The 57,671-nt window shown below is 60.1% G+C and carries 47 protein-coding genes and 5 pseudogenes (1 of these 52 running past the window's edge); 21 read left to right on the forward strand and 31 right to left on the reverse strand.

What is annotated here, in order from left to right; genetic code table 11:
* Window positions 1-454: 454 nt before the first annotated feature.
* The gene (gdhA, locus tag AC1RLZ_RS20400; RefSeq protein ID WP_493190121.1) at window positions 455-1,804 is read left to right on the forward strand and encodes an NADP-specific glutamate dehydrogenase; all 1,350 of its coding nucleotides are present in this window, start codon (window positions 455-457) and stop codon (window positions 1,802-1,804) included.
* A 93-nt stretch (window positions 1,805-1,897) separates the two neighbouring features.
* On the opposite strand, the gene hpnE is transcribed toward gdhA, so the two are convergent.
* The 3 genes and pseudogenes from hpnE to AC1RLZ_RS20415 all read right to left on the reverse strand — a co-directional run bounded on the left by hpnE (window position 1,898) and on the right by AC1RLZ_RS20415 (window position 5,155).
* Window positions 1,898-3,148 (reverse strand): hydroxysqualene dehydroxylase HpnE, encoded by a 1,251-nt coding sequence (gene hpnE, locus AC1RLZ_RS20405; RefSeq protein WP_493190122.1) that lies wholly within the window; start codon window positions 3,146-3,148, stop codon window positions 1,898-1,900.
* 101 nt (window positions 3,149-3,249) lie between these two features.
* A pseudogene (locus tag AC1RLZ_RS20410) lies at window positions 3,250-4,676 on the reverse strand (homospermidine synthase).
* Between the two features lie 68 nt (window positions 4,677-4,744).
* On the reverse strand, window positions 4,745-5,155 hold the full coding sequence (locus tag AC1RLZ_RS20415) for a GreA/GreB family elongation factor (RefSeq protein ID WP_493190123.1): 411 nt from the start codon (window positions 5,153-5,155) through the stop codon (window positions 4,745-4,747).
* A gap of 658 nt (window positions 5,156-5,813) precedes the next feature.
* Between AC1RLZ_RS20415 and rnk the strand changes: the two genes are divergently transcribed.
* Both rnk and AC1RLZ_RS20425 read left to right on the forward strand, forming a co-directional pair.
* Complete coding sequence (gene rnk, locus AC1RLZ_RS20420) at window positions 5,814-6,245, forward strand: nucleoside diphosphate kinase regulator (RefSeq protein ID WP_493190124.1); 432 nt, start codon at window positions 5,814-5,816, stop codon at window positions 6,243-6,245.
* Window positions 6,246-6,715: 470 nt separating this feature from the next.
* Window positions 6,716-6,934, forward strand: a pseudogene (locus AC1RLZ_RS20425) (DUF1275 family protein); the annotation flags it as partial.
* A 180-nt stretch (window positions 6,935-7,114) separates the two neighbouring features.
* On the opposite strand, the gene AC1RLZ_RS20430 reads toward AC1RLZ_RS20425, so the two are convergent.
* From AC1RLZ_RS20430 to AC1RLZ_RS20460, 7 genes are all read right to left on the reverse strand, one after another.
* The gene (locus AC1RLZ_RS20430; RefSeq protein ID WP_493190125.1) at window positions 7,115-8,137 is read right to left on the reverse strand and encodes a branched-chain amino acid ABC transporter permease; all 1,023 of its coding nucleotides are present in this window, start codon (window positions 8,135-8,137) and stop codon (window positions 7,115-7,117) included.
* A gap of 1 nt (window position 8,138) precedes the next feature.
* Entirely contained in the window at window positions 8,139-9,014 is an 876-nt protein-coding gene (locus AC1RLZ_RS20435; RefSeq protein WP_493190126.1) for a branched-chain amino acid ABC transporter permease, read from the reverse strand.
* A gap of 12 nt (window positions 9,015-9,026) precedes the next feature.
* Window positions 9,027-9,773 (reverse strand): ABC transporter ATP-binding protein, encoded by a 747-nt coding sequence (locus AC1RLZ_RS20440; protein WP_493190127.1) that lies wholly within the window; start codon window positions 9,771-9,773, stop codon window positions 9,027-9,029.
* Complete coding sequence (locus AC1RLZ_RS20445) at window positions 9,766-10,521, reverse strand: ABC transporter ATP-binding protein (protein ID WP_493190128.1); 756 nt, start codon at window positions 10,519-10,521, stop codon at window positions 9,766-9,768. The genes AC1RLZ_RS20440 and AC1RLZ_RS20445 overlap by 8 nt, the downstream gene beginning before the upstream one ends.
* Window positions 10,522-10,645: 124 nt before the next feature.
* On the reverse strand, window positions 10,646-11,833 hold the full coding sequence (locus AC1RLZ_RS20450; RefSeq protein WP_493190245.1) for an ABC transporter substrate-binding protein: 1,188 nt from the start codon (window positions 11,831-11,833) through the stop codon (window positions 10,646-10,648).
* A 96-nt stretch (window positions 11,834-11,929) separates the two neighbouring features.
* The gene (locus AC1RLZ_RS20455) at window positions 11,930-13,087 is read right to left on the reverse strand and encodes a glycoside hydrolase family protein (RefSeq protein WP_493190129.1); all 1,158 of its coding nucleotides are present in this window, start codon (window positions 13,085-13,087) and stop codon (window positions 11,930-11,932) included.
* A gap of 10 nt (window positions 13,088-13,097) precedes the next feature.
* On the reverse strand, window positions 13,098-14,321 hold the full coding sequence (locus AC1RLZ_RS20460; RefSeq protein ID WP_493190130.1) for a CaiB/BaiF CoA transferase family protein: 1,224 nt from the start codon (window positions 14,319-14,321) through the stop codon (window positions 13,098-13,100).
* 106 nt (window positions 14,322-14,427) lie between these two features.
* On the opposite strand from AC1RLZ_RS20460, the gene AC1RLZ_RS20465 reads away from it, so the two are divergent.
* Window positions 14,428-16,047: an AMP-binding protein gene (locus tag AC1RLZ_RS20465; RefSeq protein ID WP_493190131.1), complete on the forward strand. Its 1,620-nt coding sequence runs from the start codon at window positions 14,428-14,430 to the stop codon at window positions 16,045-16,047.
* A gap of 175 nt (window positions 16,048-16,222) precedes the next feature.
* Here AC1RLZ_RS20465 and gbd read toward each other — a convergent pair whose 3' ends face one another.
* Together gbd and AC1RLZ_RS20475 are read right to left on the reverse strand one after the other, a co-directional pair.
* Window positions 16,223-17,368 carry a 4-hydroxybutyrate dehydrogenase gene (gene gbd, locus AC1RLZ_RS20470; protein WP_493190132.1) on the reverse strand — a complete coding sequence of 382 codons (1,146 nt, stop codon included), beginning with the start codon at window positions 17,366-17,368 and terminating at the stop codon, window positions 16,223-16,225.
* Between the two features lie 184 nt (window positions 17,369-17,552).
* Window positions 17,553-18,311 carry a TetR/AcrR family transcriptional regulator gene (locus AC1RLZ_RS20475; protein ID WP_493190133.1) on the reverse strand — a complete coding sequence of 253 codons (759 nt, stop codon included), beginning with the start codon at window positions 18,309-18,311 and terminating at the stop codon, window positions 17,553-17,555.
* A 380-nt stretch (window positions 18,312-18,691) separates the two neighbouring features.
* On the opposite strand from AC1RLZ_RS20475, the gene AC1RLZ_RS20480 reads away from it, so the two are divergent.
* The 7 genes from AC1RLZ_RS20480 to AC1RLZ_RS20510 all read left to right on the forward strand — a co-directional run bounded on the left by AC1RLZ_RS20480 (window position 18,692) and on the right by AC1RLZ_RS20510 (window position 27,290).
* Window positions 18,692-20,215, forward strand: a complete 1,524-nt coding sequence (locus tag AC1RLZ_RS20480; RefSeq protein WP_493190246.1) for an aldehyde dehydrogenase (NADP(+)) — start codon at window positions 18,692-18,694, stop codon at window positions 20,213-20,215.
* A 157-nt stretch (window positions 20,216-20,372) separates the two neighbouring features.
* Window positions 20,373-21,512: an acyl-CoA dehydrogenase family protein gene (locus tag AC1RLZ_RS20485; RefSeq protein WP_493190134.1), complete on the forward strand. Its 1,140-nt coding sequence runs from the start codon at window positions 20,373-20,375 to the stop codon at window positions 21,510-21,512.
* Window positions 21,513-21,702: 190 nt separating this feature from the next.
* Entirely contained in the window at window positions 21,703-22,863 is a 1,161-nt protein-coding gene (locus AC1RLZ_RS20490; RefSeq protein ID WP_493190135.1) for a CaiB/BaiF CoA transferase family protein, read from the forward strand.
* A 1,082-nt stretch (window positions 22,864-23,945) separates the two neighbouring features.
* A complete protein-coding gene (locus tag AC1RLZ_RS20495) occupies window positions 23,946-24,686 on the forward strand; it encodes an SDR family oxidoreductase (RefSeq protein WP_178823784.1) in 741 nt (246 codons plus the stop codon).
* A gap of 111 nt (window positions 24,687-24,797) precedes the next feature.
* Entirely contained in the window at window positions 24,798-25,091 is a 294-nt protein-coding gene (locus tag AC1RLZ_RS20500) for a putative quinol monooxygenase (protein ID WP_037093999.1), read from the forward strand.
* 470 nt (window positions 25,092-25,561) lie between these two features.
* Window positions 25,562-26,689: a glutathione-independent formaldehyde dehydrogenase gene (locus AC1RLZ_RS20505; protein ID WP_493190247.1), complete on the forward strand. Its 1,128-nt coding sequence runs from the start codon at window positions 25,562-25,564 to the stop codon at window positions 26,687-26,689.
* Between the two features lie 31 nt (window positions 26,690-26,720).
* Window positions 26,721-27,290: a type 1 glutamine amidotransferase domain-containing protein gene (locus tag AC1RLZ_RS20510; protein ID WP_199556345.1), complete on the forward strand. Its 570-nt coding sequence runs from the start codon at window positions 26,721-26,723 to the stop codon at window positions 27,288-27,290.
* Window positions 27,291-27,543: 253 nt separating this feature from the next.
* On the opposite strand, the gene AC1RLZ_RS20515 is transcribed toward AC1RLZ_RS20510, so the two are convergent.
* The 4 genes from AC1RLZ_RS20515 to AC1RLZ_RS20530 all read right to left on the reverse strand — a co-directional run bounded on the left by AC1RLZ_RS20515 (window position 27,544) and on the right by AC1RLZ_RS20530 (window position 33,400).
* Window positions 27,544-30,204, reverse strand: coding sequence for an excinuclease ABC subunit UvrA (locus tag AC1RLZ_RS20515; RefSeq protein ID WP_493190136.1), 2,661 nt, complete (start codon window positions 30,202-30,204; stop codon window positions 27,544-27,546).
* Window positions 30,205-30,595: 391 nt separating this feature from the next.
* Complete coding sequence (locus tag AC1RLZ_RS20520; protein ID WP_493190137.1) at window positions 30,596-31,705, reverse strand: S-(hydroxymethyl)glutathione dehydrogenase/class III alcohol dehydrogenase; 1,110 nt, start codon at window positions 31,703-31,705, stop codon at window positions 30,596-30,598.
* A 214-nt stretch (window positions 31,706-31,919) separates the two neighbouring features.
* Complete coding sequence (locus AC1RLZ_RS20525; protein ID WP_109462186.1) at window positions 31,920-32,210, reverse strand: metal/formaldehyde-sensitive transcriptional repressor; 291 nt, start codon at window positions 32,208-32,210, stop codon at window positions 31,920-31,922.
* A gap of 200 nt (window positions 32,211-32,410) precedes the next feature.
* Window positions 32,411-33,400 carry a zinc-dependent alcohol dehydrogenase family protein gene (locus tag AC1RLZ_RS20530; RefSeq protein ID WP_493190138.1) on the reverse strand — a complete coding sequence of 330 codons (990 nt, stop codon included), beginning with the start codon at window positions 33,398-33,400 and terminating at the stop codon, window positions 32,411-32,413.
* Window positions 33,401-33,538: 138 nt separating this feature from the next.
* On the opposite strand from AC1RLZ_RS20530, the gene AC1RLZ_RS20535 reads away from it, so the two are divergent.
* The 3 genes from AC1RLZ_RS20535 (at window position 33,539) to AC1RLZ_RS20545 (ending at window position 35,677) form a co-directional block, all read left to right on the forward strand.
* Window positions 33,539-34,117, forward strand: coding sequence for a TetR/AcrR family transcriptional regulator (locus AC1RLZ_RS20535; protein ID WP_493190139.1), 579 nt, complete (start codon window positions 33,539-33,541; stop codon window positions 34,115-34,117).
* Between the two features lie 75 nt (window positions 34,118-34,192).
* Window positions 34,193-35,023, forward strand: coding sequence for an aldo/keto reductase (locus AC1RLZ_RS20540; RefSeq protein WP_493190140.1), 831 nt, complete (start codon window positions 34,193-34,195; stop codon window positions 35,021-35,023).
* 6 nt (window positions 35,024-35,029) lie between these two features.
* Window positions 35,030-35,677 (forward strand): TMEM175 family protein, encoded by a 648-nt coding sequence (locus AC1RLZ_RS20545; protein ID WP_493190141.1) that lies wholly within the window; start codon window positions 35,030-35,032, stop codon window positions 35,675-35,677.
* A gap of 43 nt (window positions 35,678-35,720) precedes the next feature.
* On the opposite strand, the gene AC1RLZ_RS20550 is transcribed toward AC1RLZ_RS20545, so the two are convergent.
* The 7 genes and pseudogenes from AC1RLZ_RS20550 to AC1RLZ_RS20580 all read right to left on the reverse strand — a co-directional run bounded on the left by AC1RLZ_RS20550 (window position 35,721) and on the right by AC1RLZ_RS20580 (window position 42,807).
* Window positions 35,721-37,964 (reverse strand): xanthine dehydrogenase family protein molybdopterin-binding subunit, encoded by a 2,244-nt coding sequence (locus tag AC1RLZ_RS20550; protein WP_493190142.1) that lies wholly within the window; start codon window positions 37,962-37,964, stop codon window positions 35,721-35,723.
* A 12-nt stretch (window positions 37,965-37,976) separates the two neighbouring features.
* The gene (locus tag AC1RLZ_RS20555) at window positions 37,977-38,990 is read right to left on the reverse strand and encodes an FAD binding domain-containing protein (protein ID WP_493190143.1); all 1,014 of its coding nucleotides are present in this window, start codon (window positions 38,988-38,990) and stop codon (window positions 37,977-37,979) included.
* On the reverse strand, window positions 38,987-39,499 hold the full coding sequence (locus AC1RLZ_RS20560) for a (2Fe-2S)-binding protein (RefSeq protein WP_493190248.1): 513 nt from the start codon (window positions 39,497-39,499) through the stop codon (window positions 38,987-38,989). The genes AC1RLZ_RS20555 and AC1RLZ_RS20560 overlap by 4 nt, the downstream gene beginning before the upstream one ends.
* A gap of 23 nt (window positions 39,500-39,522) precedes the next feature.
* Window positions 39,523-40,602: pseudogene (locus tag AC1RLZ_RS20565) on the reverse strand (catalase family protein).
* An 8-nt stretch (window positions 40,603-40,610) separates the two neighbouring features.
* Window positions 40,611-41,717 carry an L-dopachrome tautomerase-related protein gene (locus AC1RLZ_RS20570; protein WP_493190144.1) on the reverse strand — a complete coding sequence of 369 codons (1,107 nt, stop codon included), beginning with the start codon at window positions 41,715-41,717 and terminating at the stop codon, window positions 40,611-40,613.
* A gap of 117 nt (window positions 41,718-41,834) precedes the next feature.
* Window positions 41,835-42,409 (reverse strand): annotated as a pseudogene (locus AC1RLZ_RS20575) (IS5 family transposase); the annotation flags it as partial.
* A gap of 32 nt (window positions 42,410-42,441) precedes the next feature.
* Entirely contained in the window at window positions 42,442-42,807 is a 366-nt protein-coding gene (locus AC1RLZ_RS20580) for an ATP-binding cassette domain-containing protein (protein WP_493190145.1), read from the reverse strand.
* 35 nt (window positions 42,808-42,842) lie between these two features.
* Here AC1RLZ_RS20580 and AC1RLZ_RS20585 point away from each other — a divergent pair.
* Both AC1RLZ_RS20585 and AC1RLZ_RS20590 read left to right on the forward strand, forming a co-directional pair.
* Window positions 42,843-43,052 (forward strand): annotated as a pseudogene (locus tag AC1RLZ_RS20585) (aspartate aminotransferase family protein); the annotation flags it as partial.
* Window positions 43,039-43,527: an NADPH-dependent F420 reductase gene (locus AC1RLZ_RS20590; protein ID WP_493190249.1), complete on the forward strand. Its 489-nt coding sequence runs from the start codon at window positions 43,039-43,041 to the stop codon at window positions 43,525-43,527. The pseudogene AC1RLZ_RS20585 and the gene AC1RLZ_RS20590, both read left to right, overlap by 14 nt.
* A gap of 93 nt (window positions 43,528-43,620) precedes the next feature.
* Here the strand turns inward: AC1RLZ_RS20590 and AC1RLZ_RS20595 are convergent, their stop codons facing one another.
* From AC1RLZ_RS20595 to AC1RLZ_RS20615, 5 genes are all read right to left on the reverse strand, one after another.
* The gene (locus AC1RLZ_RS20595) at window positions 43,621-43,971 is read right to left on the reverse strand and encodes a MarR family winged helix-turn-helix transcriptional regulator (RefSeq protein ID WP_493190146.1); all 351 of its coding nucleotides are present in this window, start codon (window positions 43,969-43,971) and stop codon (window positions 43,621-43,623) included.
* Window positions 43,972-44,377: 406 nt separating this feature from the next.
* Complete coding sequence (locus AC1RLZ_RS20600; RefSeq protein WP_493190147.1) at window positions 44,378-44,860, reverse strand: universal stress protein; 483 nt, start codon at window positions 44,858-44,860, stop codon at window positions 44,378-44,380.
* Between the two features lie 419 nt (window positions 44,861-45,279).
* On the reverse strand, window positions 45,280-45,846 hold the full coding sequence (locus AC1RLZ_RS20605; protein ID WP_493190148.1) for a hypothetical protein: 567 nt from the start codon (window positions 45,844-45,846) through the stop codon (window positions 45,280-45,282).
* An 83-nt stretch (window positions 45,847-45,929) separates the two neighbouring features.
* The gene (locus AC1RLZ_RS20610) at window positions 45,930-49,082 is read right to left on the reverse strand and encodes an efflux RND transporter permease subunit (RefSeq protein ID WP_493190149.1); all 3,153 of its coding nucleotides are present in this window, start codon (window positions 49,080-49,082) and stop codon (window positions 45,930-45,932) included.
* Window positions 49,079-50,203, reverse strand: a complete 1,125-nt coding sequence (locus AC1RLZ_RS20615) for an efflux RND transporter periplasmic adaptor subunit (protein WP_493190250.1) — start codon at window positions 50,201-50,203, stop codon at window positions 49,079-49,081. The genes AC1RLZ_RS20610 and AC1RLZ_RS20615 overlap by 4 nt, the downstream gene beginning before the upstream one ends.
* A gap of 236 nt (window positions 50,204-50,439) precedes the next feature.
* On the opposite strand from AC1RLZ_RS20615, the gene AC1RLZ_RS20620 reads away from it, so the two are divergent.
* Window positions 50,440-51,075 (forward strand): TetR family transcriptional regulator, encoded by a 636-nt coding sequence (locus tag AC1RLZ_RS20620; protein ID WP_493190150.1) that lies wholly within the window; start codon window positions 50,440-50,442, stop codon window positions 51,073-51,075.
* A gap of 265 nt (window positions 51,076-51,340) precedes the next feature.
* Here AC1RLZ_RS20620 and AC1RLZ_RS20625 read toward each other — a convergent pair whose 3' ends face one another.
* The 3 genes from AC1RLZ_RS20625 to AC1RLZ_RS20635 all read right to left on the reverse strand — a co-directional run bounded on the left by AC1RLZ_RS20625 (window position 51,341) and on the right by AC1RLZ_RS20635 (window position 54,105).
* Window positions 51,341-51,919, reverse strand: a complete 579-nt coding sequence (locus AC1RLZ_RS20625) for a PepSY domain-containing protein (RefSeq protein WP_493190151.1) — start codon at window positions 51,917-51,919, stop codon at window positions 51,341-51,343.
* A 71-nt stretch (window positions 51,920-51,990) separates the two neighbouring features.
* Window positions 51,991-52,833: a universal stress protein gene (locus AC1RLZ_RS20630; protein ID WP_493190152.1), complete on the reverse strand. Its 843-nt coding sequence runs from the start codon at window positions 52,831-52,833 to the stop codon at window positions 51,991-51,993.
* Window positions 52,834-53,037: 204 nt separating this feature from the next.
* On the reverse strand, window positions 53,038-54,105 hold the full coding sequence (locus AC1RLZ_RS20635; protein WP_493190153.1) for an acyl-CoA dehydrogenase family protein: 1,068 nt from the start codon (window positions 54,103-54,105) through the stop codon (window positions 53,038-53,040).
* Window positions 54,106-54,283: 178 nt separating this feature from the next.
* Between AC1RLZ_RS20635 and AC1RLZ_RS20640 the strand changes: the two genes are divergently transcribed.
* The 4 genes in view from AC1RLZ_RS20640 to AC1RLZ_RS20655 are tightly spaced (at most 3 nt apart) and all read left to right on the forward strand, a layout consistent with a single transcriptional unit that may run on beyond the window.
* Entirely contained in the window at window positions 54,284-55,546 is a 1,263-nt protein-coding gene (locus tag AC1RLZ_RS20640; protein ID WP_493190154.1) for an acyl-CoA dehydrogenase family protein, read from the forward strand.
* Between the two features lie 3 nt (window positions 55,547-55,549).
* Window positions 55,550-56,626, forward strand: coding sequence for a selenide, water dikinase SelD (gene selD / locus AC1RLZ_RS20645; RefSeq protein WP_493190155.1), 1,077 nt, complete (start codon window positions 55,550-55,552; stop codon window positions 56,624-56,626).
* Complete coding sequence (locus AC1RLZ_RS20650) at window positions 56,623-57,168, forward strand: hypothetical protein (RefSeq protein ID WP_493190156.1); 546 nt, start codon at window positions 56,623-56,625, stop codon at window positions 57,166-57,168. Before selD ends, AC1RLZ_RS20650 begins: the two co-directional genes overlap by 4 nt.
* Window positions 57,165-57,671 carry the 5' end (the start) of an alkaline phosphatase family protein gene (locus AC1RLZ_RS20655; protein ID WP_493190157.1) on the forward strand. The gene runs 831 nt beyond the window's last position, so the window shows 507 of its 1,338 coding nt (coding positions 1-507); its start codon is at window positions 57,165-57,167; its stop codon lies beyond the right edge, outside the window. Before AC1RLZ_RS20650 ends, AC1RLZ_RS20655 begins: the two co-directional genes overlap by 4 nt.

The following is a 57,671-nucleotide window of genomic DNA, read 5'->3' on the forward strand; positions in this document are numbered from 1 at the left end:
GGGCGAGCGCTAAAGTTTTGCTGAGGGCGGGTTAAAGGGCGCTTGACAACAGATCGCAATTAAAGGGCCGATTGACACCAGATCGACGTTTTGCCATTAGGTGTTTCAAGACGACCCCCGCTCCTCCCTTACCATTCACCGCGTCCTGAGCAAACAGAGATCGCAGCGCGTTCGGCACCGCGCAGCCTGTCAGACGCCGGGGGGATGCCCGTGACGGGGCTATCGGAAGCGGCTTCGACATGAGAAGAAAACGTGTCGGGCAACCATGATGTCTTGTTGGCGATTTCACCGAAAATCCGAGAACCGGATTTCCGGTCGAAACGCAACCTGCTCATCTACCGGCGCTTTGGCGCGGAAAGCAGGCGCGGCCCCCGCTATGGCTTCGTGGAACGATGTGCTGTAGTCGGGGCCCCAGCGGGTTGCCCGCAAGCCTTGCAGCAGGAGTTCCGAGCACGTGCCTTTTCTTGACGAGAAACTTTCTCCCATTCTGAGCGAGATCGTTCGGCGAAACGCCGGTGACGAGGAATTCCATCAGGCTGCTCAGGAGGTTCTCGAAAGCCTGGGTTCGGTCGTCGCCCGACACCCCCAGTACCTGGACAAGGCCCTCATCCAGCGACTGTGCGAACCGGAGAGGCAGATCATCTTCCGCGTTCCGTGGGTGGACGATGCCGGGGAGGTCCGGATCAACCGCGGCTTCCGCGTCCAATTCAACTCGGCGCTGGGTCCGTACAAGGGAGGCCTCCGTTTCCATCCGTCGGTAAACATCGGGATCATCAAGTTTTTGGGATTTGAGCAGACCTTCAAGAACGCGCTGTCGGGTCTTCCCATCGGCGGTGGCAAAGGAGGCTCCGACTTCAACCCGAGGGGCAGGTCTGACGACGAGATCATGCGCTTCTGCCAGTCGTTCATGACCGAGCTCTACCGTCATCTCGGGGAGTACACCGACGTTCCCGCGGGAGACATCGGCGTGGGCGGACGCGAGATCGGATTTCTCTTCGGCCAATACAAGCGGCTGACCAACCGCTACGAAGCCGGCGCGATGACGGGGAAAGGTCTCGTCTACGGCGGCTCCCGCGCCCGCAAGGAAGCGACGGGCTACGGAGCGACCTATTTCGTGAATAGCATGTTGGCGACGAAGTCGCTCTCGTTCGACGGCAGGCGCGTCGTGGTGTCCGGAAGCGGCAACGTGGCCATCTACGCCATGGAGAAGGTCGCCGAATTCGGCGGAAAGATCGTGGCTTGCTCGGACTCGGCAGGATACGTCGTGGACGAGGACGGCGTCGATCTCCAGCTCGTCAAGGAGATCAAGGAGGTCAGACGCGAGAGGATCGAGGAATATGTCCGCCTGAAGGGCTCCCGCGCGCGCTTCATCCAAGGCGGATCGATCTGGGACGTTCCTTGCGACGTCGCCATGCCATCGGCCACGCAGAACGAACTCACGGGCAAGGATGCGGCGACCCTCGTCCGCAACGGCGTCGTCGCCGTCGGCGAAGGCGCCAACATGCCCTGCACCCCCGAAGCAGTGAGAGCGTTTCAGGACGCCGGCATCCTTTTCGGGCCGGGAAAGGCCGCGAACGCGGGAGGCGTGGCGACGTCGGCGCTCGAGATGCAGCAGAACGCTTCCCGCGACAGTTGGACCTTCGACCAGACGGAAGCGCGATTGGCGGCCATCATGAGCGATATCCACGATCGTTGCGCCGAGACGGCCGACGACTACGGCGCGCCGGGCAACTACGTGCTCGGCGCGAACATAGCGAGTTTCGTCCGCCTAGCCGAGGCCATGGACGCGCTTGGGGTCATCTGACGGCAGCGCTGACCGGCGACACGGGTGCCGGCCCGGGCCGCCGGCACAAGGCGCGGGCGACGGTCGGGTCAACGCGGATCTCGGCACCGCCTTCTAGGCGGGCGGCCCTAGAGCCATGTCAGCGGCACGGTGGCCGGAGCGGACGGCACCTTCGATCGTGGCCGGCAGGCCCGTATCCGTCCAGTCTCCCGCCAGAAAGAGATTGCCGAAAGCCGTGCGGGTCCCGGGACGTCGAGAGTTCTGCTCCGGAACGGCCGCGAAGGTCGCGCGACGTTCGCGGACGATCTGCCAGGGCGGGAGAGCCGCGTCGATCCCGCAGATCCGCCGAACATCGTCCCAAAGCGCGGCTGCCAGGACATCCCGCGGCATCCCGTTCAGACGGTCGGCGTTGCTGACCGTGACCGACAACCGATCGTCGTACGTCACCAGCCACTCGACCTGTCCTCCGATGACCCCGAGGACCGGTGATTGCCCGGCCGGAGGGGCGACCTGGAAATGAGCGCTGACGATCGTGCGGAATTCGTCGGGCGCGCGGAGATCGGGAATCAGAGGCGCGACGACCCAGGGCGGCGCGGACATGACGACGACGTCGGTCCGGCCCACGGCGACATCTCCGTCCGCGAAAACCAGGCCTGCGACCCGGCTGTCCCGAAATCTACAGGCCCTCAGACCATGTCCGTAGCTGATGACCGCTCCGCGGCGCTTCAACGTCGCCACCGCGGGGTCCACAAGAACGCGGCCGAGCCCGGGTCGTGCGACCAGCGGGCGGCACGCTACGCCTCCCGCGACGATACTTTCCCTTAGAATGCTTCCTGCCAGTTTGGCGGAGCCCTCTTCGGGATCGACGTTGAGTGCCGCGAGAAGAAACGGGTGGAGCAATCGATCATAAAGCGGACCCGTGCAACGCACGACGTCCCCGACGCGCCGGTCCTCGCGGTTGGCGACGAGCGGATAAAGCCGAAGATATTCGGCGATGCCGGTAGCGGGCACGCGCCGGCGTCTGTCGAAGATCCACGTCGGAAGGCGCCCCCGTCCGAGATCGATGGTCCAGCGTTTTCCCGATCCCAACTCGACGAACGGCAGTCTGGCGGTGTCGGGTCCGACGAGACCGTCGAGAGATCCGATGGATCGCGCGTAAGCTAGAACGTCGACGTTTCCGGACAGGATCAGATGGTTTCCATTGTCGATTTCCATCTCCAGGTTCGGGTCGAAATAGGAGCGGCATCGACCGCCGGCCTGCATCGTCGCTTCGTGGACATGCACCGCGTAGTCGTTCTCCGACAGGCGTAGAGCGGCGGCGAGCCCCGCCAAGCCTGCACCGATCACATGGGCGATCCCCGACACCTCTCATTCCTCCGGGTTGCCCGACCGCCTTCGAGCGGCCGCGTTTCCTCGAGGACGAAAACTGCGGCCGCAGCGTAACCGTCGGATCGATGCTGGCATCGTCATCTGACCAGCACGTTCCTGAACTGCCACGGGTCCGCGGTGTCCACGTCGTCGTCGAAGATGCCGGGTCGGCCAGCCAGAGGGTGCCAATCGGTATAGTATCCCCGCAGCTTTCCCAGATACGGCTTCTGGATCTGCAGACAGCGGTCGAAATGCATCTCGTCCGCCTCGACGATGCCTGCGGTCGGATTCTCCAGCGCCCAAACCATGCCGGCGATCACCGCCGAAGTGACCTGAAGTCCTGTCGCGTTCTGGTAGGGCGCCAGTCTGCGCGCATCGTCGATCGAGAGTTGCGACCCGTACCAATACGCATTGTTGGCGTGCCCGTAGACGAGCACGCCGAGTTCGTCGATACCGTCGACGATCTCGGTCTCGTCCAGAATGCGCGACGCTCCCTGCATCCGCCCCTCCGCGCCCAGCAGTTCTCCTACGGACAGCATGGCGTCGTCGGCGGGATGATAGGCATAGTGGCATGTCGGTCGGTAGACGACCGCACCGTTCTCCCTCACGGTGAAATAGTCCGAGAGCGAGATCGCCTCGTTGTGCGTGATGAGAAGACCGTGTTGAGCCCCCGGTGTCGGACACCAGGAGCGTACCTTCGTCGCGGCACCCGGGCGGAGGAGATAGATGGCCGAGCGGCAACCGGTCTCATGCGTCCGGCCTCCCGAGGCCTCCATCTCTCATGCGTGCCCCAGCCCAGTTCGGCGGGCTGCAGGCTCTCCGACACGAATCCCTCTACTGACCAGGTGTTGACGAAGACGTTCGCGGGTTTCGGCTTGTTGGAGCGTTGGGTGTCCCGTTCGGCTATCTGGATTCCCTTGACGCCGAGCCTGCGTGCCAGCCTTGCCCAATCCTCGCGGCTTTCGGGCGGCCGCAGGTCGAACGTCAGATCGCGTGCGAGATCGAGCATCGCCCGCTTCGCGAGCCATGATACCATCCCGGGATTGGCACCGCACGTCGATACGGCCGTCACTCCGCCGGGGCTTTCGCGTTTCGCGGCAAGCAGCGTCTCCCGCAGCGCATAGTTGGTGCGCTCCGCGGGCGTGCTCTTCGTGTCCGAGTAGAAGCCGGCCCAAGGCTCGACGACCGTATCGATGTAGAGGGCGCCGATCCTTCTCGTCAGACGCATAAGATCCACGGAGCCGGTGTCGACGGAGAGGTTCACGCAGAAACCCTGACCGCCGCCTTCAGTCAGGAGAGGCGTAAGGATCTCTTCGTAGTTGTCCTTCGTGACGGCCTTCCTGATGAACCGCACGCCGTGCTTCTTCGCGAGTTCGTCGTCCGCTTGAGGGTCCACGATCACGAATCTCGATTTGTCGTATTCGAAGTGGCGCTCGATAAGCGGCAACGCGCCCTTGCCTATCGAGCCGAAGCCGATCATCACGATCGGACCGGTGATGCGTCCGTGTATCTGTCGTTCGGTCATCTTGAGAAACTCCATTGAAATGCAGCGCAACCGGCGGCGACGTCGAGCCGCCCGGTCGCCGGATGCGGTCACGATCGGGAAAGCGGGATGGCGGCCGTAACGACGATCGTTCGCCGCATTCCGCGTTCGTCCGCGAACTGGATGGCCTGTCCCACGGACATTCCGAGCAGGCCCGCGCCGAGCGGAGACAGCACGGAGATCCTGCCCGCCGCTTCATTCGCCGCCTCGGGAAAGACGAGTTCGACCGTCATCTCCTCGGACGAGCCGACGTCGCGGAATGAAACACTGCAGTTCATCGTGACGAGACCGCGCAACACCCGCGGCTCCAGAAGTATCTCGGCTCGTCCGATCTCGTTCTTCAGGAATGCGGAAGCCCGCGGCTCGACACATGAGCCGTGCTCGGCGAGGTTCCACAACAAGTCGATTTCCGACGCCTTGACCGCGATCGGGGGAAGCCTGGGATCCAGATGGCTGATCATCATTCCTCGCATGTTCGTCGTCATGCCATGTCCCATCGACAGGCGTACGTCGTCTCCAATCGCAGCTTTCGCGACGCACGCGGAGACGACGCCCCGCGATGAACCGTGGGACGCGGCAAGACGGAAAGCCGACGCGCAAGCCGACCGGAGCGGTCGGTAGGCTTGGGAAGGCCGTTTATTTCTGGGAGGTCGTTCGCAACACACCCGTGACCGTCCGCGAGGACGGCGACGGGCTAACTCCGGTTTTGGAGACGTCCTGCTCGAAGCAACGAGCGATATTTGCGAAGATGCGACATGGTGCGAACGTAGCGCCGCGTGGAAGGAAGTCAACTCCACCCTCGCGACACTCCGTCGCGCATGTAATTCGCTCCACATCTCGGTCGGCGTCCCTCTCGACCTCAACGACGAGATTGACATCGCGAAAACTATGCCTAGCATCATGGAATGATGTCTATAGTGCCTAGCTTCGACCGGCTCTCCGGTCTCCCCGCGGCTGCGGACTAGCCGCCGTCAAAAGCGCCTCCTGCGAGGCCGCGCGGCGACACGACATCAATTCTCTGAACGTCACATATGTAAATCCAGATACGCGCGCGATCCGTGCGAAGCCCGGTGGTACCGGACTTCTGCGGGAGCCAACGGAATTGAAGGGTGAACGGAAATGAACCAAGTCGATGATAACGGTCGGGGCAAGGCCTCTCCTTCCCGACGCCTGAAACCGAAGATCTCGATCACTGCGAGCGATCATGCTCGATTGAGATCGTTGGCAGAGGCCGCCACGACCCGAATGCCGGACGTCGCCGATTGGCTGGCGGATGAACTCGACAGGGCGCGGATCATCCGCGACGAACGCTCGACGTCCGGCGTGGTGCGCATGGGCGACGGCGTCGCGTTCCGCGACAACACGACCGGCCAGGTGCAGACCGTGTCGCTCGTCTACCCGGACGAAGCCGACATCACGCTCAAGAAGATATCCGTGCTGACGCCGATCGGAGTCGCGTTGATCGGCATGTCCGCAGGGGAGTCGATCAGTTGGCAGACGCGGACCGGTGAGGTGCGCGATCTGACCGTGACCGAGGTGCTTCCGAAGTAAGGCTCCGGAGTCACCGATGTCGCTGCGGCGACATCGGTGACGAGGCATCTTCCGGAGACCCGGATCTCCGCCTCGCTATCCGAGAAGAAAGACGGCAACCGCTCCGATCGTCGCGACGCCGATGACGGCGAGAGTCCAGGCGATCAAGACCGCTCCGATTGCTCCGTGCCTTCTTTCCACTTCGGTTCACCTCTCCTTCGTCGCGGCCCATGACGCAAAAAGGTAGGCGGCCGCATGCCTCGGAAGGTAGCACCCATCCGTCGAGGGGGCCAACCTTCGGCGGCGTCGCGCGAGCGTCCGCGTCGCAGGGCCTTGTCGCCGCGGAGACGGATAGCGAACCGACCGGGCGGGTAGACATGCCGGGACGTCAGCGTCGGCGACAGCAGGGCTCTTCTCCGCCGATCCCTCACCATCGCATTCGAAAGGTAACGACAATGAACCGGAGCTTTGTCGCGTGCTCGGGATTGCTCATGACCTGCTTCGCCGGGTTCGTGAACGCGGTCAGCTTCAAGGAGTTGGGCGGCTTTTTCATCTCCTTCGCGAGCGGCGCCAGCATCTCGATAGGCGTGGACCTCGAGCATGGCGACCTCGAAGCATGCTATCGGGCCGCCATTCTCGTCTCCGCGTTCGTGGCGGCCGCCATGATCGGCGGCATGACGAAGATCCGTCGCCCATATCTCCGATGCGTCGTCCTGCTCGCGGCGGAAGCCGCCCTGGACCGCCGCTCTCAATACCGTGTTCGGCGATCCCGGGGTCTGCAATACGATGGCTATCGAGTGACGCGTGGGGTGGTGATGTGGGTCGGTATCTGGAAGATTGTATTATATCGTAGGGGAATTTCAGGCCCGCACGCTGGACTTCCGCGGACCTCACAGCGAACGTCTGGACAGATGCGCGATCTCGCCGATAACGCCGCGGCGAAAGGTCAGCACGCAGACCACGAAGATGACGCCCTGGATCACCGTCACCCACTGGCCGAAGCCGGCGAGATATTGCTGCATGGCGATGATCACGAAGGCGCCGACCACCGGGCCGTAAAGCGTCGCAAGACCGCCCACCAGCGTGATCAGCACGACTTCACCCGACATGGTCCAGTGCACGTCGGTGAGCGAGGCGTTCTGCGCCACGAACACCTTTAGCGAACCTGCAAAACCGGCCAGCACGCCCGACAGGATGAAGGCCATCAGCTTGTACTGATCGGTCTTGTAGCCGAGCGAGATGGCGCGCGGCTCGTTTTCGCGGATCGCCTTCAGCACCTCGCCGAACGGCGAATTGATGGTGCGGAAGATGATCAGGAAGCCGATCAGGAAGCCGACCAGGATTACGTAATACAGCGTGGTCGGCTTCGACAGGTCGAACAGGCCGAACAGCATGCCCTGCGGAATGCCCTGGATGCCGTCTTCACCATGGGTGAACGGCGTCTGCAGATAGAGGAAGAAGATCAGCTGCGACAGCGCCAGCGTGATCATGGCGAAGTAGATGCCCTGACGGCGGATCGCGATCAGGCCGGTGACGACGGCGAGCACGAAGGCCGCGACGAGACCGAACACGATCGACAGTTCCGGCGACAGCGGGCCCATATTGATCATGAACTCGCCGATCAGCGGGACCTTGAAGCCGATGGTGCCGACCTTGGCCATATGCGCGGTGACATAGCCCGCGGTGCCCATGAACATCGCGTGGCCGAAGGACAGCAAGCCGCCGTAACCGATCAGCAGGTTGAAGGCGCAGGCGAACAGCGCGAAGCACAGCGCCTGCATCACGAAGTACGGATACAGCCCGGAGAACGGCACGGCCGCCAGCAGGACGGTCATGATCACGAATGCGATCATCTCGTCCTTGGTGCCACGGGTCTGCGTGGTGGGGATGGAATTGTCGGTGATGGTGGTCATATCAGTTGGTCCGTCCCGTCAGGCCCGAGGGTTTCACGAGGAGCACCAAGACCATCAGCACGAAGACGACGGTGTTGGAGGCCTCGGGGTAGAAATACTTGGTCAGGCCCTCGATGATGCCGAGGGTGAAACCGGTGATGATCGATCCCATGATCGAGCCCATGCCGCCGATGACGACGACCGCGAACACGACGATGATGAGGTCCGCGCCCATCAGCGGGCGAACCTGGTTGATCGGTGCCGACAGCACGCCGGCCAGCGCCGCCAGACCGACGCCGAGGCCGTAGGTCAGCGTGATCATCAAAGGCACGTTGATGCCGAAGGCGCGCACCAGCGTCGGGTTCTCGGTCGCTGCGCGAAGATAGGCGCCGAGGCGCGTACGCTCGATCAGGAACCAGGTGGCGATACAGATGACCAGCGAGAAGATGACGACCCAGCCACGATAGATCGGCAGGAACATGAAGCCGAGATTGACGCCGCCCTTCAGCGCATCGGGGATCGCGTAAGGCAGGCCCGACGAACCAAAATAGTTCTGGAACACGCCCTGGATGATCAGCGCGAGGCCGAAGGTCAGCAGCAGGCCGTACAAGTGATCGAGATTGGCGATCCATTGCAGCATGGTCCGCTCCAGCATCATGCCGAAGATGCCGACAATGATCGGCGCGAGGAACAGCGCTGGCCAGTAGTTGATGCCGGCCAGGTTGAGCAGGAAGTAAGCCACGAAGGCGCCCATCATATAAAGCGCGCCATGGGCGAAGTTGATGATGTTCAGCATGCCGAAAATCACGGCGAGACCGAGACTCAGCAAGGCATAGAAGGAGCCGTTGATGAGCCCGACCAGCAATTGTGCGGACAGGGCCTGGAGATTGAATGACATGATGTTCCGGTCCTAGACGCCGAGATAGGTGTGCAGCTTGTCCATATTGGCGGACAGCTCGGAATTCGCGAATCCGTCCACGACCTGGCCGTGATCGACGATGTAGAAGCGATCGGCGATCGTGGAGGCCCAGCGGAAGTTCTGTTCGACCAGCAGAATCGTAAAGCCTTCCGACTTCAGCCGCGCGATGGTGTGGCCGATCTGCTGGATGATGACGGGCGCGAGACCTTCGGTCGGCTCGTCGAGCATCAGGAAGCGCGCGCCGGTGCGCAGGATGCGGCCGATCGCCAGCATCTGCTGCTCGCCACCGGACAGCTTGGTGCCCTGGCTGTTGAGGCGCTCCTTCAGGTTCGGAAACAGTTCGAAGATCTGCTCCACCGAGAGGCCGCCCGGGCGGATGGTCGGCGGCAGCATCAGGTTCTCGCGCACGTCGAGGCTGGAGAAGATGCCGCGTTCTTCCGGGCAGAAAGCGATACCGGCCTTGGCGATCTTGTCCGACGAGGCCTTGATGATCTCATTGCCTTCGAACTTCACCGAACCGGTGCGCTTGCCGATGATGCCCATGATGGACTTCAACGTGGTGGTCTTGCCGGCGCCGTTGCGGCCGAGCAGCGTGACCACCTCCCCCTCTTTCACGTCGAAATTGACGCCGTGAAGAATGTGGGATTCGCCGTACCACGCCTGCAGGTCGCGGACTTCGAGAACGGTCTTGGCGTTGGCAGAAGAAGATGCCGGAGCGGCCGTCAAAGTATCAGCCATGTCCGGCTCCCAAGTAAGCTTCCTTCACGCGTTCGTCCTTGGTGAGGTCGGCATAATTGCCTTCCGCCAGGATTTTACCGCGCGTCAAAACGGTGATCTTGTCCGACAGCGTCGAGACGACGCTGAGATTATGTTCGACCATCAGGATGGTGTATTTCGCCGAGATGCGCTTGATCAGCGCGGCGATCTTGTCGATGTCCTCATGGCCCATGCCGGCCATCGGCTCGTCCAGCAGCATCATTTCCGGATCAAGCGCCAGCGTGGTGGCGATCTCCAGTGCGCGCTTGCGGCCATAGGCCATCTCGACCGCCGGGGTGTTGGCGAATTCGCTGAGGCCAACGTTCTCGAGCAGTTCGGCAGCGCGCTGATTGTATTTGTCGAGCACGGTCTTGGAGCGCCAGAAATCGAACGACGCGCCATGCTGGCGCTGCAAGGCCACGCGGACATTCTCCAGCGCGGTCAGATGCGGAAACACCGCCGAGATCTGGAACGAGCGCACCAGGCCCAGACGGGCCACATCCGCCGGCGCCATCGCGCTGATGTCCTTGCCCTTGTAGAGAATCTGGCCTTCGGTCGGCTGCAGAAACTTGGTGAGCAGGTTGAAGCACGTCGTCTTGCCTGCACCGTTCGGCCCGATCAGCGCGTGAATGGTACCCTTGCGAACCTGCAAATTGACGTCGCGAACGGCGTAGAATCCCGCAAATTGCTTGGTCAGTCCGTGGGTTTCGAGGATGAGATCGTCAGTCAAGCTAACACACTCCAGCACCACGATCGCTCGGAGAACGTCGCGGACATGTCGATGGGACGTTGTGGATCAAGAGCGGACATCGGATACATGCCGATGTCCGCTCTTGATCATCATCTCAGATGACTTACTTTTGGGTGACCAGCGGGCAGCCGCCCTGATCGAGCGGACGAAAGGCCTGCTCCGCGGGAATCGTCGCCAGCAGCTTGTAGAGGTCCCACTCGCCCTTCGATTCTTCCGGCTTCTTGACCTCGAACAGATACATCGGATGGATCTTACGGCCATCGACGCGAACGCTGCCTTTGCCGAACACCGGATCGTCGGTCGGCATTTCTTTCATCTTTTTCACGATCCCTGCGCCGTCCTTCGTATCCTTGTTGGCTTCGACGGCCTTGAGATAATGGATCATTCCGGAATAGACGCCGGCCTGCGCCATGGTCGGCATCTTGCCCTTGAACCGGGCAGCGAAGCGCTTCGAGAACGCCCGCGTGTCGTCGTTCAAATCCCAATAGAAGGACTCAGTAAGAACCAGTCCCTGCGTAACATTGAGCCCAAGGGCGTGAACGTCATTGATGAAGACCAGCAGTCCCGCCAGCTTCTGGCCGCCTTGCGTGATGCCGAACTCCGCTGCCTGCTTGATCGAATTGACCGTGTCGGCGCCGGCATTCGCGAGACCAATGACTTTAGCTTTCGAACTTTGCGCCTGGAGTAGGAACGAGGAGAAATCCGACGTCGACAACGGATGGCGTGCCTGGCCCAGCACCTTGCCGCCGGTCTTTTCGACAGTGGCTGCGGTGTCCCTCTGGAGGGCATGGCCGAATGCATAGTCTGCCGTGATGAAATACCAGGTATCGCCGCCGCGCTTGACCATCGCGCTTCCGGTTCCGTTCCCCGTAGCCCAAGTATCGTAAGTCCAATGGATGGTATTGGGCGTGCAAGCCGTTCCCGTGAGATCGGACGAGCCGCCGCCAGAATTGATGAAGACCTTGTTCTTGTCGCGCGTCAGCAAGCTGAGCGCCAGGGCCACGGAGGACGTCGGCACGTCGATGATCATATCGACACCGTCCTGATCGTACCATTTCCGTGCAATCGACGTACCGACATCCGGCTTATTCTGGTGATCCGCCGACACGATCTGAACGTTCAGTCCTTTCTCGGCAGCCTTGAAGTCTTCGACTGCCATCTGGGCAGCGACGATCGAGCCCTCGCCGCTCAGATCTGCGTAAAGGCCAGACTTGTCATTCAGTACGCCCACTTTCACCGCAGTCTGCGCGTATGATGTGATTGGCATCATCGTTACTGCGAGCGTACACATGAGTTTCTTGACGTAAGATTGCTTCAACATTGGTCGTTTCCCCTCATTCTTGCTGAGTGTGATTAAGTCTGTACGGCCAGAGCCGTCGCGATCGGCTCAGGCGCCGATTCCGTCTAGTCGTCCCGCGAGACGACCAAGGCTTTCGAAAAGGAAGTAGTCACCCCAGATCAGTTCATTCGCGAGGGCGTTGTTGTGGCGGACGTCGAAACAGCCATCGCCGAGGATTCCCTGAGGACGGCGATCCGTGTTGCCGACAGGTGTGAGATGTCTGTCCACGAGCGCGCGCACCGTGCTCTCGGCGTGATTTCGGAAGCGGAGTCCGTCCTCCCCCCGAACAAGCTGGCCCAGCCCCAAGAGAGCCGAAGCGGCGATCGCGGTCCCCGACGTATCGCGCCAGGTTGCTGGAGTTACCGGAGCTGAAAAATCCCAGTATGCGACGTAATCGGCTGGAACGTTCTTCATCCACCATTCAGCCGTCGCCGATGCGTAGCCGAGCAGTTTTTGCTCATTGGGGGCGTTCTTCGCGGACAGCGTATAGCCGAGCATTGCCCACGCCTGTGCGCGCGTCCAAATCGAGTCTTCCGCAATTCCTTTGTGGGTGTAGCGACGCGATACTCGCCCTGTCCCGGGATCGAACGTGGCAGACTGGATCACTGAGGCGTCCGCTTGCACGAAAAACTCGGCGCTCTTCAGTGCATGAGACAACGCCTTCGCATACAGGTCGTCACGAGAACCGGCGCGAGCCGCCCAGAACATCAATGGCGACGCGATGAGGCCATCGATATTGGCGTCGTAGTCGCCAACGCTGTGTGCCTCCTCCGCCTCGTTTCCGAGAGGAATGATGCCCACGCTATCGATGAATTGTTGTCCGAGTGAAACGGCCGCGTCCACTGCGATCTCGCGACTATGGCCATGCGCAGCGGTTTCAGCCCCCATGACCGCAGCCGGATAAAATAACAGGCCGCGGAACACGGTACGGCCTTCGACCCGGCTTTCCAGGCGGCGAAGCCAGGCTTCGGCCGCGGCGCCGTAGCGGGCGTCACCAGTGTATTTGCCCGCCAACCACAGCATGCCCACCCAAAAGCCACCGGTCCAGAATCCGTCTGGCGATGTCGTCCAAACGCCAGTTTCCGGATTGCCGATATTTGGAAACCCGTCGAGATTCATTGCGAGCGTCTGATCGATACGTCCAAGCATCCGTTCGATCGCTGCGTCCCAGGACGGTGAGACTGAATTGTGCGCTGATGTGCTCATGGAGAACTCCCTATTTGGTCGCGCCAACGCTATCCGAGCGCGGATCGCTCTTGAGCGCTTCTGACTTTTTCAATGCGTTGATTTCGTCTTCACTGAAGCCGAATGATCGAAGCACTTCTTCGTTGTCCGCCCCCATCCATGCCGGGGCACGGCGATAGGTTGCAGGCGTCCGCGAGAGTTTGACGGCACTGCCTGCGACTTTCAGTTCTCCGTGACCCGGAACGTCGATTGACCAGATCGAACCATTCGCCTCCATTTGCGGATGACTGAGAGTGTCGGGAAGCCGATTGATCGGCGAATACAGAATGTCTACGCGTGCGAGGCGTTTGGTTACCTCCGCCAGGCTCTCCTGCGCAAAGAGCGGCGCAAACCTCTCGTGGATGCGCGCCTTGCTGGCGATCTGCAACTCGACGGTTCGGAATTGCTCGCTCTCGCTCATATCCGAAACACCGAACGCGTCGCACAGCAACCGAAGAGGATTGTCGCGAAATAGCGTCAGCACGACGATCCAGCCGTCCTTCGCGCGAAACACCATCGATTGCCGGAGCCAGCTTGTGTCCGTGCCATGCATTGTCTGACTGGCGATTTCCAGAGTCTGCATTCCGACAGCAACCTCGAGCAACGACGTCGATACCGCCTGCCCCATGCCGGAACGCCCACGCTCGATCACCGCCGCCAGAATCCCTTGGGTCAGGGAAAGCGCTGCCGAATAGTCCATCAAAGGCGTATTATTGAGTTTCGGTTGCTCGTCAGGATCGCGGCCACTCATGGTGAAGCCGCTGAAGGCCTGTGCCAGCATGTCCTGCCCCGGCAGCTTCGACATCGGCCCTTGCTGGCCGAACGCATATCCACCAGCAAATATCAGCTTCGGATTGCGCTTGGCCAACTCATCGTAACCGAGACCGAGCCGCTCCATCACCCCCGGCCGGAAGTTATGGATCAACACATCTGCCTGATCGATCAACTTCAACAACGCAGCCTGTCCGTCGGGCTGTTTGATGTCGATGCACACCGTGTATTTGTTCCGGCAGAGCGCGGCGTAATAGCAGCTCATCACGCCCTGCTCGTTCGCGACAGGATCGAGAGTTCGCAGAATGTCGCCCGATCCAGGTCGCTCGACTTTGATGACTGTCGCGCCGAAGTCCGCCAGCATCTGCCCGGCAAGCGGCACTTGCATCACCATACCAAGCTCAATCACCGTGATACCTGCGAGCGCGCCGGACCGTTCTTGCATGATCGTTTCCCTGAAACTTACCTACTATACGGACAGTATGTACTATGGTCCACTCGACGACGGCAAGGGGTTTGATCTATGAAGCGAAGAAGCGAAGGAGACACGCATGCTAAATGGTGGAGTAAACAGCTGGACGATCCGTCAGGTCGCCCTGGAGCGCCTCTCAACATGCAGCGACAGGCCTTTTCTCTCGCAGTGCGGCAATGAATTCGAAACATACGGGTCGTTCATCGAATCCGCGGCGAAGCTTGCAAACGCGTTCCGGGCTATGGGGATCACGACTGAAGGTGCGGTAGCGATCCTGTGCCCCGAAAGCGTTCCGCATCTTCACGCATGGATGGCTTGCGCATTACTCGGCGCCACCGAGGTGCCAATCAACCCGACGCTTCGCGGAGAGCCGTTGCAGCACATCCTCCGAACAGCGCAGCCGACCGCTGCCATCGTCAGTGCCGAGTTGCTTCCTCATCTGCTTGAAGCCGCGTCAGCGATCACCAGCTTGCGCGGACTGGTCGTCGTTGGATCACCTCTTGCGACCGCCGCTCCGGGGCACCGGAACGCCGTCAGCTACGACAAAGTCATGGAGACAGGGACATCCGAAATTCCGGATACGTCCGCGGCGACCGCAAATATTGGATCGATCATGTTCACCAGTGGAACGACCGGTCCCGCGAAAGGCGCCATGATGCCGAACGGCCAGTTATGCATGATGGCGCACCAAGTCATCGACGTCATGAGGATCACCCGCGACGATGTCTTTTATGGAGCGCACCCCCTGAACCACATTGCCGGGAAATACATGGGGGTCCTTGCAACGTTCATGGCTGGCGGAAGGATCGTGCTCGATGACGGCTTCAAAGCCGGGTCGTGGCTCGCCGCCATTCGCCGTTATAATGCGACAATCAGCATCGCACATGGTCCAATGATCGAAATGATCTTTGGCGAGCCATCGACGCCGCTGGACGCCAAGCACAATCTGAGGCGATTGATGTGTTGCCCGATGCCGCCCCATCTGGCTGACGCGTTCGAAGCCCGCTTCGATCTGAAAACCGTTGACATGTGGGGCATGACCGAAATTGGTTGCCCGACATGGACATCGCTTGACGCACCGAGGGTGCCACGGTCTTGCGGACGGGTGCTGACCGACTACTACGATTTGCAGATCGTTGACCCCGACACCGACGCAGCATGTCCGGCGAACCAGGCAGGCGAGATCGTCGTGCGTCCTCGCCATCCTTCGACGATCATGCAGGGCTATCTGGGAATGCCGGAGGAGACCGTTCGCGCCTGGCGAAATCTATGGTTCCACACGGGCGATCTAGGGTACCTCGATGAGAGCGGGAACATGTTTTTCGTCGATCGGCTAAAGGAGCGTATCCGGAGACGATCCGAGAATATCTCGGCATACGACATCGAGACTGCTGCACTCGGATTCGCGCACATCCGCGAGGTCGCCGCCGTTGGCGTGCCGTCCGAATTCACGAACGATGACGACATCAAGTTGTGCGTGTCTTGCGAGAAGCCCTTCTCACCCGTCGATCTGATTGCATTCCTGACCACGAAGCTTCCTCATTTCATGATCCCTCGCTACATCGAGATCATGGAGGCCCTTCCACGAACGCCTACCAATAAGGTCAGGAAGCGAGCACTGAGCGAAAGCGGCGTTGGCCCCGATACCTGGGACCGCAATCGTGCGAATGTCCGGCTACGGGATTTTTACAAGGACTGAAAGGGATTGACCCTGCCGTACAGACGCCCGTTAGCGGCAGAACGGATGCAGGCCGTACTCTCGACACGTACATGGCGGAAGGATTCGCGACGTGGCGAGATAGCAGCGGCGTTTGCGGCCGCTGCTATGAGGTGGCGTCGATGCAAGCATCGTCGGCAAGGGCGACGACGAGCCTTTAACCGACGTATGGCTTCAGGCTGTTTGTGAACAACTGGCGCAGGTCGTCTTCGGTAAGCGGACGCCCGTTGGTCGCGGTGGAATGGTCCTCGATAGCCCATTTGACCAATGGTTCGCAGTCATCCTGCGTAAGCCCCATTTCAGTGAGCGATGCAGGCAGGCCGAGATCGGCGTTGAGGTCCACGATGGCTTGCGACAGATCCGCTCCGGCAGAGATCCCCATTGCTGCACGCAACGCTTCGTACTTCCGCTCGCAGCAGGATGCATTGAAACGAAGAAGATGCGGGAGAATGACGGCGTTCAGGCATCCGTGGTGCAGCTTCTTCGTCTTATGTCCGCCGAGCGCATGGGACATCGAGTGAACGCCGCCGAGTCCCTTCTGAAAGGTCATTCCCCCTTCCAACGCCGCCATCATCATCTCGCTCCGGGCTTCGATGTTTTTACCGTCTTTGACGGCGATCTTTAGGAAGCCCATCGCCCGTCGCAAACCGTCCAACGCGATCGCTTCGGCGGGTGGATTGTCCTTTGGGCTGAGATAGGTCTCGATGCAATGCGTGACGGCATCCATACCGGTCGCCGCCGTGAGGAACGGAGGAAGGCCCAACGTCAGTTCCGGATCACAAACAGCAACGTTCGGAATGAGATGCGGAGAGATGAAGCCCAGCTTGCGTCCATCCGAAAGCGTGATGAGCGCCGCGCGACCGACCTCGCTTCCGGTGCCGGCGGTTGTGGGCACGGCGATTACGGGCGGCTGATCGGCGGTGATCTTGGCAATTCCTCCGAGGATCGCCGCGTATTGAGCGAGCGGTTCCGGATGCGAGACCAGCAGAGCCGCCGCCTTTGCAAGATCGAGCGACGAGCCGCCGCCGAACGCGATGATCGAGTCGCAATTTCCTGCTTTGAACTGGTCTCTTGCGGCCAGGACCGCGGCTTCCGTAGGGTTTTCGGGCGTGCCGTCGAACACCGCCGTCGCTTCATCCAGCCGAGCGGCCTTCATGAACATATCGAGCAACCCGACAGCGACGATCCCCTTGTCCGTCACGATCAATGGCCGCGAGACGCCCAACAGCTTTAGCTCTTCCGGAATGAGTCCACTCGCCCCGATCTCGAACTGGATGCGCGTCAGGTAGTTAATCAGGCCCATCTTCTTCTCCTTTGAAGGCATTTCGTGCAGACGCCGAGGCGTACAGACGCAGCTCGCGCGCCAGCGCACGAAACAATGAAATTCGCAACTAACATACTGTCCGTATAGTATGCAATCGGATTATATAAATTCTCGACGCTTCCGCGCCGTCATCAACGCCGCGGATGCAAATCCACTGGCCCGATCAGTTGGAGGGCTCGATACCGTGCAGGAAGGTCGTCCATACTGTCCGGACTAACTTTCGCCCGTCGATATTCGCACCTCGACGATGCCATTCCAGCATCATTCCGTCGTTCGTTGCGACAATCATCGATGCGAGCTCCTTCGTGGACGTAGAAGCAATTTCGCCCCGCTTCTTGCCCGCTTCCAGGATGGCTTCGAGCGCGGAGTAAATCTCGTCATATATCTCGACGATCCGCTTGCTGATCGCGTCGTCACGATCGCGGAATTCGATTGACGTCTTGATGAGGCAAAGCAACTTTTGGGGCTGCTCAATTCCATTCAGCGAACTGAACCGAAAGAAGCCCGCAATCTTGTCCGTCGCCGAGCCCTCGATTTTATGGACGTGATCCAGAAGTGGCGAGACAACGGCCTCGCGCGCGTCTTCCAGCAAACCGAGCAAAAGCCGCTGCTTGCTGTTGAAATAAAAATAGATCGACCCCTTTGTGAGACCCGCGGCCCTCGCGATCTCGTCAAGCGATGTCGCGTGATAACCTTTTGCGACGAACAGTGCGAAGGAAGCCTCCGAAAGACGACGGATGCTGTCTTCGCGCAGCTCCAGATTCGTCGCGGGTTTGGGCGACTTCGGTGCTCGCTTTTTGGTCGTCGTCCCGCGAACCACCGGAGTGGCCGCCGTTTTCGATCGCTTGCTGGCTGTTGCTTTGAGTGGAGCTGGCACTTTGGTCCTGTGAGTGTCTCGGTTAACGATGCGAAGCGTCACCATCAAAAAATCATACGATACAGTAGTCCGTGCGGATTGAAGCCCGCAAGTGTTGCGGCCGCTCAGGCAGCCACTCTTGCGAGCGACAGCGCCGCGGACGGGCGACATCGCCCGTTCGCTCCATCGCGGACCGACGGGAAGCAGCAACAAATCCGCCGGGAATGGACCGCAAACTTGCGGGATATCCGGCGCTTAACGACCTTCAGGGCTGCCATCCACTTTATCATCCTTGGTTCGCGTTGACAACATACCATCCGGATAGTAAGTGGCGAGTTAGCGATTGCAGGTTCGAGTGAAGGTTGCCGCGGATGCTCGCGCATGATGCGACGGCGCCCACCGTATTCGGCAAACGAAGGAATCGCCATTTCATTGGGAGTATGACAGTGACCATCACAGGCGAACTTTTTATTGGCGGCACGCGCGTTCAAGGTACTGGAGGCACCCTGCAGGCTCGGAACGCTTCCACCGGCGATATTCTGCCTGGTGAGTTCAGCGCAGCTTCAATCTCGGAACTGGAGCTTGCGGTCAAACATGCCGATGAAGCCTTCTACGCATTTCGCGAGATCGATCTGCAGCGCCGAGCACACCTTCTCGACGCGATCGCAGAGAACATCCTCGAACTTGGCGACGAACTCGTTACTCGCTGCATGGCCGAGACAGGTCTTCCGCAGGGGCGAATCGAAGGCGAGCGCGGGCGTACGGTCGCGCAATTGCGGATGTTCGCCGATGTGGTGCGCCAAAAATCATTCCTGAACGTTCGAGTCGAGACCGCCCAGCCGGATCGCAAGCCTTCGCCGCGCCCCGACTTGCGATTGCGCAACGTGCCGCTCGGCCCGGTAGCAGTTTTCGGAGCCAGCAATTTCCCGCTGGCGTTCTCGGTCGCCGGCGGCGACACCGCTTCGGCTCTCGCGGCCGGTTGCCCGGTCATCGTCAAGGCTCATTCGGCGCATCTCGGAACGTCCGAACTGGTCGGACAAGCGGTTCAGAAGGCGATTACCGAATTGGGCCTACCCCTTGGCCTGTTCGCCCTCCTGTCCGGCTCTGGTCAGGTGGTAGGCGAAGCGCTGGTTGCGCACGAGAAAGTCAGGGCTGTCGGCTTTACAGGCTCCCGGCGCGGCGGGACTGCGTTGATGAAAATCGCCGCCGCCAAGCGCCAACCGAGCCCGGTCTTCGCGGAAATGAGTTCCATCAACCCCGTGCTGCTTTTCCCGCGTGCGCTTGAGACCAACGGCGAAGCCATCGGCGGCGCGTTTGCCAATGCGCTCACATTGGGCTGCGGACAGTTCTGTACGAACCCCGGTCTTGTCATTGCGATCGAGGGCGCCGCGCTGGAACGCTTTATCGCGAGTGCTGCTGCGTCCATCGCACAATTCCCGCCAACACCGATGCTCACCTCATCTATCCTCGAAAACTACCGCGAGGGAGGCGAAGCCCTAGCGTCGCAAAAGGGCGTTACGCGCGTGAACGCAAGCTGTTCCGTGGAAGCGGGACGAGCTTCCGCTCATCTCTTCCGGACCACGGCGAAGTCGTTCCTCGCCAACCCGGCGCTGCATGCCGAAGTGTTCGGCCCAACGTCTTTGATCGTCGCAGCAATGGATTGGAGCGAGGTCGAAACGGTGATCGCATCGCTCGAAGGCCAACTCACCGTGGCTTTGCATATCGAAGGCGAAGATCAAGAGCTCGCCGCAAAGATGCTGCCGCAGCTCGAGTGTCTAGCGGGCCGAATCCTGGTGAACGGTTTCGGGACCGGCGTGGAGGTCGGAGCGGCTATGGTCCATGGCGGTCCTTATCCGGCGACATCGGACGGCCGCAGCACGTCGGTGGGCAGCCTTGCAATCGAGCGATTCCTGCGTCCGGTCTGTTATCAGGATCTCCCTGCAGCCCTCTTGCCCCCGGAATTGCGATGACGTGCTCCCCCCTCGCGCGCACGTGCGCGTCGGACGTTGATATCTACGCAAATACCGCTGCGTCCACCCATCATCGGAACATTGCTTACTGACTGAACAGTATGTAAATTCCAGTCGAAAAAGAACCTTGTAACTGATTGGCTTTGAGGAAACGAAAATGAGCAATGCGCACGATTACCAGGAATTCCGCTCCAACCTTCGGCGTCTGACTCTCGACAAGATCGAGCCCCACGCAGCGGCCTACGACCGGGAAGTAAGGTTTCCGGAACAATCGCTTGAAGCCTTCAAGCAGCTCGGGCTGGTCGGCTTGGCATTTAGCGAGACAGCGGGCGGTCAGGACGGCGATGTCCTAGCGCAATGCATTGCGCTCGAGGAAATTGCGCGGGTCTGCGCATCATCGTCGTTGACGCTGATGGTGATCTGGGCCGGTCTCGTGCCGGTCGCCAAGCATGGCAATAAGGAATTGATCGAGACGGTAATCAAGCCTGCGATGGCCGGTGGAACCGTCGCGTCGATCTGTTTGACCGAACCGCATTGCGGATCCGATCTGTTCGCATTGAAGACGACCGCGAAGCGCGAGGGCAACGACTGGGTCATCAACGGCCAGAAGCGCTACATCAGCAATGCTGGACGCTCCGACTGGTACACCGTACTCGCCCGCACAGGAGAGAAGACGTTCGGCCTGTTCTCCGTTCATAAAGACGATGCTGGCTTCTCCGTCGGCAAGAAGGAAAGCAAGCTCGGGATTAAGGGCAGCCCGACGGCCGATCTGCATTTCGAAAATTGTCGTATTCCTGCATTCCGGGCCATTGGCGACGAAACCAAAGGTTATGACTACATCAGCGAGTCCCTGACCTGGACCCGAGCCCTGATCGGAGCTCAGGCTCTCGGCATCGCCCAGGGCGCGCTCGACCAGGCCGTCAACTACACATCCGAGCGTCAGCAATTCGGCCAGATGCTGTCCCAGTTCCAGATGCTGCGCGGAATGATTGCAGATATGGCAACGGCGGTCGAGGCCGGAAGGACCCTGCTCTACAGCGCCGCCGAAGCCATCGATGAAGGCTATCCAAATGCGCGCAAGCTCGCATCAATGGCCAAACTGTTCTGCAGCGACACGGCGATGAAGTCCACGATCGATGCCCTGCAGATGCATGGCGGCGCAGGCTACATGAATGACTTCCCCATCGAGCGTATGCTTCGCGATGCAAAGATTACGCAGATTTACGAAGGAGCCAACGAGATTCAGAAACTGATCATCGCGAAGGACGTGTATGATCGCAAAGGCCAGAGGTCCTGAGGCTTTCCCAGATCGAATTTAGTCAAGTATCCGCCGGGATCGCGAAGGTCGCGAAATCTGATCGATCTCCGCGCAGAGAATTTTCCTCCGTGCGCAGATTGAACGAAACTGGTTGACCGGATATCCGCGCGGCTAAGATTACGGGTCTCGCTGCGCACGAAAACCACACGACTTTCGTTAGAGATGCATCATGACAACAGAATTGAAAAAGAAATCAGCGGGACGTCCACTTGACGGCCTTCGGATCCTCGACCTCACCCGTCTTGCACCGGGCCCATACTGCACGATGTTGCTCGCCGATATGGGGGCTGATGTTATTGTGGTTGGCGGAGGAGCCGGTAGCCTTCCCATTGCTGCCCTGGCACGCGGCAAGCGTTTCATCGAGATCGACCTGAAGTCGGCGGAAGGCAAGCTCGCTTTTGAAGGTCTTGTCCTCCAATCAGACATTCTGATCGAAGGCTATCGCCCGGGCGTGATGGATCGGCTCGGCTTCGGATATGACGCTTTGCAAGAGATCAATCCTCGCCTGATCTATTGCGCTCTCACGGGCTATGGACAATCCGGGCCGATGGCGCAGGAAGCCGGTCATGACCTCAACTACGCGGCGATCGCCGGCGCAATCGGCGCATTCGGACCAAAAGACGACGTTCCCTCATTCCCCTTAAATCTGCTGGCCGACTTCGCAGGCGGGAGTCTGTTTGCAACCATCGGCATCCTCCAGGCGCTAATCATGCGCGATCGCACCAATCGTGGGCAGTATATCGATGCAGCCATGGTCGATGGCTGCATCTCCCTGATGGCGATGCATTATCCTGATTGGGGACAGCCCGTTTTGCAGGGGCCCGGAGACGGACTAGTCGCAGGCAACGCCCCGTTTTATCGATGTTACCGATGTGCGGACGGAAAATTCATCGCCGTTGCCGCCTTGGAGCAACGGTTCTTCGATAACCTCTGGCAAGGTCTGGATCTTGCGGAGCCGCTGCCAAATCATCTCGACCGATCGACCTGGTCATCCACGACCGAAACTTTTACCCGTATCTTCGCAACTCGGTCACGGGACGAATGGAGCGAACTTTTCCAGAATAAGGATGCGTGCGTGACGCCGATACTCGATCCACTTGAGGCTCTCGCCCACGAACAGAATACCATCCGCCATCCTGATCTTCGCCCGGATCGCGTTCCGGTCGTGCCTGTGCTGTCCGGCGTGGATCGACATCCGTCAATTACGGAAACGACGGACAAAACCAAAGATGTTCTCGTAGAATTGGGCCTCTGGTCGGATGATCTTGAGCGATCAGTAGCGGCCCGGCCGAAGAGTCAAGTCACGGGCTTGAAATGGCCTCCGCTCTAATCCGACACGATCGAGTCTGGAACTGGCATGGCCGCAAACACTATCTCAGGACGTCGCCACTCGTCCCGAGACGGGCCGACTTTAGAAGCGCCGACGCGTTTCCTGCCTGCGCGAGCTCCGCTTCGGCCCCGCGTAACGCATTGCCGAATTCAAGCATGCGTGCACCCGACGTCAAGCAATCTTTGCGGATACTGGCAAGGAAACTTGCCGGATGACCCCGTGTGGACTGGTTAGGGCATCTTCAATTTGCATTCAACGCGCCTCCGATTCCAGAACTGGACTGCGGAAGATCGGGTGAAGCAATCACGGCAACGGGTGAGATCGTAATTCTTAGACGGCACTGCCGGTCTCTCGAACCGAAGCACTAGGACAAAGTCATTTATTGGCACCTCAGTCATAGCTGCCGGAAGTCGAGCAGCATATCTCGGATCGGAGCTTAGGAAGCGTCACGTCGATGACGCCGAAGCGTACCCGACATTTTTTCTGTGCATGACCGCGACGTAGCTGAGCTTACTAGTCCTCGGGCCGCTTAGTTTCACCACCTCAGTCATGCAGTGGTGTGCCAATCTCTTCATCGCGGCTCCCCCCCCCGAAGACCAACTACGATCCATATCGAATCCCGCCGAATATGGCGCGTCCCATATCAGGGTTATCATCCGGGCTACTTGACTGAGGGCATCTTCAAACGTTGGAGGCGGAGCCACACTTGGAAGGCCATATAGCGCGTTGTAATTAGGCGAGATTGTCGAGACATTCTTTCTGATAGACCAGTTCTACGTCGCAATCTCCGCCCCGTTTTCGACTGCACTGAGCTGTTGCTTGAGTATGCGTCGGGCACCGATGTCTTCAACTAACGCTACAGTCCAAGCAGTCTGTTCGGCACGTCGAATCGCATCGACAGTAACTCTCGCCCAAACGATGCTTCCGTCTGTTCCCAAATGGCGCTTCTCAAGCGCGTGCCGATCGCTCTTTCCGCAGAGAAGCGCAGTTTGTAACTCTTCATTGCGCTGTCAATCATCAGGGTGTGTGAGGTCCAGATAAGACGTCTGGCCCTCCAACAACTGACTTGAAGGAATACAGTCATGACCAAGGGTATCGAAGGCAAGGTCGTTCTCATTACCGGCGGCAGCACCGGCATCGGCGCGGAAACCGCGCGTCTTCTCGCGGAACGCGGCGCCAAGGTGGCCATCGCCGCGCGGCGCAAGGACAGGCTCGACGAGGTCGTCGCGGACATCGCCGCAATTGGCGGCACGGCACGTAGCTACGCGCTGGACGTGACCGACAAATCGGCGGTCCAGTCCGTCGTCGCCGCAATCATTGCCGACTTCGGCCGCCTCGACGTGCTGATCAACAACGCCGGGCTGATGCCGATCCGTCCGATGGCCGAGGTCAACACCGACGAGTGGGACCAGATGATCGACGTCAATCTGAAGGGTACGCTCTACGGCATCGCGGCTGCCCTTCCCGGTTTTCTCGAGCAGGGCAGCGGTCACATCATCAACTTGAGCTCGGTTGCGGGCATCAAGGTCTTCGCACCGGGCGGCACGGTCTACTCCGGCACCAAGTTCGCCGTCAGCGCGATCAGCGAGGGCTTGCGCCACGAGGTGGGGGAAAAGGTCCGGGTCACGTCAATCGAGCCTGGAGCTGTCGAAAGCGATTTGAAGTTCACGACCTCTGGCGCGGCTGCCGAGACGGTGCTGGACTTCTACAAGCAGGCCATCCCGGCGGCATCGGTGGCGCGTGCTATCGCGTTCGCTGTCGAACAACCTGATGACGTCGACGTCAACGCGATCGTCATCCGGCCGACCGCACAGCAGTTCTGATTTCGACGAGGAGGCGGGGCCGCGTCTGCTCCGCCTCATGGGGAACGTACCGGCCCCCTTGTCCGTTACTTTGCCGAATAATATATGTCCGTTTCACTTGAGGAGTCGTTTATGCCCAAACTTGCCCTGTATGTACCACTGAAGGCCAAGCCCGGAAAAGAGCGCGATGTCGCCAATTTCCTGACCTCGGCATTGCCGCTCGTTCAAGCTGAGGCGGGCACTCTGACCTGGTATGCGATCGAGGAAGGTCCCGGTGCGTACGCGATCTTCGATACGTTCGACACAGAGGAGGATCGGCAGGCCCATCTAGACGGCAAGGTTGCCGCCGCACTGATGGACAAGGCAGAAGAACTGTTTTCTGAACCGCCGCAGATTCACAAGTTCACCCTGCTCGCCGCGAAATAGCGGAGCGGTCGGCACCATAAGCTGCCGTTTGACTGCAGGGTAAGGCTCGTGTTTCCATCCGGAATGGATGGCCCGGCCGAATCGGGAAATGAATAAATGAATACGACAGGCCATCCGCGGTAGTGGATGGCCTTGTCTTTTGCGCTTATCACACCTCTAAATTCACTGATAAGGCGCCGTTGATGTGTCGCGACGTAACGGCGCCATTGGTCCGCGGGAGATTCTTGGGCACATCAATTTGGCGCGATATTCGGCCGTTCTGGCCCAGTCATTCAGAAAACCGCCGTGATTCGATCCCAGGATGGCTCTACGGGAAGGAACCTCTCAGGTAGCAGAAGGTTCAGGAAACTGAGATCACTTGGAAGGGTGCGATGTCGTCCGCCGTTGCGATGGACCGGACCATCACCAAGCTCTCGTTTTAATGACGCGTTGAGAAGAGCTTTGAAAGGAAAAGATCCGTGAAAGCTGTCGTGTACAACGGGCCCAAAGATGTTTCCGTCAATACCATCGATGATCCCAAAATCGAAAAGCAGACTGATGTTATCATCCGGCTGACCACGTCCAATATCTGCGGGTCGGACCTTCATATGTATGAGGGCCGTACCAGCTTCGAGAAGGGCAGGGTCTTCGGTCACGAAAACCTTGGCGAGGTCATCGAAGTCGGCGCTGCCGTAGATCGTATCAAGAAGGGCGATCGCGTGTGCATGCCGTTCAACGTCGGTTGCGGTTTCTGCGAAAATTGCGAACGCGGTTTGACGGGTTTTTGCCTCACGACCAACCCAGGAACCGCTGGCGCAGCGTATGGCTTTGCCGAGATGGGTCCGTGGCAAGGCGGTCAGGCCGAGTTGATGCGCGTTCCTTATGCGGACTTCAATTGTCTGAAGCTGCCTGAGGACGCTGAGGAAAAGGAGGATGACTATGTCATGCTCTCCGACATCTTCCCGACGGGTTGGCATGGCGTCGAACTGTCAGGTTTCCTGCCTGGCGAAAGCATCGCGATCTACGGCGCCGGTCCGGTCGGTTTAATGGCCGCGCACTCAGCCGAAATCCGCGGTGCCTCTCAGATCTTCGTGGTCGATTCTCACGATGACCGCCTGAAACTGGCCGAGGCGATGGGCGCTATTCCGATCGACATGCGCAAGGGCGATCCCGCCCAGCAGATCCTTGACGCGACCGGCGGCCTCGGGACCGACCGGGGGGTCGAGGCGGTCGGGTATCAGTGTTGCGATCGCCACGGCAAGGAGCGCAGCAATTACACGATGAACTGCCTCGTCAAAAGCACGAAGGCCACCGGCGGAATCGGCGTCGTCGGCGTGTTCATTCCGGAAGACCCGAACGCGCCCGACGATCTCCAGAAGGAAGGCAAGATGGCTTTCGACTTCGGCAACTTCTGGTTCAAGGGCCAGAAGATCGGCACCGGCCAGTGCAATGTAAAGCACTATAACCGGCGACTGATGAAGCTTATCGAGCAAGGCCGGGCCAATCCTGCCCAAATCATCTCGCACCGACTGCCGCTTGATCAGGCACCAGACGCCTACAAGCATTTCGACGAGCGCGATGCTGGTTGGACGAAGGTCGTGCTCAAGCCGGGCACCTGACTTTAGCCTTCGACGGAATAGGAAATAAATTATGACTTTGGAAGGCAAATCAGTTGCCATTCTGATCGCACCTCGCGGGACGGAAGAACCAGAATTCTCGAAGCCCAAGCAAGCTGTCGAGGACGCTGGTGGCAAAGTGACCGTGGTCAGTTTTGAACCGGGCAAGGCTCGCACAGTCAATAGCGATCTTGACGAGGGCGGCAGCTACACTATCGACAAGACGTTTTCCGAGGTCAAAGCCGACGATTTCGACGGACTTGTTGTGCCCGGGGGGACTGTCGGTGCCGACAAGCTGCGCGGCAGCGTCGAGGCAATTGCTTTCATCCGGGCTTTCTTCGATCAGAAAAAACCTGTTGCGGCTATATGCCATGCACCCTGGACATTGATCGAGGCGGGCGTGCTTGAGGGTCGCACCTTGACGTCCTACCCGACGCTGAAGGTCGATATCGAGAACGCCGGCGGTGCATGGACCAATGAGGAAGTCGTGGTCGACAACGGCCTTGTTACCAGCCGCGATCCCAATGATTTGCCCGCCTTCTGTGCCAAACTCGTTGAGGAAATCGCAGAAGGTGTGGGCGCAGCGCTCGCAGCAGGGAATTAAGACGGGGCGTTTCGACGAATGTGAGGGCCCTCTCCCTGGAGAAGGTCCGCACAAAGCAAGCGTGGCGGATGGCCAGCGATTGGCCGTACGCCACGCCGCGTATCACACGAACACGGCGCACCTGACGGGCACTCAAACCCTAAGCCGCGTCAACCGCGGTGACACACCGCCGGCTCCCGCTTCCAGATTCGACCCATTCCAACGTGTGGTTGAGATGCACCTGATGGAACGTGCGTTCGGCCAGATTTACGACCTACAGCGCCGCCTTGAGATAGCGGGCGGTGAGACTGCCTTCCGCTTCCGCAACGACGCCAGGGACGCCGCTGGCAACGATACGGCCCCCGTCTTCCCCGGCCCCCGGTCCCAGGTCGATAATCCAGTCCGCCTGTGTGATGGCGCGCATGTCATGTTCGACGACTACGACGGTATTGCCGGCGTCTACGAGTCCCTGCAGGTGTTGCATCAGCCGGTCGCCATCGGAGGGGTGAAGCCCCGAAGTTGGCTCGTCGAGGATGTAGATCGTGTTGCCGCGTTGAGCGCGTTGCAGTTCAGTCGCCAGCTTGATGCGCTGCGCCTCCCCGCCAGACAGCTCGGTCGCCGGCTGACCGAGCCTCAGATAGCCAAGACCGATCTCCCGCAACACGGCGAGGGAGCGCATCACAGATGCCTCGCCAGCGAAGAAATCGCACGCATCGTCGACCGTCAGTTCGAGCACCTGGGCGATATTGCGCCCTTTCCATTCGACTTCGAGCGTTTGCGGGTTGTAGCGAGAGCCATGACAGGTCGAGCACGGGGCAAAAACGCTCGGCAGGAACAGCAGCTCCACCATGACGTATCCCTCGCCCTCGCACACAGGGCAGCGGCCTTGCGCGACGTTGAACGAGAACCTTCCCGGGCTGTAGTGTCGCCGGCGGGCGAGCGGCGTATCAGCGAAGATCCGTCGCACATGGTCGAACATGCCGCTGTAGGTAGATAGGTTCGAGCGCGGCGTGCGGCCGATCGGTTTCTGATCGACCCGCACCAGCCTGCGAACATGCTCCATGCCTGCGACAATGCGTCCTTCAGTGTCGTTCTGCGCAACATCGAGCAGCGGATCGATATCCTCCTCCTCGGCCACGGGGGCGCCGCCGAGGTGTTCCGTGACGAGCTCGGGCAGCGCCTGACTGACAAGACTGGATTTGCCCGATCCCGAAACGCCGGTGACAGCGGTGAAGCAGCCGATGGGAAACTCGACGTCGAGACCATGGAGATTGTTCCGCCTGATCCCTTCCAGGCGTAGCCACGCCTTGGGATCGCGCGGTGTGCGCTCACTGCGGAGCGGCTCTGCGAACAGGTAGCGGCGGGTGATCGAAGTCTCGACGTCGGCAAGCCCCTCTATCGGCCCGCTGTAGAGGACTTCACCGCTCTTTTCCCCGGCTCCTGGGCCGACATCGACGAGCCATTCCGCGCGGCGGATCACGTCGAGATCATGTTCGACGACGAACAGGGAGTTGCCCGCCGCCTTGAGACGCTCGAGGATGGTGAGCAAGGCTTCGCCATCTGCCGGGTGCAACCCTGCCGAAGGCTCGTCAAGCACATAGACCACGCCGAAAAGCTGTGACGACAATTGCGCGGCAAGCCGCAAGCGCTGCAGCTCTCCGGAGGAGAGCGTCGGCGTGCTGCGGTCGAGCGAAATGTAGCCAAGGCCAAGATCGATCAGCGGCTCTAGCCGCTCGATCAATTCGCAGGCAAGGCGTTGGGCGGCGATCCGCTTCTCGTCGGAGAGATTGGGCGTGCGGCGTACGTCGGGCGCGCTCTTGTGCGCAGAGCCGCCCGCCGCAACCCGTTGCTCGACCGCTGCATCGCGGGCCGCTTTTTCCAGAACATGGCCCTTTGAGGGGGCAGAGACCGCCCCATACGCGCCATGCGCGACGGGCATCAGCAAGTCCTTCAGCTTGAGCACCGTCAGGTCGCCGAACTCGGCAATGTCGAGGCCGGCGAATTTAACCGACAGGGCTTCGCGCTTCAGGCGCTTGCCGTCGCAGGTCGGGCAATCGCGGCCGATGATATATTGCGAGACGCGCTTCTTCATCAGCGCGCTTTTAGTGTTGGCGAAGGTTTCCAGCACATAGCGGCGCGCGCCGGTGAAGGTGCCCTGGTAGCTCGGCTCCATGCGGTGCTTGAGCGCCGTCCGGGTCTGTTCGGGCGTCAGGCCCGCATAGACCGGCACCGTCGGCGCCTCTTCAGTGAAGAGGATCCAGTCGCGATCCTTTTTCCGCAGGTCGCGCCACGGCGTATCGACGTCATAGCCGAGCGAAACGAGGATATCGCGCAGGTTCTGGCCATGCCAGGCGGCCGGCCAGGCGGCGATCGCTCGATCGCGAATGGTGAGGCTGTCGTCAGGAACCATCGTCTCTTCGGTCGCGTCATATACGCGGCCGATGCCGTGGCAGGTCGCGCAGGCCCCCGCTACCGTGTTGGGGGAGAAATCCTCCGCATAGAGCATGGGTTGATGGCGCGGATATTCGCCGACGCGCGAATAGAGCATCCGCACCAGGCTGGAGAGCGTCGTCACGCTGCCGACCGAGGATCGCGCGTTGGCCGAGCCGCGCTGCTGCTGCAACGCGACCGCAGGCGGCAAACCGTCGATCGCGTCGACCTCCGGCACGCCGGCCTGGTCGATCAGGCGACGGGCATAGGGCGCAACCGATTCCAGATAACGCCGCTGGGCTTCGGCATAAAGGGTGCCGAACGCGAGCGATGACTTGCCCGAGCCCGATATGCCGGTGAACACCACGAAGGCGTCGCGCGGTACATCGACGTCAATATTTTTGAGGTTATTCTGGCGCGCGCCGCGAACCTGCACGCAAGCGGGCGGCCCCGTATGCCCATGATCGGTGGCCGGCGTCGTCGCGTGAATATCCTTGCTCTTCAATTCAGTCTTCCCGCCCTATACGCCCGTGCGGCCCGTGGTTCATCACAGTCGGGTAACAGATGAATGCATTTCCGACTCAATACATCCAACGGCCAGGCTGGCCCGATGTTCGGCACCTTTGAAATACTTTTCCAGCATTAGACAAAGGTTACGACAAAACCATTTTCCCGTTGGGTCGCGACGAGGCCACACACACTCCGCTGGTAAGCGCCTGGGCCAGGCGGCCCTGGTCCGTGCCGCTATCGGCATGTAACGACCGCACTTCGGCGCTTGTTACCGCATCGCGACGCGTTGCCCATTTGCCAGAGCGCGCTTCATCATGGCCAGGGTCGGGCCATGATGACGGCCGAGTTGTCGATCCGAGCGCCTCGCGCCGCTTCGGATCGGCGGGTCAGTAGTGAATGACCGTGCGGATCGACTTGCCTTCGTGCATCAGTGCGAAGGCCTCGTTGATCTCCTCCAAGCCCATCGTGTGGGTTACGAATGGGGCCAGATCGATATCGCCTCTCATCGCGTCCTCGACCATGCCGGGGAGCTGTGTCCGTCCCTTGACGCCACCGAAAGCGGACCCCTTCCATACGCGGCCCGTGACGAGCTGGAATGGGCGGGCGGAGATTTCCTCGCCCGCGCCGGCAACGCCAATCACGATCGACTGACCCCAGCCACGGTGCGCTGATTCGAGCGCGGCGCGCATGACGTGGACGTTGCCGATGCACTCGAAGGTATGATCGATGCCCCAGCCCGTCATCTCGATCAGCACTTGCTGGATGGGCTTGTCATGGTCCTTGGGGTTGATGCACTCGGTCGCACCGAACTGGCGTGCCAGCTCGAACTTGGACGGATTGGTGTCGATGGCGATGATGCGACCCGCCTTCGCCTGGCGCGCACCCTGAATCGCCGCGAGGCCGATGCCGCCGAGGCCGAACACGGCGACCGAGTCTCCGGGCTGGACCTTGGCGGTATTGTGGACTGCGCCGATGCCGGTCGTGACGCCGCAGCCGAGCAGGCAGACATGTTCGGGGTTTGCCTCGGGATTGATCTTGGCGAGCGAGACTTCGGCGACGACAGTATATTCACTGAAGGTTGAACAGCCCATGTAATGATAGAGGGGCTGACCATTGTACGAAAAGCGGGTGGTCCCATCGGGCATCAAGCCCTTGCCCTGCGTTTCGCGGACAGCGACGCACAGGTTGGTCTTGCCCGACAGGCAGAAGTCGCACTTGCCGCACTCGGCGGTGTAGAGCGGAATCACGTGATCGCCCGGCCCGACGCTGGTGACGCCTTCACCGACCTCGACAACGATGCCCGCGCCCTCGTGGCCCAGAACCACCGGGAAAACACCCTCCGGATCACTCCCCGCCAGCGTGTACGCGTCGGTGTGGCACACACCGGTGTGCGTCACCCGTATGAGGACTTCGCCTTTCCGGGGTGGGGCGACATCGATCTCGACGATTTCGAGTGGCTTGCCCGCCTCGAAGGCTACAGCGGCGCGAGATTTCATGTTGGGATACCCTCGTTGAGTTAAACCGATTGCTGGTGCGAGGCCGTTGCGTCAGCGCAAATTCGTCGACATTCTCATACTGGCAGGGAGTATCTTTAAATACTCCCTAGCAGTATACAAGAGGTGTCCTAACGAGGATCTCAAACCAGAGAAGGCAGCAGGGGCTGGCTTCTAAGTGCGGGAGAACACGGGCAAGAAAATGAGCCTGAAATTGTCATTTAAGATAAGTGCGCAGAATCTTCATTACGCCCTCCACGCCGTCATCGTGATCGCCACCTGCGCCTCCGACGGCCCGATCTGCGCCCGCACCGAATGTTTCCCTGAGATGACTCTGCATCACTTCTGCCATCAGTCCATTTGTCGCACCACGCATGGCGACAATTTGCTGCAGCAGGGGAGCGCAATCGGCCCCCGCTTCGATCGCGCGTTCCAGAGCGTCCGCCTGACCCTTGATACGCCGCAAGCGTGTGATGGCTCGCTTCTTGTCCTCTGATGAATGTGGCATCGCGTTTTCCCGAGAAATCGCTCCAGCATACTATACAGGGGGGGAGTTTCAATCCTGCACAGAGCCGGGCGTTTTCTAATCGGGCGAGGTTCCGGTCATGCTCTCAAGTCTGCGCCACGAGCAGCCTTGGCATGGGCGCCGAGGGTCCGATCCTCTGTCGGGGAAGGGGGAGCGATCGCTCACTCCCCCCGGTATGCCGGTCAGACCGTAACGACGACCTTGCCGATCTGGTCGTTCGATTCGAGGAAGCGGTGAGCGTCCTGGATGGCGTCGAGCGGGAAAGTGCGCGCGATCCGCGGCTTCAGCGCGCCCGATTCCAGACCCGCCACGATGAACGCCTTGGCGCGATCGAGGGCGGCATCGTCCGAGACGATCTCGCTGTAGAGATACCCCTTGAGCGTGAGGCTCTTGCCCAGCACGGAGAACAACGGGAACGGCGTCGGTTCGCCGCTGAGCGCGCCATATTCGAGCAGGATGCCGCCGCGTGCCATGCTCTCGGTCAGCGGCTCGAACGACGGGCCTCCGACCGGATCGAGCACCACGCGCGCACCCTGACCATCGGTTATCTCCATCACTCTCGCTACCAGATCCTCTTCCCCGGTCGCGACGACATGATGTGCACCGGCATCGATCAGGGCCTGGCGCTTGGCGCCGGTACGCGTCGTCGCGATTACCGTCGCGCCGACCATCCGCGCAATCTGGAAGGCAGCAAGGCCGACGCTGCTGGAGGCAGCAGTGACGATGACGAAATCGCCCTCGCCGAGTTTCGCCTGCTCCACCAGCGCACCCCAGGCGGTGACATACTGCATCCACACGGCCGCCGCTTCCTCGAACGACAGCCCCGCCGGATGCTTGACGACGAGGCGGGCGGGCACGTTGGCGACCTCGCCATAAGTGCCCCAGCGCGCGATATCGAGCGGGGGGATAACGCTGACGGCTTCGCCTTCCGCAAACCCGGTCACGTCCGCGCCGACCGTAACGACAGTGCCGGCAGCCTCATAGCCAAGGCGGCTCGGGAACTCGGCTTCCTGAAGGTAGGCATGGTTGCGGAACATCACCTCGGCGCGGTTTATGCCTATCGCCTTCACCGCGATCTGCACTTCGTCGGCCGCGGGCGCGGGGACTGCCACATCTTCAATCCTGAGGACGCTGGCGTCGCCATATTCGTGGATACGGACGATGCGGCTCATTGGAGACTCCTTGATTATTGAATGATCGTTCTGTAAGGGAGCGGACCACCAGTTTCAAGATATTATTTATCGATTGTTCCATATCGTGCACCAGAGATGACAGAGACGAAAGCCCGTCGCCGCGCAGGTCGCCCTCGTGTGTTCGACACTGACGCTGCGCTCGACAAGGCGGTGCGGCTGTTCTGGCAGCGCGGCTACGAGGCGACATCGATGGCCGATCTGGTGACGGAGACTGGCGTCGCCGCCGCCAGTCTCTATGCAGCGTTTGACAACAAGGCGGGGCTGTTTGCGGCGGTGATCGAGCGCTACGCCGCGACGTTCAGCGTCCACCTCTATGCACCCATCAACGATCCGGCGTTGTCCACCTACGAGGCCGTCAAAGGCCTGCTGGAACGAGCGGCGTCATCATTCTCGGAACCTGGAACGCCGGCCGGCTGCTTCATGTATTCGGCAGCGGCAGCCGTTTCGCCGGCGTCCGCCGCCATCGAATGCCTGCTGCGCGACAAGCGTATCGCGGCGGAGGCCTTCCTGATCGAGCGTCTGCAACGCGGCGCCGCGCAGGGCGAGCTTGCGGCCAACACCGATCCCGCCGTGCTAGGCAAATTCATCAATACGGTCATGGAAGGCATGTCCGTTCAGGCGCGCGACGGCGCTACGATCAACGAACTGCTCTCCATCGCCAAAATGGCACTCGATCGATGGCCAGCCGCGATATGATCGTTACATGGTGGTCATCTGCCAATCCGCCTCCCGCGACCGAACAGTCGAACTCATCTCATAGGACGAAAGCACATGAAACAGGTGACATTGCCCGGCGGGGAAGTGGTTCCTTCAATGGGTCAAGGCACCTGGAAGATGGGCGAACGTGCCGAGCGCCGATCCGATGAGATCGCCGCGCTACGCGCCGGTGTCGAACTGGGCATGACGCTCATCGATACCGCCGAAATGTATGGCGATGGTGCGGCGGAAACGCTGATATGCAAGGCGCTGGGCAGCGTTCGCGACCAGTTGTACCTCGTCAGCAAGGCATATCCGCAGAACGCAGCGCGCTCCCGCCTTGCCGGTGCGTGCGAGGCGAGCCTGAAGCGGCTCGGCACCGACCGGCTGGACCTCTACCTTCTCCATTGGCGGGGATCGGTGCCGCTCGCTGAGACAGTGGAGGCATTGGAGGCGCTCAAATCGGCAGGAAAGATCCGACACTGGGGTGTCAGCAATCTCGATACCGACGATATGGAAGAGCTTGTCGCTGCGGGCGGGGATGGCTGCGTGACCGATCAGATCCTCTACAATCTGGTCCGGCGAGGCCCCGAATTGGACCTGCTGCCGTGGCTCGCCGAGCATAACATACCGGTTATGGCGTATAGTCCAGTCGAGCAGGGACGACTTTCTACCCACCCCGCTCTCGACAAAATTGCAGCCGAGGTTGGCGCAACCCCTGTGCAGGTCGCACTTTCGTGGACGTTGCGGCAAGATGGTCTCATCGCCATCCCGAAAGCGAGCTCAGTCGCTCATGTGCGGGAGAACCGCGCGGCCGCCGATATCGTTCTTTCCGACGCTCAGCTTGCGACACTCGACGCGGCATTTCCCCGGCCAGCGGGCCGTCGCCCACTCGAAATGCTGTAGCGTCAAATGGCGATATCCTCTCTTAAAGCAACCGAACGCAAATCGGATCGCCTCGAGGCGTTCATGGACGCGGTGCTGGCAATTGCCATCACCCTCCCGGTGACCGAACTACACGCACCAGAGCCGACTGACGGCGACCTAGCAGCGGCATACCTGAAGCTGGCACCGGAATATGCGGCCTACGCCCTTAGCGTGATCCTGATCGGCCTTTACTGGGCTTCCAGCCACTTAACCGGCAAGCTTCTGCAAAAAACCGATCATGGCTACAATCTGCTGAGCATCGGCTTTCTTGCCGCTGTCAGCATCACGCCATTTCCTGCGCGGCCGCTCATCGAGCATCTCGGCGGTGACGCGGAAAGCAAGACCGCCGTTTTGGCCTATCTGGGCGTGGCAGCGGCGCCGGCGACGTGGTGGTTCGTGCGTTGGGTCTATGCAACCGCGAGGGGGCTTCCAGACCCGCGCCTGACGGACGCCTACCTCAGGCGGACAACTCTCAAATTCGCCGTCACTGCCGGAGCCTATTGGGCAGCGTTCGTCTTGGCATTCTGGAATTGGCGTGCTGGACTGATCGTCGCGGGGATCGTTACGTTGAGCTATATCGTTCCGCCAGCAAAGCCCAGCTACAAGCCAGGCCAAGAACCGGAGAATGGCTGAGACCGGCTATAGACCCGGCACGGCGGATGCTCACATCGGCTAATCAATCCAGGATCTTATCGATCGTGATCGGCAGGGACCGCACCCGCTTACCGGTCGCGTGATAGATCGCGTTAGCAATCGCGGCAGCGGTGCCGACGATGCCTATTTCGCCAAGGCCTTTGACCCCGAGCGGGGTCACTTCGGAATCGGGTTCATCGACGAAGATCACCTGGGTATCGTGAATGTCGGCGTGCACGGGCACATGGTATTCGCCGAAGTTGTGGTTCATCCAGCGACCTAGCCGGTGGTCGGAAAAGGTTTCCTCGTGGAGCGCCATACCCATGCCCATCACCACGCCGCCAATGATTTGGCTGCGCGCGGTTTTCGGGTTGATGATGCGGCCAGCGGCCACCGCATCGATGCGAGTGACGCGTATCACGCCCAATTCCTCGTCGACCTTTACTTCTGCGAAGATGGCGCTGTGGGTGTTCTTGGACTTGTGCAGACCCTTCCACATGTCGCCGAACCCGGGCGCAGCGGTTGCTTCCTCTTCGATGGCCGTCAAGTCAGCGGCACGCATCGCATCGCCGAACGGCACCCGGACCGCCGGCGTGTCCTTCAGCACCATGCAGCCGTCCTCGAACAGCACGTCGTCTATCTTCGCTCCGCTCAGCGGTTCACCGGCAATCTTGCCGGCCGCCTTCAAAAGCTTCTTGCCGAGCGCCTGGCAAGCGAGCTGTACCGCCGCACCGGTCGATGCCGCCCCCCACGATCCACCTTCGACCGGGGCGGTCGGCAGGTCTGAGTCGCCCAGCTTGGCGGTGATCTGCTCGGGCGGCAGGCCGAGCGTCTCTGCGGCGACCAAGGTCATCACCGTGTAGCTGCCGGTGCCGATGTCCGACGTCGCGCACGCTACTTCCAAATGTCCGTTGGCCGTGAGCTTCGCGCTCGCAGACGTCTTGGAGAATTGCGCGTCCCACATGCCGGTCGCGCAGCCCCAGCCGACCAGCTCCTTGCCATCGCGCATCGAACGCGGCTCGGCCGAGCGCTCGCTCCATCCGAACGCCTCGGCCCCTTCGCGAAACGCCTCTCGCAACGCCTTGCTGGTGTAGGGCGTGCCATTCATCGCATCGATGGGCGAGTAGTTGACGAGCCGGAACTCGAGCGGATCGACCTTGGCCTCATAGGCCATCTCGTCGATCGCCATCTCGAACAGCGTCATGCCGGTCGCCGCCCCCGGTGCGCGCATGTCCGCCGAGGTCGCGGTATCGACCTGCGCGACGGTATATTCTGCGTCGGCATTCGGGCAGTCGTAGTTCATCAGCCTCCAGGTGACGACGTTCTCCATATTGTCTTCGTAGCGCGAGGTGGAGGTGGTCGCCTCGTTGCGGATCGCGGTGAGCTTACCGGTCGTCTCCGCGCCCAGCGCGATGCTCTGAATCGCTTGGGGGCGATAGGCGTGGCTGAACATCTGATTGCGGGTCATCGTCACCCGGACCGAGCGTTCCAGCATCTTGGCGGCGAGTACCGCCAGAAACACCTGATGCTGGGGCCGCAGGCCCGACCCGAATCCGCCGCCGACATACGGGTTGAGGACGCGCACCTTCTTCTTGGAGAAGCCGAAAACGCTGGAGAGATAGGCCTGCACGACCTGAGACCCCTGCGTCTTGTCGTGGACGGTGATGCTGCCGTCACCGTGCCACTCGACGGTGGATGCGAACATCTCCATCGGATTGTGGTGCTCCGGCGCGAGCCGGTAGTCGCCGGACACCTTCAGCGGAGCGTCCGCGAACGCCTGCGCCGCGTCTCCGCGGTTTTTCGGCGCCATGTAGCCGCTGCGCTTTTTCTTCGGCACGTACTTATCGCCGACCGCAACCTCGAAGTCGGTATTGTGCGCCTCTGCCTCGTAGGCGACCTCGACCACGCTGGCGGCGTAGCGCGCTGCCTCGAACGTCTCGGCCATCACCAGCGCGATGGGCTGCTGGCTGAACTGGATGCGATCATCGTAAAGCGGACGAAACGGCGAACCAGGGATTTTCAGCTCGTCCTGGTAGCTGTGGTCGGTCCAGGCGACGTGCGGCCGATTGAGGTGGGTGATAACCTCGACGACGCCGGGCACGGCGCGCGCGGCTTCCTCATCGATACTGACGATCCGCCCTTTGGCGATCGCGGCCTCGACGATGTAGCCATACAGCAGGTTCTCCACCGGATGCTCGGCGGCGTAGCGCGCCGTGCCGGTGACCTTCTCGACCCCGTTGACGCGGTTGATCGCGCTGCCGATTCCGATTTTCGCTGCGGTAGCCATGATGTCTGTTCCTTACGCGACTCGCTTGTCGGTCTGCGATTGCGGGGTGGCCTCGGCGGCCTGCTTCAGCGCACGGATGATCCCCTTGCGCGCGAGCAGGATCTTGAAGTCGTTCTCGCCCTGACCGACCGCCCCGGCGAGCAGGGCGTCCGCGAAGGCGCCGAACGCCTGCGGCGACGGCTGCTGGCCCTTCAGCAGTTTCTCAGCTTCCGTGCTGCGCCATGGCTTGTGCGCAACGCCGCCGAGCGCCACCCGCGCTTCAGCGATCGTGCCGTCTTCGACCCGCATCACGACGGCTATCGACACCAGCGCGAAGGCATAGGACAGACGATCGCGCAGCTTCAGGTAGGTGTAGTTCTTGGTGAAATCCTCGGCCGGCAGGTCGATGCCCGTCACCAATTCGCCTGGCTTCAGCGTGTTGTCGCGCCACGGCTCGTCGCCGGGTAGCCGATGATAATCGGCAATCGGGATTGCGCGGTCTCCTTCCGGACCGGTCACCTGGACGGTCGCGTCGAGCACCACCAGCGCGACGCACATGTCCGAAGGGTGCGTGGCGATGCACTGGTCGCTCGCGCCCAGGATCGCGTGGATGCGATTGACACCGCCGATCGCGCCGCAGCCGGAGCCCGGCTCGCGCTTGTTGCAGGGCGTGGCGACGTCGTAGAAATAGTAGCAGCGTGTGCGCTGGTTGAGGTTGCCGCCATTGGTCGCGGCGTTGCGCAACTGTGGACTCGCCCCCGCCAGGATCGCTGAGGACAGCAACGGATACCGCTGCTCGACGCGCGCGTCCCACGCCGTATCGGCGTTCGGCACAAGCGCGCCCAGCCGCAGCCCGCCGCCGTCCAGCTCCTCAATCGCGTCCAGCGGCAGGCGGTTGATGTCGATTACCGTCGTCGGTTGATCGACGTTCTCCTTCATGAGATCGATCAGGTTCGTTCCACCTGCGAGGTAGCGGACCTGCTCGCCGGCACCCGCCTGCACCGCTTCGGCGACGCTGGTCGGGCGGGCATAGTCGAAGCGGTTCATGCCTTTTCTCCGATCACGTCGAGCACCGCATCGACGATGTTCGAATAGGCGCCGCACCGGCACAGATTGCCGCTCATCAGCTCGCGGACCTCCTCGCGGGTTTTAGCCTTGCCTTCATTGATGAGGCCCTGCGCCGAGCAAATCTGGCCAGGCGTGCAATAACCGCACTGGAACGCGTCGTGGTCGCAGAAGGCGGATTGCAGCGGATGGAGGTCGCCCGGCTGGCCTAGCCCCTCGATCGTCGTGATGTCCGCCCCGTCCAGCGTCACCGCCAGCTTGAGGCACGAATTAATGCGTCGCCCATCGACCAGCACGGTGCATGCGCCGCACTGACCGTGGTCGCAGCCCTTCTTGGTGCCGATCAGATCTTCGCCTTCTCGCAGCAGGTCGAGCAACGTCGTCCAGGGCTCGATCGCGCGGGTGCGCGTCTCACCGTTAATCGTCAGCGTGGTTGGCACCGTGCCGATCGGCACGGCGGCGTATGTGGCGGAGTTGACGGCTGTCGGCATGATCGGCGCCTTCATGTTTTGCGTTAGGCCCGGATGGCGGCGATGTCGGCGGTGTTTTCCTCGGCGACCCCGTTCTCGCGGTGGCGAAAGGCGGACAGCGCACGATACACCTGCAGCCGCGCCCTCATCACCGATCCGAGCGGCCGATGCGCGGCCAGGCTATGCGCGGGACGAAAGGTCATCACCTCGTCGAAGTAGCGCACGCGCGCCGGGCTGTACGCCTCCTGCGCAGGGATGCGGACCGTGGCGACGGTGCGGTACTGGCTGTCCTGTGACGGCCACTCGACCGAGGCGTCCTCGATCGGTTGCGTCTCCGCGTTCGCCCAGAGCTGCACCTTCAGCTCAAACACCGCCTCATGGTCGCGGAAGTAATCGGTCGCGGCATGGCGGAAGCCGTCCTCGTCTTCATGCGGATCGAGCTGCCACTCGCGGAGCGCGTCCTGCGCCTGCGACGCTGGCACGGCACCGAGCTTCGCGACATAGTCGCCATAACGCACCGGTGCCTGACTGAAGTAGTCGTCGCCGATCGGGTGGCTAAACGGGTGGCCGAAGAAGTCCGCCTTGGCATAAGCGGTGTTGAACAGGCCCAGCACGTTGTTGAAGTTGCGCGCCATCGACGACACCGCGCTCTTTACGCCCTCGGGCATCGGCGTCGCCGCCCCGATCTTCTGGCGTCGCTGAGAAAGCCGGACGCGGTACCCGACGGAAACGTCCGGCCGGTGGCAAACACGAAGTCTTGGGTCGGTGCGTCATGACCGGGCAGCTTCGCCGTCGACCCCGAACACCTTGATCGCCATGCCCCTGTGGGTGGAAACGCGGTCGCCGAGTGTCTCACCTGGCCCTTGCGCGAAGCGGATCGCGACATCGTAGGTGCCCGCCGCGGCGAACAACCCCTGTGCCAGTTCCGGCGGAAGGTCGTCGGCGATCGTCAGCGTGCCGACGACGCAAGCCGAGCTCTTGGCGTGGCTGGCACGGACGGCGTGACCTTCGCGCTCCTCGACTGCCTCGGTTTGCTGGATCATCCCCTGGATGATGCCGTCGATCGTTTCCTGCTCGTCGGGCTCGGGCGTCTCGATGTCGTCGCGGTAGCGCAGGTAAGTCATGGCGCTTCTCAATGGGTCGGAGCGAATGAGAACAGCTGGGTGCGGATCGACGGCGGGGCGCCCGGCGTGAACCACCGTGTGTCCTGGATATGGCTGGCGGTGACGTAGATCGTCCCGTCGGGCCCCTCGCTGAACGTATCAGGCCAGCGCAGCCGCTTGTCGGTCAGGACGACCTCTGTGCTGGACCCGGCAAGCCGCCTGATCGAATAATCGGTCGGCGAGGTAATGTAGAGGGTCCCGGCCTTGCTCATCCACAGGCCATCGGCCACAGCGGTGGTGGCGACGGTCTTCACTGCATTGGCGCGGTCGCGCTCGCTGACATCGGGGCGCAGCTTGTCAGTGCCGATCGAATAGAGCGTCTTGCCAGTCAGCGCCTGCCAATAGAGCGTCTTCCCATCGTTCGAGATCGCAATGCCGTCGGAGGCGAACGCGGGCTGCCTCCCATCGGGCCGGACCAGTGGCTTGCCCTCGATCGCGACGGTGACGCTCTTGTCGATCTGGGTCGAGGGATGACCGTCGAGGGCCCGGAAGCTCTTCCCACTGGCCAGATCGACGACGATGATCGCTCCGCGCGTGCCGCTGTCGGTAATGTAGCCGGTCTGGCCGTCGGGCGAGAAGCGGATGTCGTTGAGGTAGGTGCCCTGCAGCGCAACGTCGCCAGGTACCGCGATAACCTTCGTCACCTTGTTGGTTTTGAGGTCGATACGGACGAGCTTCGGTGCGCCCTCCAGGATCTTCTCGTTGCCCGGTGCGCCGGGGTCGACCACCCACAAATTGCCGTGGCCGTCCGGCACGATCGACTGGACGCAGACAAAGTAGTCGCCAACCGGCATTTCGTTAGCCTTGGCGTTGCGCCAGTTGTTCCACTTGGCATCGGGATAGGGCCGGAGCGACCCATTCGGCATCACCTCCGCAACCGAGATCGGCGCGTCGTCGGTCCAGCGCGGGAAGTTGACGAAGCGGCGCCCGTCAGCCGAGACGGCGACGCCGGTAACCTGGTGGTCGAAGCTCGCCACCTGCGTTAGCGCGGCGCTGCGTCCCGTCTGGGCATAAGCTGCTCCCGCCAGCGCTATCGTGAAGGCTACTAGCCCGACCAGAACACCGCTTTTCCGCATCAGTCCGCTCCCGTTCACCGGACGCAACGCGCGACGGTTCACTCGTCAACGACCGTGGCCCATGCTTAGCCAGGAAAACCAAATAAAATAAAACAGGTTAGGGTCAGGACTCGTTGATCACAGCCAGAAGATGACGGTGGCAGCGAGGGCGATGGCGGAGAAGAAGGCCGTAGGGCAGCGATCGTAGCGGGTGGCGACGCGGCGCCAGTCTTTGAGGCGGCCGAACATGATCTCGATGCGGCTGCGGCGCCGATAGCGGCGCTTATCGTACCGGACGGGCTCGTTGCGCGACCTGCGGCCTGGGATGCAAGGCTGGACGCCCTTGGCCTGAAGAGCGTCCCTGAACCAGCCGGCGTCGTAGCCGCGGTCGCCGAGCAGCCACTGCGCTTTTGGCAGGTCGTCCAGCAGCGCGGCCGCACCGGTGTAGTCGCTGACCTGACCGGCGGTCATGAAGAAGCTCAAGGGGCGACCGTTCGCGTCGACGACGGCATGGAGCTTGGTGTTCATGCCGCCTTTCGTGCGTCCGATCAGGCGGCCGAGATCCCCCTTTTTACCCGGAGGCTCGATGCCGTGCGGTGCGCCTTCAGGTAGGTCGCGTCGATCATCACCGTTTTGGGTTCGGCGTCCACCGCAGCCAGACCTTCCATGATGCGCGTGAACACGCCTGCCTCACCCCAGCGCTTCCAGCGGTCCAAGTATGATGGCGATCACCCGCTCGACGTCGTCAGCAGTCTGATCCAGCCGTTTCGCGAGATCGGTATTCATCGCCAATTATGTATCCTTTGGGCCGCGAGGCGTTGCTGTCTTGGTCAGATTTGACGCCTGCGGCTAAGCGCCATGAGATCGCGCTCGGCTTCGAAGTCACCGTATACTCCGCGGTAGATCCAAACACGGTGATGCGGCCGCTGTTCGGCGTCTCAAGCAGATTGAGACAACGCAACATGGTGCTCTTGCCCGATCCGCTGGGGCCGAGCACCGCCAGCACCTCGCCGCGCGGAATCTTCAGCGACACCGATTTGAGCACCTGGGTCGCGTCAAACTGCTTTGAGAGGGCGGACACTTCCACGGCGGTGGGGGACAGCTGGCTCATGCGCGGGCTCCCATATCCAGTCTGCGTTCGAGGGCATGTCGCCACAAGACAATAATCTCCCGGCTTGGGACCGCGACCATTTCTTTCATCCGTCCACCCATATGGGGATGCACGCTCGCGGCGAGTCGCCCGCACGCACGATCACCACCGGAGAAGGTGTCTTCGTGATCGACGACAAGGGACGCCGCAGTCTCGACGCCTTTGCCGGACTCTATTGCGTCAATGTCGGTTATGGCCGCGAAAAGGGAAGTCCGGAATGCTGCGGAATTTGCTGACTTGGTGATTCTGGCGGTACCCTTCGCCGAGATCGACACAGCGCTGTCCCATCTCGGCAGCGGCCTGGATGGCAAGATCGTTATCGACGCGACCAACGCACTGACACCTGAATACAGCCTTGCTGTCGGCTTCAACACCAGTGGTGCAGAATTGCTGCAGGCAAAGATCCCGGCGGCAAACGTGATCAAGGCGTTTAACACGACCTTCGCGAACACCATGGCAAACGGCGAAGCAAACGGTCAGCAATTGTCCGGACTGGTGGCCGGCGATGACGCCGCGGCAAAACGGACAGTGCTCGATCTTGTGGCTGCGATCGGCTTCGATCCGGTCGATGTCGGCCCACTCGAAGTTGCGCGACTGCTGGAGCCTTTTGCGCTTCTGACGATCAAGCTCGGTCTCGTTCAGGGACACGGTCCTGACATTGGCTTTCGATTGGTTCATTAATAAGGAATGTGTGTCGGCTCCATATCATGGGGCCGACCTGCCGGGCGCAATGGCAGTACGATCGATCAGATTGAGCTGACGTCAAAGAATGATCTAGCGATTGATCGATGCGAGGATTGAGGCCTTACTTAATCGTTCCTGGAGAGCTTTGAGCCCATCAAGCAAATCATCGGTGGCACTGGCCCCGAGGCCATCTTGCAAAAAATGGTGTAGGCGACCTAAATTTTGTAACGCAGACACCAAGCGTTTCTTGCCCTCCTGGGTCGATGAGATAACGACCACACGGCGATCGGTAGCTAGAGTTTCTCTGATTATCAATCCGTCATGTTCCAGAAGTCGCGCCTGTGCTGACACAAACGACGAGTCAACTCTCAGAAGTGCGGCGATCTCCTTTATAGAGAGACCTCGCCCGGACATTGATCTTTCAAGTATTAGAAGGATCATGCACTAGGGCGTGCTGACATTTGCCTGCTCGGCGAGGGTTCCCAAGATCTGCGACATGTACGAATTTATGGCGGTAACACGCCACAGCAACTGATCGTGGCGATCGAAGTCTAACTCATTACCCATCGATCCTTCCATTCACCCTCTGCAATTTTGGTCGGTGTGCTCACTACAAAACATGCAGCTTACTTGAGACCAATAATAGTGAGCGTTTGAGCGGATCGCGACGTTGCATTGGTGGAACTATTCATCGTCCGCGCGGCAAAAGGAAGCCGCGCTAGAAAACCTGTGTTGCTCTTCACACGTATTTCAGACGTTAGGACACCATAAGAAGATGAATGATCGAGTATCGCGCCGATGAACCTCCGCGAGCGCGAAATTTACGATTGAACAATTCAGGAAGGTCTCAATGCGCGATAAACGTCGGAAATGATACCATTCTGGTAAGAGAGCGGGTCACCCCGCCAAAGATCATTTCACCGGTCCTGCTGTGACTGTATGCGCCTATCACGATAAGATCGATATTTCGGCTGAGCGCGTGCGCGATAAGTGTGTCTTCAATCGAGCCCTGAGATGCGATCTGATCGACCGTAATCTCAATGCCATGGCGTACAAGGTGTCGAGCGAGATCTGCACCTGGTTCCTCACCGTGTCGGTCATTCTTCTGCCCATCAACAACAACGAGAGCGACAGAGGTTGCAGCTTTTAGCAGAGGTATCGCGTCAGATACGGCACGCCGCGATGGCGGACTCGCGTTCCAGCCGACCATAACGTTGCGAGCAATCCGATCAGCGCTCCAGTTTTCAGGAATGATCAGAATGGGAATGCCCGTGGCCAGCAGCGCTTCCGTAGATACTTCAACCGATAGCCCGCCAGCAGAAGCGGCCATAACGATGACCAGATCAAAGTGTAGTGAGCTTAAGAGCACCTCCTGACGAGAGTTCTGTTGTTTTATGATGCGAAAATCGCTTCTGAGGTCTTGGGTCGCTGTCGCAACGCCGAATGCATGGAGCCCAGCTTTGATCGCGATTTGCTCGTCCGCCCTGGCTCAATCACGCCTTGAATGGCGCTCCGCCCTCGGACAAATGAGTCCGCCGGATGGCCATCGTCCACGGACGGCACAACGTACAATCCCGTCAGGTGAGCCGAGTGGCGGAATGCAAGATTTACGGCGTAAAGTAGCGAAGCGTCGGGAACAGGTTTAGATCCGACAAAGACTGCGATGGATTTCCAAGCCATAGAGCGGCCAATCTTCTCGTTGTGCTGAACAAAATTCATCTTGGTAGCTGACCGTTTCAGCGTGCGATTTCAACTGTCTGGTCTGCCGTCCAATAGTGAACGGCCGTAGCCAGCGATAGCCACGCCGTGAAAGAGAAGGTCGACTGCGACGATCGAGGGCGGCTGGACAGGGAGCTCAAGAAGACTTCCGATGAACAGGAAGCCGGCGCCAATCATCGCAACATAGCCGGAGCATCGCAGCCAGCGGCCCGATGTCTCAGGAATCGTAAGGCCTATCCAAACACGTGACACGCCGGAGACAAGCAGGGATAGGCAAAAAAGCAAAAGCCATTGGCCGCCGTGTGCATAAAGAATTGCCTGAGCGTATCCAACAGAGACCACGGTCATTCCGCTGAGGATCCAATCTAGGTATAGTCGTCGCCTCGCGATCTTGATTGTGAAGATTATGATCGTCATGCCTGCGAGGATTGCCGACCCGCCAGGAAACTCTCTGGCGATTGGATCGCCGGAGATCGCCACGGCAAAAGCCAAGGTGCTGAAAGAGAGCAGAATGCCGCCGAGGGTAGCAAACCGGATCCAGTCGCTCTTTCCTTGAAAACGAGACGCGTGGTCCCGTCGATGCGCAACGATCAGCACACTTGTATTCTGCCGATGCCCGCGGTGCGCTTCCACCCGCGGCGATCTGAGGATGTACTCAACGGCTATTCTCCTTACGGTCTTCATCCATGATGATGGTTTGTGGCCCCGTTATGCGGATTCCGGCTGAACTTCGCCTTCAGCCTTTCGCGCATCGATTGGAAAGTGACGTAGAGCATCGGAATCAGGAAGATGCCGAGAGAACTCGCGGCGATCATGCCTACAAACACCGGCGTGCTGACGTTGCGCCGTGCGAGCATCGAGGCACCGTCCGCCCAAACCAGTGGGACCAATCCAAGGATGAAAGCGATCGAGGTCATCATAACAGCCCGGAAGCGCAGCTTTGCTCCCTGTGTTGCTGCGTCTCGGATGCTCAAGCCGGCTTCGCGTTGTTCCTTCGCGAATTCGATGATTAAGATGCCATTCTTGGCGGCCAAGGCGATCAACACGACCAGGCCTATCTGGGCGTAGAGGTCGAGACTCACGCGCGCAACGACGAGACCTGCGAATGCGCCGAGCACGCCGATGGAGACCGACAGCAAAACGGGAACTGGGATCACCCAACTTTCGTAGAGCGCGACGAGGAACAGGTATGCGAACAGCAATGCCAATCCGAGAATGACTGTCGTCTGTCCTTGCGCTTGCTGCTCCTGATAGGCCGTTCCCGTCCATTCGTAACTGAAGCCCTGCGGCAACGCGCCGGCGGATATCTCCGCCATGGCGTTGACGGCTTCGCCGGTCGAAACGCCGGGAGCAGGGGAGCCATTGATCGTCACGGCCCGGTAGTTGTTGTATCGCGTGATGACCGCGGGGCCCGTGATCGTTCGCAAGCTGGCGATCGATTGCAGAGCGACCATGCCGCCGTTGGCGTTCCGGACGTAGATGTCCCACAGCGCCGGGATATCTCGTCGTCCAGAGGCGTCACCCTGGAGATTGACCTGCCAGGTTCGTCCGAAGAGGTTGAAATCGTTGATATAGAGACCCCCTAAAGTGCTCTGAAGGGTCGAGAAGATTTCGTTGATCCCGATGCCCAGTTGCTGGGCCTTTTCGCGGTCAATATCAAGGAACAGGGAGGGCGAACTTGCTCCGTAGGTGCTGAAGACTCGGGTCAGCCGCTGGTCTTGGTTGGCCTTGTCGAGCAGCGCATTGGTGACCGCACCCAGGGTCGTGGGATCGGCGCCCTCCAGCGACTCAAGCATGTATTCGAAGCCGCCACTGGTCGAGAGACCGACGACCGCTGGTAGGTTGAACGGAAGGATCATTGCCGAGCGGATCTTTTGCACAGCCACAAAGGTCTGGCCGACCAGTGTTTGCACCTTGTCCGCGACCGCTTTCCGGTCGGCAAAGGGCTTCAGTTTGACGATCAGGAATGCATTGTTGCTGGCCGAATAATTGTCGAGCAACGAGAAGCCGATGATCGAGATCACATTGGCGACCTGCGGCATCTTCTGGACGGTTTGCTCGACTTCTTTCACCACTTCGCTCGTTCGCGACACCGAGGCGGCATCGGGAAGTTGCACATTGACGAAGAAAGCCCCCTGATCTTCTTCGGGAAGGAAGCCGGTCGGCGTGATGGCTCTGAGGCCGACGATACCTAGCCCGCTGCCGATCACGATGACGATCGACATCACGGACAAACGAAGCGTCTTTCCGACGATCCGTGCGTAGCCATCGCGCAAGCCGTCGATACGGTTGCTTATCCATCCCATCACGCCGCGCTTCGGGCCACCGTGGCGGAGAACGACCGCACACAAAGCGGGCGACAGCGTCAATGCATTGATGGCTGAAATCAGCATGGAGACGCTGATGGTGACCGCAAACTGCCGAAAGAGTTCACCGGAGATACCGGGGATGAACCCGATCGGAACGAAGACGGATAACAAGACCAGCGTGATTGCGATGATCGGTGCGGTCACCTGCGACATCGCTTTCTTGGTAGCGTCGCTTGGCGAAAGATCCGGTTCTTCTTCCATAACGCGTTCGACGTTTTCCACCACCACGATCGCGTCGTCCACCACGATGCCGATCGCCAGAACCAGAGCGAGCAGCGACACAGTGTTCGCCGAATAGCCCAGCGCCAGCAGCAGCGCGAAAGTTCCGATCAGACTGACTGGAACGGCGACGATCGGGATGACGGTGGCGCGTAGATTTCCGAGAAAGATGAAAACGACGATGGCGACCAGGATAAAAGCTTCTACCAGCGTATGGATGACTGCTTCGATCGTGTTGTGAACGAAATCGGTCGAGTCATACATCACGCCGGCTTTCATCCCGTCGGGAAATCGGCTCTGCAGAGCTTTGACCTTTGCGTTCACCGCCGCAGCGGTCGTCAGCGCGTTTGCGCCTGGTGCGAGGAACATGCCTATGCCAATGGCCGGACTGCCATCGAGCCGCGCCTCGGCATCTTCGTTCTGTGCCCCGAGTTCGAGGCGTGCGACGTCGCTCACACGCAGGGTCGACCCGTCCGGATTGGCGCGCAAGATGACCGCGCCAAATTCCTCAGGTGTGGTCAGCCGCCCCTGGGTCTGCAGGTTCATCTGGAACTTCTGATCGTCCGGAACGGGCCGGGCTCCGATACGCCCAACCGCAGCTTGCGTATTCTGCGCACTGACCGCACGCACCACGTCGGACGGCGCCAGACCGAGGCTCGAAAGCCGGTCGATGTCGAACCAGATCCGCATCGAATAATTCATGCGGCCGAACAGCATGGCTTGTCCGACGCCGGGCGTGCGGGACAATTCGTCCATAACGTTGATGATCGCGTAGTTGGTCATGAACAGCGAGTCGAACTTCTGTTCGGGGCTGTAGATGCTGACGAACTGCAGGATCGAGGAAGATTTCTTGCGAACGGTCAGGCCGAGCGCTCGAACTTCGGCAGGGAGTTGCGACAGCGCTGTCTGGACCCGGTTGTTGACGTTGACCGTGTTGATGTCGGCGTCGGTGCCGAGACTGAAGCTGACGGTTAGTGTGTAGGTGCCGTCATTGCCACTGCTGCTCTTCATGTAGAGCATCTTGTCGACGCCGACCACCTTGGACTCGATAGGTTGGGCAACGGTCGCTTCCAGCACTTCGGCTGAGGCGCCGGGATACATGGCGGTGACTTCGACCTGTGGCGGAACGATATCGGGCAACTGCGCCACGGGAATCCGCAGCAATGCGAGGCCGCCAGCAAGGGTCATCACAATGGCGATAACGATTGCCAGACGCGGTCGATCAATGAAAGTCTTGGAGATCACTTTGCGGCCTTTCCATCTGTCTGCGACGCAGAGGCCGGAGTGGCAATTTGCTCTGGCGTGACGCGCAGATTGGGACGCGCGCGTTGGATCCCTTCCGCAATGACGCGCTCGCCCGCAACCAGGCCTTCCAGAATGGTGGCGGTCAGTGCGGTGGATTGACCGCGTTTGATACGGCGCTGCTGGGCTATATCTCCCGAGCCGACGACATAGACGTAATCGCCCTGTTGGTCGGTCAGTACGGCGGCGCGTGGGATGGCAAGCACTTGGCTTGCCCGAACCGATTCCAGAACGACACGAACTAACTGGTCGTTCGTAAGTTCGCGCCTGCCGCTAGGCAAGGCCGGGTTCGGGATCGTGCCGCGCATGGTGATCGAGTCGGTGTCGCGCGCGACGTTGATATCGACGAATTCAAGTTTTCCGTTCTGCTCGTAAAATTCGCCGTTCGGCAACTTCAGGCGAAGCCGCACCGCATCGAAGCCGCCTTCGCGGTCGATCCGCTGATAGAGTTGCTGAAGCCGCTGCACCGAGATGGGGAAGGTAACATACATGGGGTCCTGGCTGACGACGGTCGCCAGTGCGCCCGCTGCGGGGCCGACGACGTTGCCGATCGTCACCGAGGCGCGGCCAATGCGGCCATCAATCGGTGACTGGATGTCGGTATAGTCGAGGTTGATTTCTGACTGTTGCAGTTGCGCCTTGGCGAGCCGAAGCTGAGCAGCAGCCGTCTTCTGCGCGGCATTGGCGTTGTCAGCGGCGCTTTGGCTTACCGCGGACGTTGGGAGCAGGGCATTTGTACGATTCAAAGCGAGATTGGCATTGTCGAACTGGGCCTGGGCCTGGGCAACCGCCGCTCGCTTCGCCTCCGCATCTGCCTCGAAAGGTGGCCGTTCGAGACGGAAGAGCAATTCGCCCTTTTTGACCTCGGCGCCCTCGACGAAGTTGCGCTCGTTGAGAAAACCGGTAACCCGTGCCATCAAGTCGACCCGGCCAAGAGCCTGAACTCTGCCATTGATCTCGCTGGTCTCGTTGACCGCGACGCCGCTGACCGTAACGACGCCGACGGCCGGCGGAGGCGCCGCCGCAGGCTGGCCGCTGGCAGGGGAAATCGCGGCCAGACCCATGCCAAGGCTCAAATAGACGAGCGACACGCTTTTTAGGTATTTAAACACCCCATGTCGTGCCGTCCCCGCATAAATCTTTAGGTTCGGAAAGGAGGCGAGGGCTCGTGTGCAATTGTCGAACCGAGGGAAAGTATCGTGTTTCATCAACGGTATCAGCCATCTGGGTTTGTTTGGAATGTCCAATGATAGCGCGATATACTTACATTCATGATCGTATGTAAACAGGAATTAGTGTGATGGCCCGGAAGACCAAGGCGGAAGCGGAACAAACTCGGGAGCGAATCCTCGAAGCGGCCGAACACGTTTTTTTTGCCAATGGCGTGATGCAGACCTCACTGGATCAGGTTGCTGAAGAGGCCGGCGTTACGCGGGGAGCAATTTATTGGCACTTCGCGGACAAGGTGGCGCTATTCAAAGCGCTGCATGAGCGGGTTCGGCTGCCTCAGGAAGAATTGGTGAGCCAAGTGGCTATCAGCGGGCATCCGGATCCGATCGGTTTTCTCGAGCAGACCGCTCTCGAATGCATCAAATCGCTGACGACGGATCCTCGCCTCATCCGTGTCTATGCGATTCTTCTCGTGCGTTGCGAGTATGTCGGTGAGATGGAAGAAGCTCTGGAGCGACAGCGCGTTGCGGACGAGGCACTGCGCGAAAACTTCGTCCGGATATTCAAAATGGCGCGCACCGGCGGTTCACTGAACTTGTCGTGGACGCCAGAAATCGCAGCGCAAGTGTTCGCCTCTATGATCCGTGGTCTCTGGTCGGACTGGCTACGCTATGGACAAGATTTTGATCTCGCCAGAGTCTGGCCACGCTGCGTATCGGAATTGTGCTCGTCGTTCCGCATTAGCGGCAAGCAAAATGAGGGATGAAATCGTCCGGTCGGTGAGGCAATGACGTCCACATGAAGCTGAGCCAGGGAAGTCGTCATCGGAATCTGAGCCCTCTGCTATTCTGCGAGAACCTTGACGTTGAAATGCCGACCGATCCGGAAGGGACACCGGATCGGTCGGCGCGCAACGCGGCGTTGGGACGAAAACGCCGCGGCGAACGGGGATACAGCGAACTTTGGCTCACGCCTTAAGCTCAATGAGCAGCCGCACGCCCCCCCGAATAGGAGACGGGGCTGCTTTGATTTCATCGTGATTTTTTGACTCCTGGATCGATGGCGACCTGAAGAAGTGAGCCATCGGAAACGACGACCACGAGGATCTTCAACTGACCGCTCGTCCTGTCGAGGCCCGCGCTGAGAGCTTTCGCGGATGCCGACTTTTCAGCAATGGCAACGATGTCCGAAAGACCGAATCCTGTGCGCCCAAGATCGGCGATGTTCAACCTTTCACCCGGCTCCAATGTCGCCACCGACATCGATGGGCGCAGTCCGACGAGCTCGCCGCTCGATGCAGTGACATCACCGGTCCAGACCTTTCCGCGGTGGACTGCCTTGACGTGATAGATGGGCTGGTCCGGCGTCCCATCGAAGCTGACATCGACCACGCGCGCGCCTGATAAATGCTTCTCGACGGCTAAGATGCTTTCGCCAACTGATACTTTGGCGCGGCCGAAGGCGGCGATTTCTCTGGCCAACGCAGTGTCTTGTTCGTGTGCCGGGGACAACGAAGGAGTCGCTTCTGCCGTGGACATAGACGTTGCGTGAGTTAAGATCGGCAGCAACATTTGAAGAATTAACAACGTCGTCAGCATGCGAAAAGACATGACGTATCCTTCTGCGTGACCGCAGTGAGTGATGCACAAGATATCTTCTGTGTTGGGGGCTCCGCTTCCCTCTATCGCGACATCAGAACGGGTACCTTTGCGAGATTGACGATGGTTTGCGTTATTCCACCGAACATCATCCGCACTGCTTTCGTATGGCCGAATGCGCCCATGACGATGAGATCGGTTTTGGATTTGTCCGTCTCAGAAACGATCGCCGCACCGATGGACAAATCGCGTGCTTCGATCTGCTTGACCTTAGCGCGCACGCCGTGTCTTCCCAGATGCAGAGCGAGATCAATGCTTGATTGGTCGTCGTCATGATCAACCGCCAGAATGTCCACCGATTTCGCTCGCAGTAGAAATGGCATCGCATCTGCAATCGCGCGTCGGGCTTGCTTGCTAGAATTCCAGGCAACTGTAATTCGTTGCGGCACAGCTTCGGCTTTTGCTTCCGATGGGACCATCAGAAGCGGCGCGCCACAGAGAGACAGGAGTTTTTCCGGGTGCCAGTTTTCCGGGAGCCCGTGCGGAGCGTCCTTGCCGATGACGATCACATCAGCCAGCAATGCATTGAGAACGATGCGGCGACTCATGTCAGAATCGCTCCACACCACACGATACGCAGCTTTGGCGTTGTACTGCGACGCTATATCCAAGAAGCGGTTGCCGGTCTCGGTGGCGAGACGTTGTTTCCGCACCACAAAATTTTCGATCGTCGATTGGATCGCGCCGCTTCCTCGCACATTCGCGTTGCATCGGGGAGGGTCGCCGACGACGTGGATACCGAGCAGCCGAGCTCGATGGTTGGTCGCCATGCCCGCGGCAAAGCGGATCTCGCTTTCTCCGTTCATGGAGAAATTCACGAAAACGACAATGTCCTTGAAAGACCTTCGTTGCGCTTGTGCGGCCATGGGTGCTCGGACCTTGCCAGTTGAGACGTTCGGCGACACAAGACATATATACATACGAAAACGTATGTATATAGAAGCCGACATTTGGTGGGCGATTTCATAAACTATCGCTGCTGCTCACCCCGAAAGGCGAGGCAATCCAAGCCTGGGCGGTCACGATTTGTTCTGCTGTGTGGTAGGGCGGCAGCCCGTGAGAAATGATGTCTAAGGTCGGCAGTAAGCAGAATTTTGCAAAATCCGGACCGATCTGCTGCGCAGATTTGCGTAACCGGCGGACTTAGTGAGCACTAGATCCCGGTTATGAAGCTCGTCCGAACCAATTGCGAAGTCCAGACGCGCCAGGCGCGCGTGGGACAAGATCTCGCGAAGCCCGCGGCCCTCTTCACCCACCCGGATAGCCAGCGTGCCTGCATACTCCACTTCGCTCGATGCGTTGGACTTATTGCCAGCCTTATCTTTCAGTCGTTGAACGAAGAACCGGTTGAAGCTTCCATCCGGGAGTGTTCGCGGAAGGAAGAAACAGGTGACTTCGCCATTGACCTTACCGAGAGTGAAGAAGCCGTCGGACTGCGGGACCGAGCAAAACCACTTGTGACCGGTGAGTTCGTACCAGTGTGCCGTTTTCCCATGGTAATCTTCTAAGTGCGAGAACCGTGCAACGGTCTGCGTTTCTCGGAGATCAGAACCACCTTGCTTCTCGGTCATGGCATAGCCGATGACCACTGACGGCTTATCTGCCACCTCACGGCGGCTGAACTCGTATTCGGTGCCCTTCGATTTCTCTGCCCAAATTCCAAGGGCAGGTTCGGCCTCGAAACCCGCATAGGAGGCGTAAGCCATGCCCGTCGGGCAGGCCGTTCCGGACTCAACCTGGTTCCAGACGTAGGAGAGCACCGCACGCGCGTAGTGGCCGTTCTTCTGATTTGTCCGCCAAGCGAGATTTGGAACCTCGTGCTTCCATGCAAGCGACATCAACTGGTGCCAACTTGGATGAAACTCGACCCAGTCGATGCGATTGCCGAACCGATCGTGCGTTTTGAGTTCGGGAAGATGTCGGTTCGCCAACCGGGCGAGTTCTTGGACGTCCTCATCGCCCGCTAAGGCTCCGAGGGCCTCGCAACGATCTGCGGCCCAAGGTGCCTCTCGCTGAATTGCGGTTCGGAGCACGACGTCGCCAGAGAAGGCATTGAAGTTGGCTGCCGGTTTGGCTTGGTTCAATACGACGTGAGTTGCGTAACGGTCCGTAGAAGTTCCTGCGACAGAGGTCGTCATAGCGTCTCCCAATATGCTTTCTGCTCCGGTTTCTGGATCCGCCTACCGTCAAACTCTAGCGTATCAGTGGTCCGGCTTTTTACCCTTGGTCAACAGGGAAGGTCCCTTGAATGCGAGATTTGAATGGTGTAAGAATTTTCAAACGGTGAGTCAAATTTCCACAGGGAGTCTTGAAACTATGGCCATGGGTGAAGGTCCTCAGAGCGGTTCTATCGCGCCGACGTCGCGAGTTCGCGACTACACCTCCCGCTTCGACAAGTTTTTGGAGGAGCATGTTTTCCCGCTGGAGGAAGAGTTGGCTCGCCAGAATGTAGGTACGGCTTGGCAGCCTCATCTCGATGACAGAGGCCGTATGCATCCGGCGGTGTGGGAGGCCCGACGGGAAGTCCAGCGTCGCGCTGGACCGCAGGGGTTCTATGCGCCGCACGTGTCCACAGCGCTAGGCGGCGGCGGTTTCAGCCGTGTCGAGATGCACTATGTCGAGGAGCACGTTTATCGATACAGCGGCTTGGGACTTGGTCTGGCGGCGCTCGGTTGGACCGAGGGGCCGAACCCGGCAATCGAACACATATCCAAGGAACTGCGGGATCAATACCTCGCACCCTTGATGCGCGGCGAACTCAGCACGGCGTTTGCCAACACGGAACCGAACGTCGGCAGCGACGTGCTCGGAATGGAGACCCACGCGAAACGCGATGGCTCGGATTGGATTATCAACGGCCGCAAGGCGTGGATAACCAACTCCCATTTTGCGGACTTCTACCAAGTCACGGCTATCACTGACCCGGGGGCGGGTACGAAGTCTATGTCGATGTTCATTGTCGATGCCAAGACGCCCGGCTTTCAGCGAGGTGCGGACCAGCCGACTATGCTCGACGATGGCCTGACCGGTCAGCTTATTTTCGAAAACGTACGCGTTCCAAAGGAAAATATCGTCGGTCAGATCGGCGACGGTTTCGCCCTTGCGATGTCGTGGATCAACTGGCGCCGTCTTTGCCGCGGAGGCATGTGTTCGGGATGGGGGTCCTGGCTCATCGACCGGGCGACCGCGTATGCCAACGAACGCAAGTCGGGCGGCAACACCTTGGCGCAGTTGCAAGCGGTTCAACACCTCATTGCTCGAATGGATGCTGAATTCTATCAGGCCCGTTCGACGTCGCTTATTGCGCAGGAAGAGGTCGATCAACTCGGAGCCTTCAACATTCCGTTGCATCGCGACGTTCCTCGCATCATTAGCTTGATCAAGCTGATCAATGACGAGGCGTTCTTCCGGTTGACTGATCACGCCATCCAGGTTCACGGAGCAAAAGGCCTCACCAAGGGATTGCCGGAGGAGAAACTGTTCCGGATCGCGCGCAACCTGCGAATTCCCGCAGGCGCGTCTGAAATTCAGTTGAATGCCATTGCCCGTGGCCGTCTTCGGCCTAGCAAGGCGGCATAATCCGTGAGCTCCGCATTGAGGCCTCTGACCGATTTCTCGCCTGCGGGTGGTTGCGCGTGCAAACTTCCGCAGGCGGCGCTCGGTCAGGTTCTGTCAATGCTGCAGAACATCGGCGGGACTTCTCGCGTTGGCGAAAACCTCATCGTCGGTCTTTCGCCACCCGACGATGCGGCGGTCTATCAGATCGATGAGGAGCGAGCCCTTATCGTTACGACCGACTTTCTGACGCCGGTCGTGAACGACGCTTTCGATTGGGGGCGGATAGCGGCGACCAACGCGATTTCGGACGTCTACGCCATGGGCGGACGCCCGCTGTTTGCATTGAACATCTTGTGTTGGCCGACAGAACTTCCGGAAGAGGTGCTGCGGCAGGTTCTGTCAGGCGGTGCAAAGGCTGCTCAGGATTGTGGAGCGGTCATCGTCGGCGGTCACAGCATCGTGGACCCGGTGCCAAAGTACGGCTTGGTCGCAATCGGTGAGGTGGATCCGAAGCGTATGTTGGTCAAAGGAGGGGGATGTCCCGGCGATAAGCTAATCCTGACCAAGCGGGCAGGTGTTGGGGTGGTGGCTACGGCCATCAAGAAGGGAGCGGCGCCCAATCCTTTGGTCAACGACGCTATCGCCATCATGACCCGACCGAACGCAAGCGCCGCGACTGTCGCAGGGCGCCACGGCTTGCAAGGCGGTACCGATGTTACGGGCTACGGCATAATTGGCCATCTTCATGAAATGGCCAAGGCCGCAGGTCTGTCGGCACGACTGTCCCGTTCGGCCAGGCCGTTTTTGCGCGGCGTTCGAGAGCTTGTGGAAGCAGGGTACGGACCGAGTGGCAGTCGCCGTACCTTGGAAGCCGCTCTTGATTCGGGCTGGTTCGATCCCGGCGACCTCGACAAAGTCGATCAATTGCTCTTTGCCGACGCCCAGACATCCGGTGGCCTGTTGCTCGCGGTCCCCGCGAATGCCGCCGACCAAGTCCTTTCGGATTTGCACGCAGCGGGTGACGGTGACGCCGAGATCATTGGAGAATTCCTTCATAGTGGACCTGCAGGATCCGTCGTCGTTTCTGGAGGTGGTCAGTGAACCGCTTTGCTTGTGTGACCGGTCGCTTCCAGCCATTGCATCATCAGCACATGGACCTGTTCTCGATCGCGTTGCAGAAATCGGACTATTTGATCGTTGCAATCACAAATCCCGACGTCGGTGCTCGGCATGCCGAACAGACGTCAGCGCATCGACACACTCAATCTGCAAACCCATTCACCTTTCATGAGCGTGCGCGATTGATTACGGCTGCGCTTGAAACGGCGGGCATGCAACACCCGTCCATGATCGTGCCGTTCGATCTAACGAGAGCGAGTCACTGGCATGAGTATGTTCCAAGGGCAGCTACGCATTTCGTTCGCGCCTACAGCGATTGGGAGAGGCAGAAGGCCGACATCCTCAAGCAGGCTGGCTACAAGGTGGAACTGATGGAAGGGGATAACCAGTCCCGTCTTTCTGCAAGCGACATTCGGCTCGAAATAGCTGGCGAGGGTGGTTCTTGGCGGACGCTAGTGGCGCCGGGGACAGTGAACCTTATTGAGAAGTTCCTTCGAGAAACTCCGTGGGGAGATCGGGTATGAAGCATCTGGGCTACGGCGAAGATCAACCTCGTTCCGTTGATGACCGTCTGCCGTCAGTTTTGGTGATCTTGGATGGTTTGGGCGATCGCGGGCTTTTGGAGCACGACGGACTTACTCCCTCGGAGGCCGCGGTTACTCCCACCCTCGACAGACTGACGAGACGGGGCGCTACGGGCTGGCATGTTCCGTTTGGCTGGGGTCCCGCGCCAGCTTCCGAGCGAGCGCATTGGGCGATGTTTGGTTTCGGCGACGTCCCGTTCCCTGGACGCGCCGTGCTTGAAGGTCTCGGCGCCGACATTGAGATCCCTCTCGACGTGGCGACGACATTCGCCTGCGTGAGGACGTCGGAAGTTGTCGGCAACGAGCTGAGGATTTTCGGCAGAACCGCGCGCACGGAAGAAGACGAGGCTGACGCGAGAACGCTTTTTACCGAGTTGCAGCCTCTTCTAAGGAGTTTCGGTGCCCAGCTACGCCCGATGGGCCGCGGAGAGGCATTGCTGACG

The sequence above is a fragment of the Tardiphaga sp. GW822-FHT04G09 genome (assembly GCF_058800725.1).

Excerpts from the sequence above, each read along its gene's own strand:
- AC1RLZ_RS20415 (WP_493190123.1), bottom strand. The coding sequence starts at position 5,155 with ATGATCAGCCATCTGGATCCCAGGCTTCCCCCGATCGCGGTCAAGGCG.
- rnk (WP_493190124.1), top strand. The coding sequence starts at position 5,814 with ATGAACCAAGTCGATGATAACGGTCGGGGCAAGGCCTCTCCTTCCCGA.
- AC1RLZ_RS20430 (WP_493190125.1), bottom strand. The coding sequence starts at position 8,137 with ATGACCACCATCACCGACAATTCCATCCCCACCACGCAGACCCGTGGC.
- AC1RLZ_RS20435 (WP_493190126.1), bottom strand. The coding sequence starts at position 9,014 with ATGTCATTCAATCTCCAGGCCCTGTCCGCACAATTGCTGGTCGGGCTC.
- AC1RLZ_RS20440 (WP_493190127.1), bottom strand. The coding sequence starts at position 9,773 with ATGGCTGATACTTTGACGGCCGCTCCGGCATCTTCTTCTGCCAACGCC.
- AC1RLZ_RS20450 (WP_493190245.1), bottom strand. The coding sequence starts at position 11,833 with ATGTGTACGCTCGCAGTAACGATGATGCCAATCACATCATACGCGCAG.
- AC1RLZ_RS20455 (WP_493190129.1), bottom strand. The coding sequence starts at position 13,087 with ATGAGCACATCAGCGCACAATTCAGTCTCACCGTCCTGGGACGCAGCG.
- AC1RLZ_RS20460 (WP_493190130.1), bottom strand. The coding sequence starts at position 14,321 with ATGCAAGAACGGTCCGGCGCGCTCGCAGGTATCACGGTGATTGAGCTT.
- AC1RLZ_RS20465 (WP_493190131.1), top strand. The coding sequence starts at position 14,428 with ATGCTAAATGGTGGAGTAAACAGCTGGACGATCCGTCAGGTCGCCCTG.
- gbd (WP_493190132.1), bottom strand. The coding sequence starts at position 17,368 with ATGGGCCTGATTAACTACCTGACGCGCATCCAGTTCGAGATCGGGGCG.
- AC1RLZ_RS20475 (WP_493190133.1), bottom strand. The coding sequence starts at position 18,311 with ATGGTGACGCTTCGCATCGTTAACCGAGACACTCACAGGACCAAAGTG.
- AC1RLZ_RS20485 (WP_493190134.1), top strand. The coding sequence starts at position 20,373 with ATGAGCAATGCGCACGATTACCAGGAATTCCGCTCCAACCTTCGGCGT.
- AC1RLZ_RS20490 (WP_493190135.1), top strand. The coding sequence starts at position 21,703 with ATGACAACAGAATTGAAAAAGAAATCAGCGGGACGTCCACTTGACGGC.
- AC1RLZ_RS20495 (WP_178823784.1), top strand. The coding sequence starts at position 23,946 with ATGACCAAGGGTATCGAAGGCAAGGTCGTTCTCATTACCGGCGGCAGC.
- AC1RLZ_RS20500 (WP_037093999.1), top strand. The coding sequence starts at position 24,798 with ATGCCCAAACTTGCCCTGTATGTACCACTGAAGGCCAAGCCCGGAAAA.
- AC1RLZ_RS20510 (WP_199556345.1), top strand. The coding sequence starts at position 26,721 with ATGACTTTGGAAGGCAAATCAGTTGCCATTCTGATCGCACCTCGCGGG.
- AC1RLZ_RS20520 (WP_493190137.1), bottom strand. The coding sequence starts at position 31,705 with ATGAAATCTCGCGCCGCTGTAGCCTTCGAGGCGGGCAAGCCACTCGAA.
- AC1RLZ_RS20525 (WP_109462186.1), bottom strand. The coding sequence starts at position 32,210 with ATGCCACATTCATCAGAGGACAAGAAGCGAGCCATCACACGCTTGCGG.
- AC1RLZ_RS20530 (WP_493190138.1), bottom strand. The coding sequence starts at position 33,400 with ATGAGCCGCATCGTCCGTATCCACGAATATGGCGACGCCAGCGTCCTC.
- AC1RLZ_RS20540 (WP_493190140.1), top strand. The coding sequence starts at position 34,193 with ATGAAACAGGTGACATTGCCCGGCGGGGAAGTGGTTCCTTCAATGGGT.
- AC1RLZ_RS20545 (WP_493190141.1), top strand. The coding sequence starts at position 35,030 with ATGGCGATATCCTCTCTTAAAGCAACCGAACGCAAATCGGATCGCCTC.
- AC1RLZ_RS20550 (WP_493190142.1), bottom strand. The coding sequence starts at position 37,964 with ATGGCTACCGCAGCGAAAATCGGAATCGGCAGCGCGATCAACCGCGTC.
- AC1RLZ_RS20555 (WP_493190143.1), bottom strand. The coding sequence starts at position 38,990 with ATGAACCGCTTCGACTATGCCCGCCCGACCAGCGTCGCCGAAGCGGTG.
- AC1RLZ_RS20560 (WP_493190248.1), bottom strand. The coding sequence starts at position 39,499 with ATGCCGACAGCCGTCAACTCCGCCACATACGCCGCCGTGCCGATCGGC.
- AC1RLZ_RS20570 (WP_493190144.1), bottom strand. The coding sequence starts at position 41,717 with ATGCGGAAAAGCGGTGTTCTGGTCGGGCTAGTAGCCTTCACGATAGCG.
- AC1RLZ_RS20580 (WP_493190145.1), bottom strand. The coding sequence starts at position 42,807 with ATGAGCCAGCTGTCCCCCACCGCCGTGGAAGTGTCCGCCCTCTCAAAG.
- AC1RLZ_RS20590 (WP_493190249.1), top strand. The coding sequence starts at position 43,039 with ATGGCCGCGAAAAGGGAAGTCCGGAATGCTGCGGAATTTGCTGACTTG.
- AC1RLZ_RS20595 (WP_493190146.1), bottom strand. The coding sequence starts at position 43,971 with ATGATCCTTCTAATACTTGAAAGATCAATGTCCGGGCGAGGTCTCTCT.
- AC1RLZ_RS20600 (WP_493190147.1), bottom strand. The coding sequence starts at position 44,860 with ATGGCCGCTTCTGCTGGCGGGCTATCGGTTGAAGTATCTACGGAAGCG.
- AC1RLZ_RS20615 (WP_493190250.1), bottom strand. The coding sequence starts at position 50,203 with ATGGGTCTGGCCGCGATTTCCCCTGCCAGCGGCCAGCCTGCGGCGGCG.
- AC1RLZ_RS20620 (WP_493190150.1), top strand. The coding sequence starts at position 50,440 with ATGGCCCGGAAGACCAAGGCGGAAGCGGAACAAACTCGGGAGCGAATC.
- AC1RLZ_RS20625 (WP_493190151.1), bottom strand. The coding sequence starts at position 51,919 with ATGTCTTTTCGCATGCTGACGACGTTGTTAATTCTTCAAATGTTGCTG.
- AC1RLZ_RS20630 (WP_493190152.1), bottom strand. The coding sequence starts at position 52,833 with ATGGCCGCACAAGCGCAACGAAGGTCTTTCAAGGACATTGTCGTTTTC.
- AC1RLZ_RS20635 (WP_493190153.1), bottom strand. The coding sequence starts at position 54,105 with ATGACGACCTCTGTCGCAGGAACTTCTACGGACCGTTACGCAACTCAC.
- AC1RLZ_RS20640 (WP_493190154.1), top strand. The coding sequence starts at position 54,284 with ATGGCCATGGGTGAAGGTCCTCAGAGCGGTTCTATCGCGCCGACGTCG.